This is a genomic window from Streptomyces virginiae, from assembly GCF_040638905.1.
In the GTDB taxonomy this organism is placed as follows: Bacteria; Actinomycetota; Actinomycetes; order Streptomycetales; family Streptomycetaceae; genus Streptomyces; species Streptomyces virginiae_B.
This window is the reverse complement of record NZ_JBEZYV010000015.1, coordinates 1-55,265: the sequence shown is the minus strand read 5'-3', so window position 1 is coordinate 55,265 and position 55,265 is coordinate 1. Positions and strand designations below refer to the sequence as shown.

Annotated in this window: 55 protein-coding genes, 1 rRNA gene and 1 riboswitch; of the genes, 19 read left to right on the top strand and 37 right to left on the bottom strand. The window is 71.9% G+C overall.

The features are described from left to right. Nucleotides 1-25: 25 nt before the first annotated feature. Nucleotides 26-478 (bottom strand): DUF4442 domain-containing protein, encoded by a 453-nt coding sequence (locus tag AB0F82_RS21690; RefSeq protein ID WP_362630157.1) that lies wholly within the window; start codon nucleotides 476-478, stop codon nucleotides 26-28. 96 nt (nucleotides 479-574) lie between these two features. Here AB0F82_RS21690 and AB0F82_RS21685 point away from each other — a divergent pair, with 96 nt between their 5' ends. Continuing rightward, a complete protein-coding gene (locus AB0F82_RS21685; protein WP_362630154.1) occupies nucleotides 575-1,615 on the top strand; it encodes a hypothetical protein in 1,041 nt (346 codons plus the stop codon). Between the two features lie 78 nt (nucleotides 1,616-1,693). Further along, nucleotides 1,694-3,049 carry an MFS transporter gene (locus AB0F82_RS21680; protein ID WP_362630151.1) on the top strand — a complete coding sequence of 452 codons (1,356 nt, stop codon included), beginning with the start codon at nucleotides 1,694-1,696 and terminating at the stop codon, nucleotides 3,047-3,049. Here the strand turns inward: AB0F82_RS21680 and AB0F82_RS21675 are convergent. The 4 genes from AB0F82_RS21675 to AB0F82_RS21660 form a co-directional block, all read right to left on the bottom strand. After that, nucleotides 3,036-3,827, bottom strand: a complete 792-nt coding sequence (locus AB0F82_RS21675) for a spermidine synthase (protein WP_362630388.1) — start codon at nucleotides 3,825-3,827, stop codon at nucleotides 3,036-3,038. The two genes, AB0F82_RS21680 and AB0F82_RS21675, sit on opposite strands and share 14 nt — an antisense overlap. An 80-nt stretch (nucleotides 3,828-3,907) precedes the next feature. Beyond that, nucleotides 3,908-4,765 carry a patatin-like phospholipase family protein gene (locus tag AB0F82_RS21670; protein ID WP_356814672.1) on the bottom strand — a complete coding sequence of 286 codons (858 nt, stop codon included), beginning with the start codon at nucleotides 4,763-4,765 and terminating at the stop codon, nucleotides 3,908-3,910. 91 nt (nucleotides 4,766-4,856) lie between these two features. Next, nucleotides 4,857-6,038 (bottom strand): elongation factor Tu, encoded by a 1,182-nt coding sequence (gene tuf / locus AB0F82_RS21665; RefSeq protein ID WP_356814673.1) that lies wholly within the window; start codon nucleotides 6,036-6,038, stop codon nucleotides 4,857-4,859. Nucleotides 6,039-6,302: 264 nt separating this feature from the next. Continuing rightward, nucleotides 6,303-7,019, bottom strand: coding sequence for a DNA alkylation repair protein (locus tag AB0F82_RS21660; protein ID WP_362630147.1), 717 nt, complete (start codon nucleotides 7,017-7,019; stop codon nucleotides 6,303-6,305). Between the two features lie 49 nt (nucleotides 7,020-7,068). Between AB0F82_RS21660 and AB0F82_RS21655 the strand changes: the two genes are divergently transcribed. From AB0F82_RS21655 to lnt, 5 genes are all read left to right on the top strand, one after another. Beyond that, nucleotides 7,069-7,797: a TVP38/TMEM64 family protein gene (locus tag AB0F82_RS21655; RefSeq protein ID WP_356814675.1), complete on the top strand. Its 729-nt coding sequence runs from the start codon at nucleotides 7,069-7,071 to the stop codon at nucleotides 7,795-7,797. Between the two features lie 48 nt (nucleotides 7,798-7,845). Then, the gene (locus tag AB0F82_RS21650; protein ID WP_356814676.1) at nucleotides 7,846-8,724 is read left to right on the top strand and encodes an undecaprenyl-diphosphate phosphatase; all 879 of its coding nucleotides are present in this window, start codon (nucleotides 7,846-7,848) and stop codon (nucleotides 8,722-8,724) included. A gap of 115 nt (nucleotides 8,725-8,839) precedes the next feature. Next, complete coding sequence (locus AB0F82_RS21645) at nucleotides 8,840-9,007, top strand: hypothetical protein (RefSeq protein WP_362630404.1); 168 nt, start codon at nucleotides 8,840-8,842, stop codon at nucleotides 9,005-9,007. A 69-nt stretch (nucleotides 9,008-9,076) separates the two neighbouring features. Further along, nucleotides 9,077-9,544, top strand: coding sequence for a nuclear transport factor 2 family protein (locus tag AB0F82_RS21640; RefSeq protein ID WP_362630143.1), 468 nt, complete (start codon nucleotides 9,077-9,079; stop codon nucleotides 9,542-9,544). 123 nt (nucleotides 9,545-9,667) lie between these two features. Further along, entirely contained in the window at nucleotides 9,668-11,233 is a 1,566-nt protein-coding gene (gene lnt, locus AB0F82_RS21635) for an apolipoprotein N-acyltransferase (RefSeq protein WP_362630140.1), read from the top strand. On the opposite strand, the gene AB0F82_RS21630 is transcribed toward lnt, so the two are convergent. Beyond that, nucleotides 11,178-12,083, bottom strand: coding sequence for a Gfo/Idh/MocA family protein (locus tag AB0F82_RS21630; protein WP_362630385.1), 906 nt, complete (start codon nucleotides 12,081-12,083; stop codon nucleotides 11,178-11,180). The genes lnt and AB0F82_RS21630 overlap by 56 nt on opposite strands. A gap of 83 nt (nucleotides 12,084-12,166) precedes the next feature. Here AB0F82_RS21630 and AB0F82_RS21625 point away from each other — a divergent pair, with 83 nt between their 5' ends. Further along, nucleotides 12,167-12,691 carry a DinB family protein gene (locus tag AB0F82_RS21625; RefSeq protein WP_356814680.1) on the top strand — a complete coding sequence of 175 codons (525 nt, stop codon included), beginning with the start codon at nucleotides 12,167-12,169 and terminating at the stop codon, nucleotides 12,689-12,691. A gap of 121 nt (nucleotides 12,692-12,812) precedes the next feature. Further along, nucleotides 12,813-13,352, top strand: a complete 540-nt coding sequence (locus AB0F82_RS21620) for a hypothetical protein (RefSeq protein WP_362630137.1) — start codon at nucleotides 12,813-12,815, stop codon at nucleotides 13,350-13,352. A gap of 417 nt (nucleotides 13,353-13,769) precedes the next feature. Here AB0F82_RS21620 and AB0F82_RS21615 read toward each other — a convergent pair whose 3' ends face one another. From AB0F82_RS21615 to AB0F82_RS21575, 9 genes are all read right to left on the bottom strand, one after another. After that, a complete protein-coding gene (locus tag AB0F82_RS21615) occupies nucleotides 13,770-14,354 on the bottom strand; it encodes a hypothetical protein (protein ID WP_362630134.1) in 585 nt (194 codons plus the stop codon). Between the two features lie 94 nt (nucleotides 14,355-14,448). Further along, the gene (locus AB0F82_RS21610) at nucleotides 14,449-15,117 is read right to left on the bottom strand and encodes a uracil-DNA glycosylase (RefSeq protein ID WP_356814131.1); all 669 of its coding nucleotides are present in this window, start codon (nucleotides 15,115-15,117) and stop codon (nucleotides 14,449-14,451) included. A gap of 110 nt (nucleotides 15,118-15,227) precedes the next feature. Beyond that, the gene (locus AB0F82_RS21605) at nucleotides 15,228-16,811 is read right to left on the bottom strand and encodes an ABC transporter substrate-binding protein (RefSeq protein ID WP_356814128.1); all 1,584 of its coding nucleotides are present in this window, start codon (nucleotides 16,809-16,811) and stop codon (nucleotides 15,228-15,230) included. Nucleotides 16,812-16,963: 152 nt separating this feature from the next. Then, entirely contained in the window at nucleotides 16,964-17,725 is a 762-nt protein-coding gene (locus AB0F82_RS21600) for an SDR family oxidoreductase (RefSeq protein ID WP_356814127.1), read from the bottom strand. A 28-nt stretch (nucleotides 17,726-17,753) separates the two neighbouring features. Continuing rightward, nucleotides 17,754-18,515: a 3-oxoacyl-ACP reductase FabG gene (gene fabG, locus AB0F82_RS21595; protein WP_362630129.1), complete on the bottom strand. Its 762-nt coding sequence runs from the start codon at nucleotides 18,513-18,515 to the stop codon at nucleotides 17,754-17,756. A gap of 121 nt (nucleotides 18,516-18,636) precedes the next feature. Beyond that, nucleotides 18,637-19,020 carry a DUF3037 domain-containing protein gene (locus AB0F82_RS21590; protein ID WP_030658325.1) on the bottom strand — a complete coding sequence of 128 codons (384 nt, stop codon included), beginning with the start codon at nucleotides 19,018-19,020 and terminating at the stop codon, nucleotides 18,637-18,639. Then, nucleotides 19,017-19,865, bottom strand: a complete 849-nt coding sequence (locus AB0F82_RS21585) for a HipA family kinase (protein WP_326476781.1) — start codon at nucleotides 19,863-19,865, stop codon at nucleotides 19,017-19,019. The genes AB0F82_RS21590 and AB0F82_RS21585 overlap by 4 nt, the downstream gene beginning before the upstream one ends. A gap of 85 nt (nucleotides 19,866-19,950) precedes the next feature. Next, on the bottom strand, nucleotides 19,951-21,585 hold the full coding sequence (locus tag AB0F82_RS21580) for an MFS transporter (protein WP_362630125.1): 1,635 nt from the start codon (nucleotides 21,583-21,585) through the stop codon (nucleotides 19,951-19,953). Between the two features lie 52 nt (nucleotides 21,586-21,637). Then, complete coding sequence (locus AB0F82_RS21575) at nucleotides 21,638-22,609, bottom strand: hypothetical protein (protein WP_362630122.1); 972 nt, start codon at nucleotides 22,607-22,609, stop codon at nucleotides 21,638-21,640. A gap of 305 nt (nucleotides 22,610-22,914) precedes the next feature. On the opposite strand from AB0F82_RS21575, the gene AB0F82_RS21570 reads away from it, so the two are divergent. Together AB0F82_RS21570 and AB0F82_RS21565 are read left to right on the top strand one after the other, a co-directional pair. Further along, nucleotides 22,915-23,253 (top strand): carboxymuconolactone decarboxylase family protein, encoded by a 339-nt coding sequence (locus AB0F82_RS21570; RefSeq protein ID WP_362630119.1) that lies wholly within the window; start codon nucleotides 22,915-22,917, stop codon nucleotides 23,251-23,253. Between the two features lie 201 nt (nucleotides 23,254-23,454). After that, nucleotides 23,455-24,885, top strand: a complete 1,431-nt coding sequence (locus AB0F82_RS21565) for a DUF2252 domain-containing protein (RefSeq protein ID WP_362630116.1) — start codon at nucleotides 23,455-23,457, stop codon at nucleotides 24,883-24,885. Between the two features lie 53 nt (nucleotides 24,886-24,938). Here the strand turns inward: AB0F82_RS21565 and AB0F82_RS21560 are convergent, their stop codons facing one another. Continuing rightward, nucleotides 24,939-25,367, bottom strand: a complete 429-nt coding sequence (locus AB0F82_RS21560) for a subtilase-type protease inhibitor (RefSeq protein WP_356814121.1) — start codon at nucleotides 25,365-25,367, stop codon at nucleotides 24,939-24,941. A gap of 308 nt (nucleotides 25,368-25,675) precedes the next feature. After that, a complete protein-coding gene (locus tag AB0F82_RS21555; protein ID WP_356814120.1) occupies nucleotides 25,676-26,290 on the bottom strand; it encodes a cysteine hydrolase in 615 nt (204 codons plus the stop codon). Between the two features lie 76 nt (nucleotides 26,291-26,366). On the opposite strand from AB0F82_RS21555, the gene AB0F82_RS21550 reads away from it, so the two are divergent. Further along, nucleotides 26,367-26,825, top strand: a complete 459-nt coding sequence (locus AB0F82_RS21550; protein WP_030658305.1) for a pyridoxamine 5'-phosphate oxidase family protein — start codon at nucleotides 26,367-26,369, stop codon at nucleotides 26,823-26,825. Nucleotides 26,826-26,955: 130 nt separating this feature from the next. On the opposite strand, the gene AB0F82_RS21545 is transcribed toward AB0F82_RS21550, so the two are convergent. Beyond that, the gene (locus AB0F82_RS21545) at nucleotides 26,956-27,864 is read right to left on the bottom strand and encodes a LysR family transcriptional regulator (RefSeq protein ID WP_362630111.1); all 909 of its coding nucleotides are present in this window, start codon (nucleotides 27,862-27,864) and stop codon (nucleotides 26,956-26,958) included. A 74-nt stretch (nucleotides 27,865-27,938) separates the two neighbouring features. Here AB0F82_RS21545 and AB0F82_RS21540 point away from each other — a divergent pair, with 74 nt between their 5' ends. Further along, on the top strand, nucleotides 27,939-28,943 hold the full coding sequence (locus AB0F82_RS21540; protein ID WP_362630108.1) for a DMT family transporter: 1,005 nt from the start codon (nucleotides 27,939-27,941) through the stop codon (nucleotides 28,941-28,943). Between the two features lie 734 nt (nucleotides 28,944-29,677). Here the strand turns inward: AB0F82_RS21540 and AB0F82_RS21535 are convergent. Further along, nucleotides 29,678-31,012 carry an aminotransferase class I/II-fold pyridoxal phosphate-dependent enzyme gene (locus AB0F82_RS21535; RefSeq protein WP_362630105.1) on the bottom strand — a complete coding sequence of 445 codons (1,335 nt, stop codon included), beginning with the start codon at nucleotides 31,010-31,012 and terminating at the stop codon, nucleotides 29,678-29,680. Between the two features lie 37 nt (nucleotides 31,013-31,049). Here AB0F82_RS21535 and AB0F82_RS21530 point away from each other — a divergent pair, with 37 nt between their 5' ends. Next, nucleotides 31,050-31,748 (top strand): pyridoxamine 5'-phosphate oxidase family protein, encoded by a 699-nt coding sequence (locus tag AB0F82_RS21530; protein WP_362630102.1) that lies wholly within the window; start codon nucleotides 31,050-31,052, stop codon nucleotides 31,746-31,748. Here AB0F82_RS21530 and AB0F82_RS21525 read toward each other — a convergent pair. Further along, nucleotides 31,730-32,737, bottom strand: a complete 1,008-nt coding sequence (locus AB0F82_RS21525; protein ID WP_362630099.1) for a DMT family transporter — start codon at nucleotides 32,735-32,737, stop codon at nucleotides 31,730-31,732. The two genes, AB0F82_RS21530 and AB0F82_RS21525, sit on opposite strands and share 19 nt — an antisense overlap. Nucleotides 32,738-32,895: 158 nt before the next feature. Then, nucleotides 32,896-33,852 (bottom strand): EamA family transporter, encoded by a 957-nt coding sequence (locus AB0F82_RS21520; protein ID WP_362630096.1) that lies wholly within the window; start codon nucleotides 33,850-33,852, stop codon nucleotides 32,896-32,898. 183 nt (nucleotides 33,853-34,035) lie between these two features. Here AB0F82_RS21520 and AB0F82_RS21515 point away from each other — a divergent pair, with 183 nt between their 5' ends. After that, the gene (locus AB0F82_RS21515) at nucleotides 34,036-34,464 is read left to right on the top strand and encodes a type II toxin-antitoxin system Rv0910 family toxin (RefSeq protein WP_362630093.1); all 429 of its coding nucleotides are present in this window, start codon (nucleotides 34,036-34,038) and stop codon (nucleotides 34,462-34,464) included. Between the two features lie 60 nt (nucleotides 34,465-34,524). Here AB0F82_RS21515 and AB0F82_RS21510 read toward each other — a convergent pair whose 3' ends face one another. After that, on the bottom strand, nucleotides 34,525-35,145 hold the full coding sequence (locus AB0F82_RS21510) for a PadR family transcriptional regulator (RefSeq protein WP_362630090.1): 621 nt from the start codon (nucleotides 35,143-35,145) through the stop codon (nucleotides 34,525-34,527). Nucleotides 35,146-35,326: 181 nt separating this feature from the next. On the opposite strand from AB0F82_RS21510, the gene AB0F82_RS21505 reads away from it, so the two are divergent. Further along, nucleotides 35,327-36,148, top strand: coding sequence for a PhzF family phenazine biosynthesis protein (locus tag AB0F82_RS21505; RefSeq protein WP_356814109.1), 822 nt, complete (start codon nucleotides 35,327-35,329; stop codon nucleotides 36,146-36,148). Nucleotides 36,149-36,231: 83 nt separating this feature from the next. On the opposite strand, the gene AB0F82_RS21500 is transcribed toward AB0F82_RS21505, so the two are convergent. The 3 genes from AB0F82_RS21500 to AB0F82_RS21490 all read right to left on the bottom strand — a co-directional run bounded on the left by AB0F82_RS21500 (nucleotide 36,232) and on the right by AB0F82_RS21490 (nucleotide 39,513). Next, on the bottom strand, nucleotides 36,232-36,936 hold the full coding sequence (locus tag AB0F82_RS21500) for a hypothetical protein (RefSeq protein WP_362630087.1): 705 nt from the start codon (nucleotides 36,934-36,936) through the stop codon (nucleotides 36,232-36,234). A gap of 87 nt (nucleotides 36,937-37,023) precedes the next feature. Continuing rightward, entirely contained in the window at nucleotides 37,024-37,845 is an 822-nt protein-coding gene (locus tag AB0F82_RS21495; protein ID WP_362630084.1) for a CPBP family intramembrane glutamic endopeptidase, read from the bottom strand. Nucleotides 37,846-37,980: 135 nt separating this feature from the next. After that, entirely contained in the window at nucleotides 37,981-39,513 is a 1,533-nt protein-coding gene (locus AB0F82_RS21490; RefSeq protein ID WP_362630077.1) for a glutamate-cysteine ligase family protein, read from the bottom strand. 496 nt (nucleotides 39,514-40,009) lie between these two features. Here AB0F82_RS21490 and AB0F82_RS21485 point away from each other — a divergent pair, with 496 nt between their 5' ends. Together AB0F82_RS21485 and AB0F82_RS21480 are read left to right on the top strand one after the other, a co-directional pair. Then, nucleotides 40,010-40,630, top strand: coding sequence for a hypothetical protein (locus tag AB0F82_RS21485; RefSeq protein ID WP_356814104.1), 621 nt, complete (start codon nucleotides 40,010-40,012; stop codon nucleotides 40,628-40,630). Nucleotides 40,631-40,891: 261 nt separating this feature from the next. Beyond that, entirely contained in the window at nucleotides 40,892-41,080 is a 189-nt protein-coding gene (locus AB0F82_RS21480) for a DUF5999 family protein (protein ID WP_030009772.1), read from the top strand. 95 nt (nucleotides 41,081-41,175) lie between these two features. On the opposite strand, the gene gcvP is transcribed toward AB0F82_RS21480, so the two are convergent. Further along, nucleotides 41,176-44,061, bottom strand: a complete 2,886-nt coding sequence (gene gcvP / locus AB0F82_RS21475) for an aminomethyl-transferring glycine dehydrogenase (RefSeq protein WP_362630073.1) — start codon at nucleotides 44,059-44,061, stop codon at nucleotides 41,176-41,178. Nucleotides 44,062-44,258: 197 nt separating this feature from the next. After that, nucleotides 44,259-44,357: riboswitch (glycine riboswitch) on the bottom strand. 112 nt (nucleotides 44,358-44,469) lie between these two features. Between gcvP and AB0F82_RS21470 the strand changes: the two genes are divergently transcribed. After that, the gene (locus tag AB0F82_RS21470; RefSeq protein ID WP_356814102.1) at nucleotides 44,470-44,835 is read left to right on the top strand and encodes a PRC-barrel domain-containing protein; all 366 of its coding nucleotides are present in this window, start codon (nucleotides 44,470-44,472) and stop codon (nucleotides 44,833-44,835) included. A 31-nt stretch (nucleotides 44,836-44,866) separates the two neighbouring features. On the opposite strand, the gene AB0F82_RS21465 is transcribed toward AB0F82_RS21470, so the two are convergent. From AB0F82_RS21465 to rrf, 11 genes are all read right to left on the bottom strand, one after another. Beyond that, nucleotides 44,867-46,282 carry a DNA polymerase IV gene (locus AB0F82_RS21465; protein ID WP_362630070.1) on the bottom strand — a complete coding sequence of 472 codons (1,416 nt, stop codon included), beginning with the start codon at nucleotides 46,280-46,282 and terminating at the stop codon, nucleotides 44,867-44,869. A 43-nt stretch (nucleotides 46,283-46,325) separates the two neighbouring features. Beyond that, complete coding sequence (locus AB0F82_RS21460) at nucleotides 46,326-46,964, bottom strand: MerR family transcriptional regulator (protein WP_356814099.1); 639 nt, start codon at nucleotides 46,962-46,964, stop codon at nucleotides 46,326-46,328. 182 nt (nucleotides 46,965-47,146) lie between these two features. Further along, nucleotides 47,147-47,620, bottom strand: a complete 474-nt coding sequence (locus tag AB0F82_RS21455) for a bifunctional nuclease family protein (RefSeq protein ID WP_007262890.1) — start codon at nucleotides 47,618-47,620, stop codon at nucleotides 47,147-47,149. A 63-nt stretch (nucleotides 47,621-47,683) separates the two neighbouring features. Beyond that, a complete protein-coding gene (gene ftsR / locus AB0F82_RS21450) occupies nucleotides 47,684-48,454 on the bottom strand; it encodes a transcriptional regulator FtsR (protein WP_362630066.1) in 771 nt (256 codons plus the stop codon). Nucleotides 48,455-48,497: 43 nt separating this feature from the next. Beyond that, nucleotides 48,498-49,436, bottom strand: a complete 939-nt coding sequence (locus tag AB0F82_RS21445; RefSeq protein ID WP_362630381.1) for an FHA domain-containing protein — start codon at nucleotides 49,434-49,436, stop codon at nucleotides 48,498-48,500. Between the two features lie 82 nt (nucleotides 49,437-49,518). After that, nucleotides 49,519-50,328, bottom strand: a complete 810-nt coding sequence (locus AB0F82_RS21440; protein ID WP_362630065.1) for a DUF881 domain-containing protein — start codon at nucleotides 50,326-50,328, stop codon at nucleotides 49,519-49,521. Between the two features lie 5 nt (nucleotides 50,329-50,333). Continuing rightward, nucleotides 50,334-50,666, bottom strand: a complete 333-nt coding sequence (locus tag AB0F82_RS21435; protein WP_007262894.1) for a small basic family protein — start codon at nucleotides 50,664-50,666, stop codon at nucleotides 50,334-50,336. Then, complete coding sequence (locus AB0F82_RS21430) at nucleotides 50,663-51,571, bottom strand: DUF881 domain-containing protein (RefSeq protein WP_362630062.1); 909 nt, start codon at nucleotides 51,569-51,571, stop codon at nucleotides 50,663-50,665. The genes AB0F82_RS21435 and AB0F82_RS21430 overlap by 4 nt, the downstream gene beginning before the upstream one ends. Nucleotides 51,572-51,682: 111 nt before the next feature. Then, complete coding sequence (locus AB0F82_RS21425; protein WP_362630059.1) at nucleotides 51,683-54,178, bottom strand: mannose-1-phosphate guanyltransferase; 2,496 nt, start codon at nucleotides 54,176-54,178, stop codon at nucleotides 51,683-51,685. 100 nt (nucleotides 54,179-54,278) lie between these two features. Then, entirely contained in the window at nucleotides 54,279-54,869 is a 591-nt protein-coding gene (locus AB0F82_RS21420) for a CDP-alcohol phosphatidyltransferase family protein (RefSeq protein WP_030658263.1), read from the bottom strand. Nucleotides 54,870-55,008: 139 nt separating this feature from the next. Continuing rightward, nucleotides 55,009-55,125 (bottom strand): 5S ribosomal RNA (gene rrf / locus AB0F82_RS21415). Nucleotides 55,126-55,265 lie beyond the last annotated feature (140 nt).

Genomic DNA, 55,265 nt, shown 5'->3' with positions numbered 1-55,265 from the left:
GCGGCGGGCACGTACCCGGCAGGCGTTACGCGTTCGGGCGCAGCGTCCAGACGACGGTCATCTCGCCCGTGACGGCCTCGTCCTCGCGCTGGATGGAGATGGTGACGGGGAACTCGGGGCGGCCGCCCGCGTCGAGTTCGGCCACGACCTCCGCGGCCGGGCGGCCGAGGGTGGCGGTGGCGGTGACGACGCCCTTGGCGAGCTTCTTGTAGCCGATCTCGGCCTTCACGGCGAGGGGCACGGCCCGGGAGAGCTGGTCGCCGAAGGCGGCCAGGACGATGGCGCCGCTCGCGGACTCGGCGAGGGTGAACATGGCGCCGGCGTGCGGGCCGCCGACGTGGTTGTGGTAGTCGGGCTGGTCCGGGAGCCGGACGACCGCACGCTCGGGGGTGGTCTCCAGGAACTCGAGGTTCAGGGTCCGGGCCATCGGCACGGTCGCGGCGAGCAGTTCGCCCACGTTCATCTGATCTGCGCTCATGGGACGCGATGTTACCCACGAGTAGAGAGGATTGGCCAGAGCTCTCCGGGGGGCGGCCGTGGCTCCCGGGGACCGCTCCCACTATCGTTACCGGCCATGTGGCCAGGACAGCAGCAGCCGCCCGGGGGCGAGCAGAACCCCCAGGACGCGCATCAGAACCCGTACGCGCAGTCGCCGGGACAGCCGGCGCAGCCGAACCCGTACCAGCAGCAGCCCGGCTACGGATACCCGCAGCAGCCCGGCTACCCGCAGCAACCGGGATACCAGCAGCCCCCGACCGTTCCGGGCCAGCAGTGGAGCCAGCCCCAGGCGGCCCAGCAGCCCCAGCCCTCCGGCGGGAGCCCGTACTCGACCAAGACCGTGGCCATCGTCGCGGCCGCGGCGGTCGTCGTCGCGGCAGCCGCGACCGGAGCGTACGTCCTGACCCGGGACGACAAGAACACCGAGGCCAACGACAAGCCGCCGGCCGCGAGCTCCTCCGTCCCGGCCGACTCGCCCGCCCCGGCCGGCAGCAGCCCGAACCCGCGGGCCGGCGGCGCGATGCAGCCGGTCATCCCGGGCTGGAAGGTCGTCACCAACACGAAGTACAACGTCGCCTACGACGTCCCCCCGGAGTGGAACGTCAACGACCCCGGCGTCTCCCTCTTCTACGACGACGAGGTCAAGAACGACGGCAAGCCGGTCATCACGATGTCCGGCACCGCCACCCTCAAGCGGGAGTGGTGCACCGTCGACAAGGACGCCGACGGCAACCTCGAAAAGTTCTCGATCGCGGACAGCGGCGTCAAGGGGGCCCAGGGCGCCAAGGACACCGCCCAGGCGGCGACCGACAACACCGGCACCTGGGTGTGGGCGGGCTTCGCGCAGAAGGAGCCCAGGGGAACGGTCAAGGTGACCGACCCCAAGGAGTTCACGACCGCCTCCGGGATCAAGGGCCACATGGTGGTCGCGACCGCACCGAACGTGAAGAAGGAGCACAAGTGCTCCACCGACGGCAAGGCGGTCGGCTTCGCCTTCAGGAACGCCGCCGGTGACTTCGCCAGCTTCGCGCTGGTCACCGCGGCCGGCGTGAAGGAAGAGGTCCCCACGGAGATCTCCGACAAGATCCTCAGCTCCATCCGGCTCTCCACCGGATGATCTCCGGCTGAACCCGTCCCCGCCCCGGCGCCGGGAATCCGTTTTGGATTCCCGGCCCGGGGCGGGGATAGTCCGGGGGTGAGTTCTCCCCCCGACGCCCCGCACCGTACGCCCGAGCCCCGCCGCAGCCGCAGCCGGCCGGAGTGGGCCGGCCGCAACTACACCCTGCTCACGGGTGCGGCGGTGGTCACCAATCTCGGCAGCCACGGCGCGCTCATCGCCTCCGCCTTCGCCGTCCTGGAAGCCGGCGGATCCGGCGGCGACGTGGGCCTGGTCGCGGCCGCCCGGACCCTGCCGCTCGTCCTCTTCCTGCTCGTCGGCGGCGCCGTCGCCGACCGGCTGCCGCGCCACCGCGTGATGGTCGCCGCCAACGCCCTGAACTGCCTCTCGCAGGCCGTCTTCGCGCTGCTCGTCCTCACCGGCGACCCGCAGCTGTGGCAGATGATGCTGCTGACCGCCCTGTGCGGCACCGGTACGGCCTTCTTCAACCCCGCGGCCGAGGGCATGCTCCTCTCCACGGTCTCCGGCGAACACGCCAACCGGGCCTTCGCCCTCTTCCGCATGGCCATGAACGGCGCCGGCATCGGCGGAGCGGCGCTCGGCGGGGCGATGATCGCCGCGATGGGCCCGGGCTGGGTGCTGGCCGTGGACGCCGGGGCGTTCGCGATCGCCGGCGCGCTGCGCGCCTTCCTCGACGTCAGCCGTGCGCCGGACCGGGCCCCAGGCGGCGGCCTGCTGGCCGATCTGCGGGAAGGGTGGACAGAGTTCCACACCCGGCCCTGGCTGTGGAGCATCGTGCTCCAGTTCTCCGTCGTCGTCGCCGTCGTCGGCGCCGCGGAGGCGGTCTACGGTCCGCTGGTCGCCCGGGACCGGCTGGGCGGACCGGCGCCCTGGGGACTGGCCCTGGCGCTGTTCGGGGTCGGCACCATCGCCGGGGCCGTCCTGATGATGGTGTGGAAACCGCGGCGGCTGCTTCTGGTCGGCACGCTGTGCGTGTTTCCACTGGCGCTGCCTTCGGCGGGCCTGGCCGTCCCGTTGCCGGTGTGGGGGCTGTGCACGGTGATGTTCGTCAGCGGGGCCGCGATCGAGGTCTTCGGTGTGAACTGGATGACGACGATGCACCAGGAGATCCCCGAGGAGAAGTTCTCCCGGGTCTCCGCCTACGACTGGTTCGGCTCGGTCTCGATGCTCCCGCTGGCCACGGCCCTGGCGGGGCCGGTCGAATCGGCCTTCGGCCGCACCGAGGCCCTGTGGGGCTGCGCGACGCTGGTCGTCCTGGTCACCGCTCTGGTCCTGCTGGTCCCGGACGTGCGCCGCATGACGCGCAGGCCGTCCCTCCACAAGACCGGGGGTCACGCCGCCTCCGACGCCGCGCCGGCCTCCTCGCCCGCCCCGCCTTCCTCGCCTTCCTCGTCCAGCCTCACCCCAGGCTGAACGCGCCCTCCGGCGGAGCCGGCGAGGGAGCTGCGTCCGCGTCGGGGACGGGAGCCGCGCCCCTGACGAGGCGGGCCAGGCCGTCGCCGTACTCGACCCGGGCGGGAAAGGCGTCGGACGCGCACCGCCGGGCCAGCGCCCCCACGTCCAGCGGGGTGTCGGAGGCCAGCAGCACCGCGTTCCCGAAGCGCCGCCCCCTGAGCACCGACGGCTCGGCGACGAGCGCGAGCTCCGTGAAAGCGGTGGCGAAGTTGGCCAGTTGGCTCCGCAGGAAGTCGAAGGGCGCCCCGTCCGCCAGGTTCGCCGCGTACAGCCCGCCGGGCCGCAGCACTCGCGCTGCCTCCCGCGCGTACTCCAGCGAGGTCAGCTGCGCCGGCACCCGCGAGCCGCCGAACACGTCGGCGACCACCACGTCCGCGCTCCCCGCGGGCGCGGCCGCCAGCCAGGCCCGGGCGTCGGCGGTGTGCACGGTGATCCCGGACCCCTCCGGCAGCGGCAGGTGCTCGGTGACCATTTCCACCAGGCCGGCGTCGAACTCGACCACCGCCTGCCGGGATCCGGGCCGGGTGGCCGCGGCGTAGCGGGGCAGGGTGAGCGCGCCGCCGCCCAGGTGCAGCAGGTCCAGCGGGAGGCCGGGGTCCGCCGCGCAGTCCAGGACGTGCCCGAGGCGGCGTACGTACTCGAATTCCAGGTGCTGCGGATCGTCCAGGTCCACATAGGACTGAGGGGCACCGTCGACGGTCAGCAGCCAGGCCCGTTCCCCGTCGACGTCCGGCATCAGCTTGGCGGTGCCCTGGCCCACGTCCCGTGTCACCGGGATCCGTTCGTCGCTCACCGCTCCATTCTCCGCCACAGCCCCTACGTCGCCCCGCCCGACCAGACGGCCGCCGCCTCGGCGGCGTGCTGCGGGGCCTGCGCCAGGCCGGCGCGGGCGGCCGGGTCGCGCCGGGCCGGGTCCAGGACGTTGCGCCCGAAGGCCTTGCGGGCCGTGTCCGACGGGGTGATGAGCAACACCCGCGCCCCCGCCTCGCGCAGCCGGGCCGCCTGCGCGGCCGGTGAGGGGACGAGCCCGGAGCCGAGCGCGATCGGGGCGATGATCACCACGCGCGCGTAACCGGCGGCGAGGTCGGCGTTGGTGGCGGAACGGATGCCGCCGTCGATGAAGCGGCGCCCGCCGACGGTCACCGGGGGCCACACCCCGGGCACCGCACAGCTCGCCGCGACCGCGTCGACCAACCCGCTGCCGCTGTCCCGGTCGAAGGCCCGGAGCTCACCGCTGAGCGCGTCGACCGCGGTGACCACGAGGCGCCGCTCGGGCCACTCGTGGGAGACCAGCCGGGCCGCCAGTACCTTGCGGCGTTCCGCCTCTGGGCCGGTGTCCGCGGCCAGGGCCATCGCTCCCACCCGCCGGCGGTACGCGGCCGCGTCGCGGCGCGAGCGCGCCATCGCCAGCGCGTACCGGGCGATGACGCCCGCGCCCAGCCTGGCGGCGGTCTCCCCGACGGCATCGCCCAGCTGGCGCTCGTACAGCTCCTGCGCGCTGAACCGTCCCGAGGTGAGCTGGGCGCCGACCACCGACCCGGCCGAGGTGCCGACGACCAGGTCCGCGGTGGTGAGGTCCACGCCCGCGCGGGCGAGCCCGTAGAGGATCCCGCACTCCCAGCCGACGCCGGTCAGTCCGCCGCCGCCGAGCACCAGTGCCGTGTCGCCGCCCATCTCCGCCGCCCCCTCTGCTCATGCCTGTGGTGACGGCAGTCTGGCGCAGCCTTCCTGCCGTCACCACAGGGGGGTCCCGATCTCGGACGGGTCAGCCCAGGACGGCTGTCACCGTCCCGGCGCCGACGGTCCGTCCGCCCTCACGGATCGCGAAGCCGAGGCCCGCCTCCAGCGGGACGTCCCGTCCGAGCTCGACGGTCATCGTGACCGTCTCACCGGGCCGGGCGACCCCCGCGAGCCCCAGGTCCACGTCCCCCACCACATCGGCGGTGCGGATGTAGAACTGCGGCCGGTAGCCGCTGGCGACCGGTGTCGTACGGCCGCCCTCGCGCCCGGAGAGCACGTACACCTGCGCGCTGAAGCGGCGCTTGGGCGTCACGCTGCCGGGGGCGGCCACCACGTGCCCGCGGCGCACGCCGTCGCGCGGCACACCGCGCAGCAGCAGCGCGACGTTGTCCCCGGCCTCGGCGGACTCCATCGGCTTGCCGAAGGTCTCCAGGCCGGTGACGACCGTCTCGACCGGCTCGCCGTCGCCGCCCAGGACGGCGACGCGGTCGCCGAGGCGTACGCTGCCGCGCTCGACGGCCCCGGTCACGACCGTCCCGCGCCCGGTGATGGTGAGCACGTTCTCCACGGGCAGCAGGAACGGCGCCCCGGTGTACCGCACCGGCGTCGGCACGTAAGTGTCCACCGCGTCCAGCAGGGCCTCGATCGCCCCGGTCCACCTGGGGTCGCCCTCCAGCGCCCCGAGCCCGGAGACCCGTACGACGGGCGCGCCGTCACCGCCGTAGCCGTGCGCGGTGAGCAGTTCGCGGACCTCCAGCTCGACCAGGTCGGTCAGCTCGGGGTCCCCCGCGTCGGCCTTGTTGAGCGCGACCACGATGTGGTCGACGCCGACCTGGCGGGCGAGGAGCACGTGCTCGGCGGTTTGTGGCATGACCCCGTCGAGCGCGGAGACGACGAGGATCGCGCCGTCGAGCTGCGCGGCCCCCGTGACCATGTTCTTGATGTAGTCCGCGTGACCGGGCATGTCGACGTGGGCGTAGTGGCGGGTGTCGGTCTCGTACTCGACGTGCGTGAGGTTGATGGTGATGCCCCGGCGGGCCTCCTCGGGGGCCCGGTCGATGCGGTCGAAGGGCACGAAGGAGGCGCCGCCGCGCTCGGCGAGGACCTTGGTGATGGCGGCGGTGAGGGTGGTCTTGCCGTGGTCGACGTGACCCATGGTGCCGATGTTGAGGTGCGGCTTGGTCCGCACGAAGGCCGTCTTGGCCATGATCTCTTCCCGTTGCTCGAAGCGTGGACGGGACCCCTGGACCGAGCCGACCCTCCCCCTGCGGGGTCCGCCGGACGATCCGGGAAGGGTCAGCTTCGTGCGCCGTCGAATGCGGCGAAGGCGGGTGCGCCCGCGAATTCGGCAGCCTTCGGCGCGTCCGCGACTGCGGACGGCGCTGCGGGGAAGGCGTACCGGGACATGTCCCCGATCCTGCCGGACCGTGCCGCGTCCGTCGAATGAATTACCGGGCGAACCGGCGGACGCTCAGAGGTTCTTGAGTGCTTCGCGCACGGACAGCGGGGACAGGGCGCCGCGTTCGGCGTCGACGAAGGCGCGCACCGCGTCGGGATCCGTCTTGGCGTACTCGCGCAGGGCCCAGCCGATGGCCTTGCGGAGGAAGAAGTCCGGGTGGTCGGCCCGGCGGCGGCAGTGGGCGAAGAGCCGCCCGGTGTCGGTGGCGTCCTTGTGGCGGAGTTGGTGGAGGAGGGCGGCACGGGCGAGCCACAGGTCCTCGCCCGCGATCCATTCGTCCATCACGGCGGCGAGGCCGGGGTCGGCGGCCACCAGCGGGCCGACGGTGTGCACGGCGAGCAGGTCGACGGTGTCCCACCAGGGGACGGTGGTGATCAGGTGCCGCACGACCGGCAGGAGTCCCGAGGAGCAGCGGTCGACGTGGCGGCGCAGGTAGTCCACCGCGAAGTAGTGGTACTCCCGCTCGGGAAGCCGCCAGCAGCGCAGCGCGAGCGCCGCGCAGTCCGCTTCCGACGGCCGCGGCGTGTTCTCGGTCACTGCCCTGGACAGTTCCCGGCGCAGCGGTGTGGGGATGCCGAGGAAGGGGGCGACGTGCCTCATGTACGCGGCCATGGCCTCGGCCCGCGCGGGATCGGCCGCAGCCGCGTACGTCCCGGTCAGCCGCTCCAGCAAGGTGCCCGCGAGGGCGCTGCGGGGAACCCCGGGGGGCCGTTCGCCGTTCGACAGCATGAGGCCCAGATTACGGCGCGATGCCGCATACCTCGGCTAGTCTCCCGGGATGTCCCTCCTCCTCGCGCCGTGGACCCGGCTGGCGCTGCTCGTCGTGCTGCTCGCCGCGGCCGGCGTGTGCGTGCTGGTCTACGAACCCCAGCGGATCCTCTCTGAGGGCTGGCCCCCCGGCCTCCCGGTGGGCGCGGCCGTCCTGTCGTTCGCAGCCGTGTACGGCGTGTGCTCGGCTGCGTTCGTGCCGCGTCCCCTGCTGAACCTGGCCGCGGGAGCCGTCTTCGGCACGCAGTTCGGCCTCGTCACGGCGGTCGGGGGCACCGTGCTGGGCGCCGGCATCGCCTTCGGGCTCGGCCGGGTCATGGGCCAGGAGGCTTTGCGTCCGTTTCTGCGCGGGCGGCTGCTGGAAGCGGCCGACGGCCAGCTCAGCCGACACGGCTTCCGCTCGATGCTCGCGGTGCGGCTCTTCCCCGGGGTGCCCTTCGTGGTGGCCAACTACTGCGCGGCGGTGTCCCGCTGCGGCTGGGCGCCCTTCCTGCTGGCCACGGCGCTCGGCGTGGTCCCGAACACCACGGCGTACGTGATCGCGGGGGCCAGCGCCTCCTCCCCCGGATCCCCCGCCTTCCTCGTCTCGTTCGGCTTCATCGTGGTCTCGGTGGTGGCCGCCGGAGTCGTCGGCTGGCGCAAAAGGCACCGCCTGGCACCCCTTCGAACGGGCGATCCGGCGTGTGAACTGACGTCCCAGCACCCCCCTGTGGTCAGCGCCGCTTCGCACGGGCCCTAGCATCGGGGGCGAACTGCCCGACGATCACAAGGACGAGCGCACCCCGACATGAGCTGGTTCGAATCCCTAATCCTCGGTCTCGTCCAGGGGCTTACGGAGTTCCTCCCGATCTCCTCCAGCGCCCACCTGCGGCTGACCGCGGCATTCGCCGGCTGGCACGACCCAGGAGCGGCCTTCACGGCCATCACCCAGATCGGCACCGAGGCCGCCGTTCTGATCTACTTCCGCAAGGACATCGCGCGGATCGTCTCCACCTGGTTCCGTTCCCTGTACACGAAGGCCCTGCGCTCCGAACAGGACGCCAAGATGGGCTGGCTGGTGATCGTGGGCTCGCTCCCGATCGGCATCCTCGGCCTCGTGTTCAAGGACGCGATCGTCGGTCCGGCGCGCGACCTGCGGTTGACGGCCACCACCCTCATCGTGATGGGCATCGTGCTGGGCGTCGCCGACCGGCTGGCCGCCCGCGACGAGGAGGGCGGCCGGCACCGGGCGATCCGCGAGCGCAAGACGCTCCAGCAGCTGGGCGTCAAGGACGGTCTGATCTTCGGCTTCTGCCAGGCGATGGCCCTGATCCCAGGTGTCTCGCGCTCCGGCGCCACGATCTCCGGCGGTCTGCTGCTGGGCTTCACCCGCGAGGCGGCGGCCCGGTACTCCTTCCTCCTCGCCATCCCGGCCGTGCTGGCTTCCGGCGCCTTCGAGATCAAGGACGTGATCGAGGAACCGGGCCACATCTCCTGGGGTCCGACGGTCTTCGCGACGGTCATCGCCTTCTTCGTCGGCTACGCCGTGATCGCGTGGTTCATGAAGTTCATCACCACCAAGAGCTTCATGCCCTTCGTGATCTACCGCATCGTGCTGGGCATCCTGCTGTTCGTGCTGATCGGCACGGACGTGCTGAGCCCGCACGCAGGCGAGTCCGGCTCGTAGCGCGCCACCACTTCGCGTGAATCGGAGGCCCCTCGGGAACGTTCCCGGGGGGCCTGCGCGTCGTTGTCCACGAAGAGACTGAAAGGCAAGAAGCAGGGGGTGTCCCATGGGTCGAGTGGTGCTGAAGCGTTTTCCGGCCGGAAGTCCGCGGGGGAGCTGGCCCGCCGAGGAGTACGCGGCGCAGCGGATGCGCGAGGGCGTGCCGGCCGAGGTGGTCATGGATCTGGCGAGCGACGCGTTCCTCGTCGTGGTCCGGCAGCGGGAGGCGCGTTCCGGTCACTGACGGGCCGCGCCGGGATCCCGTCGGCGCACGCCCCTTGGCCTCGTGCCCGCGCAGCCCCACACTGACCCGATGACGCAGCGTGTGGATCTCGCGACGGTGATGGACCGGCTGGCGATCGACGACGTGGTCACGGGCTACGCGGTGGCCGTGGACGACGGCGACTGGGCCGCCTACCGAGCCCTCTTCGCCGCCGGCGGGCGGGCCGACTACAGCTCGGCGGGCGGGATCGAAGGTCCGGTGGCGCAGGTGGCGGACTGGCTCGCGGAGACCATGAAGCTCTTTCCCGTGCGTCAGCACCTGATCGTCAACCGGCTGGTCCGGCTGGAGGACGTCGGCGGCTCGCCCGGCGACAGCGCCGAGGTCCGCGCCGACTTCCTCAATCCGATGCGGCTGGAGGGGCCGGAGGCCGACGGCACGGCCGCCTCCCCCAACTTCGTCGCCGCCGGGCGCTACACCTTCGCCCTGGCCCGCACCCGGGACGGCTGGCGGCTCACCCGTGTGACCGTGCACGAGAAGTGGCGCCACATGGCCGGGTGAACCCGCTCCGCCCCGCCCCACGGCCCTCGGGCGCCGCTCTGCCCGCCGGGCGCGCCCGGGCGGGTCCGCCCGGCCGGAGGGGCAGGTCCGCCCGGCACTGCCCACACTGGAAGCGGAGGCGCCATGGTCCCGACGCACAGCGGGTGGTCGCGCCGGTGGCGGGCGCCGGCGGCGCTCGCGGCCGGCGCCCTGCCCGCGCTCGCCTTCCCCGGCCCCGCCCTCTGGTGGTTCGCCTACGTCGCACTGGTGCCCTGGATGCTGCTGCTGCGGTCGGCCCCGACCGGCCGGCGGGCCGGCCTGGAGGGCTGGCTCGGCGGCGCCGGATACGTCCTGGCCGTGCACCACTGGCTGCTGCCGAGCCTGCACGTGTTCCTGATGCCGGTGGCCGCGCTGGTGGGCCTGCTGTGGATCCCCTGGGCGCTGCTGGTGCGGCAGCTGCTCGGCGGGCGCCCCTCGGCGGGCCGGGCCGCCTGGGCGCTGGTCGTCGTACCTGCGGGGTGGCTGCTGTCGGAGGTGGTCCGGTCCTGGCAGGGGCTGGGCGGGCCGTGGGGGCTGCTGGGGGCCAGCCAGTGGCAGGTCCCGGCGGCGCTGCGGCTGGCCTCGGTGGGCGGGGTGTGGCTGGTCAGTCTGCTACTGGTGGCGGTCAACTGCGTCCTGGTGCTGCTGTTCGCGGTGCCGGGGGCGCGGGTCCCGGCGGTGGCCGGGCTCACGGGCTGTGCGCTGCTGACGGGCGTGCTGTGGCTGTGGGCGGCCCGGCCCGCGGAGTCGGGAGGCCTGCGCGTGGCCGTCGTTCAGCCGGGGCTGGTGCCGGACGGCCCGGACAGTGCGGAGCGGCGGTTCGCGGCCGGGGAGCGGCTGACGCTGCCGCTGGCCGGGCAGGGCGTGGACCTCGTGGTGTGGGGCGAGAGCAGTGTCGGCGAGGACCTGTCGGCCCGTCCGGACCTGGCCCGGCGGCTGGCCGCGCTGTCGGCGGAGGTCGAGGCGCCGCTGCTGGTGAACGTGGACGCGCGGCGGGCGGACCGGCCGGGCATCTACAAGAGCGCCGTCATGGTCGGTCCCGCGGGCCCCACGGGTGACCGGTACGACAAGATGCGGCTGGTGCCGTTCGGCGAGTACGTTCCGGCCCGGACGCTGCTCGGATGGGCCACCTCGGTCGGGCGGGCGGCCGGCGAGGACCGTATGCGCGGGGACTCGCCCGTGGTCATGGACCTGCCCGGGCGGCCCGACGGGCGCGCCGGTGTCCGGGTGGGGCCGTTGGTCTGTTTCGAGTCGGCCTTCCCCGACATGAGCAGGCGCCTCACCCTCGACGGGGCCTCCCTGCTCGTCGCCCAGTCGGCGACCTCCACCTTCCAGGACAGCTGGGCCCCCGCCCAGCACGCGTCCCTGGCGGCCCTGCGGGCGGCCGAGAACGGCCGCCCGATGGTGCACGCCACCCTCACCGGGGTCAGCGCGGTGCACGGCCCGTCGGGCGAGCGGATCGGCCCCGCCCTGCCCACCTCCGCGCGGACCGCGGAGGTGTACGAGGTGCCGCTCGCCCGGGGCTCGACGCTCTTCGTGCGCTTCGGTGCCTGGCCGGTGGCCGCGGCCCTCGCCGTACTGGCCGCCCACTGTGCGGTGGTGGGTGCGCGGTCGCTCAGGAGGCCTGCTCCAGAGCCGATTCCACCACCGTCTCGCACAGCCCGTGGGTGAGCAGCGCGTCGCGCGCGCTGAGGGTCCGGCCCGCCGCGACCGCTTCCAGGAAGTGGTCCACGACCTGTTCGATGCCGCGCTGGCGGGCGACGGACACCCAGTCCCCGCGGCGGCGCACGGTGGGCTGGCCCTTGTGGTCGATGACCTCGGCGAGGTTGAGGACCTGCCGCTTGGTGTCCTTGCCGGAGACCTCCAGGACCTCCTCGTTGGAGCCGGAGAGCCGGTTCATGATGCCGAGCGCGCTGAATCCGGGGCCGGAGAGGTGCAGCACCACCTGGTGCATCAGCCCGTCGCGCACCACGGCGCGGACGTCGGTGCGGTCGGCCTCGCCGGGCAGCAGGAAGCGCAGGGTGTCGACGACGTGGATGAAGTCGTCGAGCACCAGCGTGCGCGGGTCCTCGGGCAGGCCGACCCGATTCTTCTGCATGACGATCAGGTCGCGCGGGTGGTCGGCGCACTGCGTGTAGCCGGGCGCGAAGCGGCGGTTGAAGCCGACGGCGAGGGACACTTCGCGCTTCTCGGCCAGTTCCACCAGCCGCCGTGACGCGGCGAACTCGTAGGCGAGCGGCTTGTCGACGTAGGTGGGTACGCCGGCTTCCAGCAGGTGCGTGAGGATCTCGGGGTGGGCTCCGGTCGGGGCGTGCACGAAGGCCGCGTCCAGGTCCTGGGCGAGCAGGGCGTCGAGATCGGTGTGCCGCCGCTCGGCCGGGACGTGGTGGGTGTCGCCCACCCGCTGCAGGGTGGCGGGGGTGCGCGTCTGCAGGTGCAGTTCGACGTCCGCGCGGGCGGTGAGGACGGGCAGGTACGCCTTCTGCGCGATGTCGCCGAGTCCGATGCAGCCGACCTTCACCGGGGCCTCCAAATTCGGTCCTTGTGGGATCTTGGCAGCTTAATCCCTGGTGGTCGGGGCCCCGTTCACCGAGGATGATCCTCATGACCACCAGTTCAGGATCACACCGCGACGAGCCCTCCACCACCGCCGACGAGCGGGAGATGCTGGACGGCTGGCTCGACTACCACCGTGCCACCCTCCTGTGGAAGTGCGAGGGGCTGCAGGACGAAGAGCTGCGCAGGACCTCGCTCGCGCCTTCCGAGTTGAGCCTCTTGGGCCTCGTACGGCACATGGCGGAGGTGGAGCGGTACTGGTTCCGGGAGATCATGCTGGGCGAGGACCTGCCCGAGCTGTACGTCACGGACGAGGACCGGGACGGCGACTTCCACTTCACCGAGGCGGCCACCTGGGCCGAGGCCGAGCAGGTGTGGCGCACGGAGGTCGAACTGGCTCGGCAGGCCACGGCGGGCCGATCGCTGGACCTGTTGTCGAAGGCCGACAGCCACCACCGCGGCGAGGTGTTCAGCCTGCGCTGGGTCTACACCCACATGATCGAGGAGTACGCGCGCCACAACGGCCACGCGGACCTGCTGCGCGAGCAGATAGACGGCGCCACCGGCGAATGAGCAGGGGGCGGCCCGGGGGCGGCCCGCGATCCGCCGGTCACCCCTCCGCCCGTCACCCGTGCGGGGTGAATATGGGCTCCCGGTTTTCACAACGGGGTCCTCGCACAGCAGAGTTGCGCGGGTGCATCCAACGCGAACCACGACAAAGCTGCTGCTCGGAGTCGCCTGCGCCGTTTCGGCGGTTTCCGGCTGCGTCAATGTGAGCCCCGGACCCGTGCAGCCCGCGGCGGCCCCCGCCGCCGGGGCCCCGCCCCGGCACGAGCCGCGCGGCGGGCCGGGGGCCGAGCCCGTGGCCGTCCGCGCACCCGCCCTGGAGGCGCTGGAGGCCGTGGAGGCGGCCCCGGAGCAGGCCGCGCGGCCGACGTCCGCGACTCCGGTCCCGCGGGCCGCCGACAGCCCGGCCCGGAGCGCCCCGGGCGGGCCCGTACCGGGCGCTCCGCCGGTCCCCGACATCCCGGAGCCCCGGCGGGCCGCCGTGCCCTCCGCGGGGCGTCCTGACAGCTCCCGGCGGCACGCCCGGCCCGGCGCCGAGGCGGAGCGTGAGCTGGTGCGGAAGCTGCCGGTGCGCCCGGCCGACGTCTGCGCGCTGGGCCGGCGCCACGGCCGCTGGCACCCCGACAGCCCCGAAGCCCGGATCTGCGCGGGCGTCCACGGCGGCTGAGGCGCCGGGGGCGCGTCCTGCCCGGGGTGTCTTGCCGATCATGCCGGGCGCCGCGAGCCGCATGATCGGCAAAACCTTCCCGGGACGGGTGCGCAGGGTAGCGCCGGCCGCCCGAAGCCGGGCCCCGCGGCCGTCTGGTGCCGTGCACCGCAAGGCGGAGGAGCGTCCTGAGACGGGGCGCATCCGGGCGGGCGCGACAACGCAGCGAGGTGCGGTCAGGCGCCGCGGGGCAGGCGGGACTTTGCGGACGCGGCCCAAGGGCTGTCCCGAAATCCCCGGTGGATCAGCGCGCGGCGTCAGAGGCGGTGCATCGCACGGCGGAGAGCGTCCTGATACCGGGCGTATCCGGGAGTTCCGACAACGCGGCGGGGTGCCGTAGCTGTCGTCGTGCGCCCGCCGGGGATGACGGGACAGCCCTCAGGACTGTTCGGGAAAGGGCTGCGGCCCCGAGCCCGGTTCCGCGGCGAGGCGGCGCTCCAGCCGTGCGATGGCGGCCCGTACGCCGTTGCCGTAGCCGTCGTCGGCCAGTGCCGCGGCGGCCGCGCGAGCACGCGCCAGGTGGATCCGGGCGGCCTGTGGCCGCCGGAGCTTCAGGTAGTCGGTGGCCAGGCTGAGGTGCAGGGAGGGGTAGAACACGCGCATCGCGGGACGCGGCTCCCGCAGCGCCGGCCGCCCGGTCCCGGGCCCGTCGTCCCCGTCCCCGGGCCCGTCGTCCCCGTCCCCGGGCCCGTCGTCCCCGTTCCCGGGCCCGTCGCCCACGGCGTCGGCGGCGGTCAGGGCCCGCAGGTCCCAGGCCAGCTCGTCTGCGGGGTCGTCCTGGGCGTCGGCCATGTAGTGGGCGAGGGTGCACCGGTGCAAGCAGTCCCCCTTCTCGCCGATCTCCTGCCAGATCGCGCCGAGCCGGTTGCGGGCCTCCTCGCGGTCACCGGCGTGCAGCAGGATGACCGCCTGGCCGATCCTCGTCATGACGGCGTCCTCCGACGCCTCCTGCTGCTCGGTCACGGCGCCTCCGGCTTGCTCTGCCGGACCCGTTCCGGTCCGGTCGTCAAGAAGTTAGCCGGAGGTACCGGTGAAGGCGCCGAGGCGCGGTGGGACGTCAGCCGAGGTCCGGGATCCGCCAGTCGATCGGCTCATGCCCCTGCGCGGCAATGGCCTCGTTGATCTGGGTGAAGGGCCGGGATCCGAAGAACTTCTTCGCCGACAGCGGCGAGGGGTGGGCGCCCTTGACGATCACGTGCCGCTCTTCGTCGATGAGCGGGATCTTCTTCTGGGCGTAGGCGCCCCACAGGACGAACACGGCCGGGTCGGGACGCTCGGACACCGCGCGGATCACGGCGTCGGTGAACCTCTCCCAGCCCTTGCCCTTGTGCGAGTTCGGCTCGGCCTCGCGGACGGTGAGCACCGCGTTGAGCAGCAGGACGCCCTGCCGGGCCCACGGCATCAGGTACCCGTTGTCCGGGACCTCCAGGCCGAGCTCCTCCTTCATCTCCTTGTAGATGTTGCGCAGCGAGGGCGGGGTCTTGACCCCGGGCCGCACGGAGAAGCACAGGCCGTGGCCCTGGCCGGCGCCGTGGTAGGGGTCCTGGCCGAGGACGAGGACCTTCACCTGGTCGAAGGGTGTGGCGTCCAGGGCGGCGAAGACCTGCTCGCGGGGCGGGTAGACCGGCCCGTTGGCCCGCTCCTTCTCGACGAACTCGGTGAGTTCCTTGAAGTAGGGCTGGTCCAGCTCCCCGCCGAGGACGGGGAGCCAGGACTCGGGCAGCATCTGGGTCACGGCGACAACCTCCGGTACAAGTTCGTGCAACTGCTCAGAACCTACCGGGGGCCACTGACAACGCGTCGGCCGCCCGGGACGGTCCCCCGGGCGGGCGGCGGCTACCAGCTGGTCTTGCGGTACAGCTCCCACATCTGCATGGCGGTCTGCGGGTCGAGGGCCCGCTCGGCGCCCGCGATGTCCTCGCGTGCGGCGACGTACAGCTTGCCCTGCCACAGGGGCAGCAGCCGGACGTCCTCGGCGAAGATCTGCTGGGCCTTCTCGAACTGCTGGACCCCGGTGGAGCGGTCGCCCTCGCGGCGGGACTTGGGCAGCAGCTCGGTCAGGATCTCGTTCTGCTCGTACGGGGTGCCGACCGCGTTCTCCTTGCCGACGAACGGCGCGATGAAGTTGTCGGGGTCCGGGAAGTCGGGGAACCAGCCTCGGCCGAAGACCGGGTACTCCTGGCCCTTGTAGCCCTCCTGGAAGGCCTTCCAGGGCTGGCTGCGCAGGGTGATGTTGAAGAGGCCGCTCTCGTCCAGCTGGCGCTTGATCTCGGTGAACTCCTCGGCGGTGGAGGAGCCGTACCGGTCGGTGGTGTACCAGAAGGTCAGGTCGACCTGCTGGTTGATGCCGGCCTCCTTGAGGATCTTCTTGGCCTTGCCGACGTCCGCGGCGCCGTACTTGTCGTAGAAGGGCGTCTTGTGGCCGACGACGCCCTTGGGAACCATCGAGTACAGCGGCTCGGCGGTGCCCTGGTAGACCTTGGAGACGAGCGTGCCGCGGTCGATGACCTGGGCGATGGCCTGGCGGACCGCGAGCTTGTTGACCGCCGGGTCCTTCGGGTTGAAGACCAGGTAGCGGATCTCGGCGCCCACGTTCTCGACGACCTGGACGCCCTGCGCGTGCGCGGCGGGGCTCTGCAGGTCGGTGATCTGCGGGGCGGACAGGCCTCGGTAGGTGGCGTCCAGCTCCTTGGCCTTCAGGGCGGCGACCATCTTCTCGGAGTCCGCGAAGTAGCGGATGGTCACGGCCTTGTTCTGGCGCTTCGCGAAGCCGGCGTAGCCCTTGTTCTCGCTGAGGACGGCCTCGCCGCCCTCCTTGTACGACTCCAGCACGTAGGGGCCGGAGCCGGTGATCTTGCCGTCCTCGCGCACCTTGTCGGCCGGGTAGTCCTTGGGCGCGACCAGCGAGGCCGCCGGGGAGCCGAGGACGTACGGGAAGGTGGCGTCCGAGGTCTTCAGGTGGAAGACCACCGTCAGCGCGTCCGGGGTCTCGATCTTGTCGAGGCTGCCGAAGAGGTCCTTCGGGCCGACCTTGGAGCCGATCGTCCTGATCCGGTCGAGGGAGTGCTTGACGGCCTTGGCGTCGAGGGGCTCGCCGTTGGAGAACTTCAGGCCCTTGCGCAGGGTGCACCGGTACGCCTGGCTCGCGCCGTCCGTGAACTCGCAGTTCTGGGCGGCGTCCGGCTGGGGCTTGGTGGAGCCCGTGGGGAAGGCCAGGAGGGTCTGGTAGACGTTCCGGTACAGCTCCCAGGAGCCGTCCCACGCAGCGGCGGGGTCGAGGGTGCTCGGCGCGCTCGTGGTCCCGACGACGATCCGCTTCGCTTCGTCGCCGTCGTCATCCGACAGCAGGCCGCAACCGGCGAGCAGGGATATGGACGCAAGGGCCGCAGTGATCTGCAGGCATCTGGTCCGGTTGAACACGTGCACGCTCCTCGATCAGCCAGGGGTGCGGCAGACCCTACCGCAGTGCCCCACGAATCCAATGGGTTGGTTTCGTGAGGCACTTGACCGGTTCCGTGCATATTCGATACACATTTACCTCCCTTTCGGAGGCAAATGTGTCCGATTATCGGTCAGTGCACCCCGGCATTGAGGAACATCCCACCGTCGACGACCAGAGTTTGCCCGGTGATCCATTCCGCTTGTGCAGATGTAAGAAACGCCGCGGCCCCGCCGATGTCCTCCGGGAGCCCGAGCCGGCCGAGCGGATAGGCCGCCGCGGCCTCCTGCTCCCGGCCCTCGTAGAGCGCCTGGGCGAACTTCGTCTTGACCACCGCCGGGGCGATCGCGTTGACCCGGACCCCCGGCGCCATCTCGTGGGCGAGCTGGAGGGTGAGGTTGACCATGGCGGCCTTGCTCATCCCGTACGCGCCGATGAAGGGCGAGGCGGAGACGCCGGCGATGGAGGCGATGTTCACGATCGCGCCGCCGTTCTCCTTCTGCCAGGCGTGCCAGGTCCGCTGGGCGAATCCGAGCGCCGAGATCACGTTGGTCTCGAAGACCTTCCGTGCCACCCCGAGGTCCAGGTCCGCGATCGGGCCGAAGACCGGATTGGTGCCGGCGTTGTTCACGAGGAAGTCGACCCGGCCGAAGGCCTCCATCGTGCGCTCGACGGCGAGGGCCTGGTGGGCCTCGTCGTGCGCCTTGCCGGCCACCCCGATCACCCGGTCCGCCCCGAGGAGCTCCACAGCCTCCTTGAGGGCCTCCTCGTTGCGCCCGGTGATGCAGATCCGGTCGCCCCGGGCGACCAGCGCCTCGGCGATGCCGTAGCCGATGCCCCGGCTCGCCCCGGTGATCAGCGCGACCTTGCCGCTGTCGGTACCGCTGTACGTCATGACGTACGCCCTGCCTCTCGTCGTTGCGTCAGTTGAGGGGGCCGCCGGCCACGTACATGACCTGGCCGGAGACGAAGCCGGCGGCCTCGCCGGTGAAGAACGCGATGGCGTTGGCGATGTCGTCCGGGCGGCCGACGCGCTGGACGGGGATCTGGGTGGCCGCGGCGGCCTGGAAGTCCTCGAAGCCCATGCCGACGCGGGCGGCCGTCTGGGCGGTCATCTCGGTGGCGATGAAGCCGGGGGCGACGGCGTTGGCGGTGACGCCGAACTTGCCGAGCTCGATGGCCAGGGTCTTGGTGAAGCCCTGCAGACCGGCCTTGGCCGCGGAGTAGTTGACCTGGCCGCGGTTGCCGAGCGCCGAGCTGCTGGAGAGGTTCACGATGCGGCCGAACTTGGCCTCCACCATGTACTTCTGACACGCCTTCGACATCAGGAAGGCGCCGCGCAGGTGCACGTTCATGACCGTGTCCCAATCGGTCTCGCTCATCTTGAAGAGCAGGTTGTCGCGCAGCACACCGGCGTTGTTGACCAGGATGGTGGGGGCGCCGAGTTCGGCGGCGACGCGCTCGACGGCCGCCTCCACCTGGGCGCCGTCCGAGACGTCGCAGCCGACCGCCAGGGCCCGGCCGCCGGCCGCCGTGATGGCCTCCACGGTGTCCTTGCAGGCCGCCTCGTCGAGGTCGAGTACGGCGACGGCGCGGCCCTCGGCGGCCAGGCGTACGGCGGTGGCCGCGCCGATGCCCCGGGCCGCCCCGGTCACGATCGCGACGCGCTGCTCGGTGGTGGACATGCTGGTTCTCCTCGCCCTAGAGAGGCGGCCGCCCAGAGGTGAGCAACCGCTTAGTAGCTTCAGCTGAGGAGACGCTAGGAGCCCTGGCACCCCGTGTCAACGGCCGCCGGTTCGACACCGGCTAGCGGACGAGGAGATCCAGCAGCCGCTCCACCTCCGCCGCGGGGTCGGCCGTCAGGCCGGTGTGCACCGGCCCCGGCTGCACGACCGTGCTGCGCGGGGCGATCAGCCAGCGGAACCGCCGCCCCGCGTCGTCACCCGCAGCCTGCCCCGCCGCTTCCCCGCCGCCGCACACGCCCTCGACCCCGCGCAGCGCGGCCCGTACGCCGGCCACGTCGGCCGCCGGGTCCAGCGCGAGGAGCTTCGCCTCGTCGAGGTGGGTGCGCGCGGCGACGTAGGAATGCGCCCGGCAGTAGACGATCACGCCGGCGTTGAAACACTCGCCGCGTTCCATCCGGGGCACCACGCGCACCAGCGCGTACTCGAACACGTCCCGCTTGGTCACTCGTCGCCGCTCTTCTTCGTGTGGGTCTTGTGGGGCCATTCCGGCAGGTGGTCGGTGAGCCAGCCGGGAGGGCCGGCCGGTGCCTTGACCTCGGCCTCCAGCGAGATCCTCTCGTGGATCGTGGCCGCGCGCGGCAGCAACGCCTCCACGTAGGCCCGGCGCAGCGCGTCGGTGGTGTCGAATCCCGGCTCGTCGACCAGCCACTCGTCCGGGACCTCGGCGGTGACCTCGGTGAGCAGTTCCTCCGTGACCAGGGGCGCGAGCAGGGCTGCCGCGCCCTCGATGTCCGGCCCCACGGGGGCGAGGACGTGGTCGGAGGCGTTGTACGGCTTGGCGGCGGCGGCCTGCGCCGTGGGCCAGTTGTGGTGCCAGATCATGGTGGCGCCGTGGTCGATGAGCCACAGGTCCCCGTGCCAGACCAGCATGTTCGGGTTGCGCCACGACCGGTCGACGTTGTTGATCAGGGCGTCGAACCAGATCACGCGCCCCGCCTCGGCCGGGTCCACCCGGTACGCGAGCGGGTCGAAGCCGATGGAGCCCGGCAGGTAGTCCATGCCGAGGTTGAGTCCGCCGCTGGCCTTGAGCAGCTCCTGGACCTCCTGGTCGGGCTCGGCGAGCCCGATCACGGGGTCGAGCTGCATCTGCACCAGCGTGGGGACCCTCAGCCCCAGCCGCTGGGCCAGACGGCCGCAGATGACCTCGGCGACCAGGGTCTTGCGGCCCTGGCCGGCTCCGGTGAACTTCATGACGTAGGTCCCGAGGTCGTCGGCCTCGACGATCCCCGGGAGCGAGCCGCCCTCACGCAGGGGCGTCACATAGCGGGTCGCGATCACTTCTGTGAGCATTTTCCCAGGCTATAGGGCGGACAACGTGCACGATCAAAGGTTTTTTCGCCCCGGGCGGATCCTGCGGATCCGGGCGGTCCGATGCTCACGCCGACGGGTGGTCCGCCTCCGTCGAGGAGGGCTGGGCCGTCGGGATGCGCTGGGTGAAGAACAGCGCGATGAGCGCGGCGAAGGAGAGGATGGCGAGGGCCGCCCGCAACCCGTCCAGCCTCGCCTCCTCGTTCGCCCGCAGCGCGGCCTCGGTCACCTCCGGGCTGACACCTGCCTCGGCGAGCGCACTCTGCAGCTGGGCGTCCGACAGGAAGGGCGCGCCGCTCGCGAGCTGCACCGTCGCCTGGCTCTTGACGGTGCTCGGGACGGCCGGGTTCGCCTGGACGCTGGTCAGGAAGGAGGACGTGAGCGCCGCGATCATGATCGATCCGGCGAGGGCCGTGCCGATGGAGGAGCCGAGGTTGGTGACGGCGTTCTGGACGCCTCCGACCTCCGCGGACTGCGACTGCGGCACCGCCGACACGGTGACCGATCCGAGCTGGGACGCCAGCGCGCCCATCCCGAAGCCGATCAGCAGCAGGGGGACGGTGAGCACCTCCGCCCCCGCGTCCGCGTCGAGCGCCGCCATCAGGATCACCGCTCCGAGGAGCAGGCCCAGGGTCCCGAGCCGGACCACGCGGCGCGGCGACACGTCCGGGAGGAACCGCGGGATCAGGACGGCGGCGGCCAGCAGCGTCACCGACAGCGGCAGCAGCCGGGCGCCGGTGGCCAGTGCCGACAGCCCGAGGGCCACCGACAGGTAGAGCGGGACGACGAAGAAGACGCCCATCATCACGAGGTACTGGAAGAAGAACATGGTCAGCCCGCCGGCGAGCTGCTTGTTCTCCAGCATGGCCGGGTCGACCAGGGGCTCCCGGCGCCGCCTCACGAGACGGTGCTCCCAGCGGAGGAAGAGCCAGATCAGGAAGATCCCCAGGAGCATCAGCCAGACGGTCAGGGAGACCCCGAGCCAGGCGGGCCCGCCCGCCTTCGGCCTGAACCAGCCCCACTCGTCGGAGCGGAGCACCCCGTAGACGAAGGTCCCGAGCCCGAGCGCCGACAGGACGGCGCCGACGAGGTCGATGCGGGGACGTTCCTCGCCCACGGCGTCCGCGATGGGGCGGGCGAGCAGGAGGATGCCGGCCACCACCAGCACCTCGCCGGCGAAGACCCACCGCCAGGAGAAGTAGGTCGTGGCGATCCCGCCGATGAGGGGCCCGAGCGCGATGGCGATCGCGCCGGCCGCCGCGACGAGGCCGTAGGCGGCGGGGCGGCGTTCGACGGGGAAGTTGCCGGCGACGAGCGCCACGATCGCGGGCAGGATGAGCGCCGCCCCGACCCCCTCCAGGAAGGACCAGCCGATCAGCAGCACCGTGAGGTTGGGTGCGAGCGAGGTGACGAGGGAGCCGCAGCCGTAGATGACGCAGCCGATGAGGAAGGCGCGTTTGCGGCCGATCAGCACCCCGACCTTGCCGCCGGGGATCATGAGCATGGCCATCACGAGGGTGTAGGCCGTGATGGCGCCCTGGATCCCGGTGACGGTCGTGCCGATGTCGTCGGCGACCGTGGCGATGGAGACGTTCATGACGGAGCTGTCGAGCGCCATCAGGAACTGGCCCGCCGCCAGTGTCATCAGGACGAGTCGCGCCTTCGCCGGGTTCCCGCTCGCCGTCCCTGCCCTGGATGCCATGCGTGCATGCTCCCAGCCGACGTCAGGACGGGCCGGACGACCCGCCCGGAAGTCAGCCGGACGGGCAGTCGGTCACCGGGTCGTCGTGGACGAGTGCGCAGATCATCTGTGCGCCGCGCCCGCCTTCGGGGTAGGCGGAGCGGAGTTCGTCCTCGAAGGACTTCCACTGGCGGGTGATCTCCGCGGTCGCCCCCGCGGTGGCCCGGCGGAAGTTGTCGTCCGTCTTCGCGCGGGCGGACCCGGGCGTGTCCTTGTTCAGGTCCCTGTTGTGGGCGACGCGGCCGTCGCAGCTCGCGGGTTTGACCCCGGTGGAGTCGAAGTCCGGGTAGCAGCCGGTCGCCAGGTCCTCGGGGACGAGGTCCCGGACCTCCCGCGTCCAGTCGGCGTCCTTCATCCCGCTGTAGCGGCGGATGTCGAAGAACGGGGCGACCTGGGTACGGCCCAGCCCCGGCGGGTTGGCGATCCCGAGCGCGCCGGGGGCGGCCCGATCGGCCCAGTTGGAGTGCGAGTAGAAGTCCTCCAGCGGGTGCCAGCCGCGGCCGAGCTGTTCGAGGACGGCGCACTTGGCCGGTCCGGGCCGCTCGTCCCAGGTGCAGGGCACCGACAGGTCGGTCTGGCCCGCGCGCACCCGCCCGTCGGCGTCGACGAGGCCGTCGGCCGCCCTTACGGCGTTGCGGAACCGCGCGACGGACGTACCGACGCAGGCGACGAGCTCGGTGGTGGCCTCGTCCCGGCTGCGCGGGTAGTCGGGGGCGTAACGCGGCGGCAGGTAGTCGGCGTTGTCGCAGTGCAGGGGTCCAAGGTCGAAGTACGGGCGCTTGTCGTCGGCGTTGACCGCCCCGTCGCGGGCGTCGGCCATGGCGGTCAGCGTGGCGGGCTGCCAGGGCAGGGCGCGCCGGGTGATGTCCTCGTGGTTGTCCCCCGTGAACGCGGCCGCCGGGCCGCCCGGCAGGGCGGCGAACGCGGCGAGGGCGGTGAGGGCGGCCGTCAGGAGGGCCACCGGTGCGCGGCTCGGTCTCTTCACGGAAGGCTCCCGGCTCCGGTCGGACGAAACTGCTTCCATGCTGCGCAGCCCCCCTCCGCCCCCGCATCCCCGTGGGGCGCTCGGGCCCGCCGCAGGCCGGGGCGGCGGGCCGCGGCGCACCCCTCAGGACGGGGTCCGTGCGTACCGGGCCCCGGCCCGTACGGTGACCGCTGAGCGCCCGCGCGCGCCCGGCGGTCGGCGGACCTAGAGTTGAGGGCGAGGCGGCGTGCCCGGACTCGGGGCGGCCGCTCCCTTGGCCCCAGTACCCGCGCCAGGGCGCGCCAACACCCAGGAGGGCATGCGACATGTCCACTGCATCTGAAACCCCGGTTCTGGACACCCTCGCCGCCATGACGGGCGATTCGCTCGAGCGTTGCGGGATGGACCCGAACATGCTGCTCCTGATCCGGATCGCGGCACTCGCCGCCTCGGACGCTCCCCCGATCTCCTACCTCGCGCACATCGACCCCGCGCTCAAGGCCGGGCTGACGGCGGAGGAGTTGCAGGACGTCCTGATCGCCATCGCCCCCATCGTCGGCACCGCCCGCGTCATGACGGCCGCGGGCAACATCACCAGGGCGCTCGGTGTGGCCATCGCCGTCGCCGAGGCCGAGGCCCAGGCCGAGATGGACGCCATGGGCTGACACGTGGGGCAGCCGCCCAGAGGCGCCCCGGGGCCCGGCCCGGCAGCCGTTCCGGGGCGCGGGCGGCGTGCGTACGACGCGGACGGGCGGTCGGACGGTCGGGGGGTCGGGTGGTCGGGGGGCCGGGTGGTCGGGCACGCAGGCGGATCGGTCAGGCCCGTCAGTCAGTAAGTCAGTGAGGCAGGCAGTCAGGAGGCCTCCATGCCCCGGAGTGCGATCACCGCGATGCGCGCGGTGCCCGAGGCCACGCCCGAGGAGCGCGCGGCCATCGGCAAGGAGGCCCGCAACCGTTGCCCCCGGTCGGGGCACGCCGTGTACCAGCCCTCTCCCGCGAGGCCGGATCCCTTGGCGATCCTGGAGGCACAGTCCGCGACGCGGGTGCCCGAGCTGGTCCCGATCCGCTACGCGCGGATGACGGAGTCCCCGTTCCGCTTCTACCGGGGAGCCGCCGCGATCATGGCGTCCGACCTGGCCGGCAGCCCCGACTCGGGGATCGCGGTACAGCTCTGCGGTGACGCGCACCTGCTGAACTTCCGCCTGCTGGCCTCGCCGGAGCGGCGGCTGATGTTCGACATCAACGACTTCGACGAGACGCTGCCCGGGCCCTGGGAGTGGGACGTCAAACGACTGTCCGCGAGTCTGGTCATCGCCGCCCGGGCGAACGGCTTCGACGAAGCCGAGCGTGCCCGCATCGTGAACTCCGCGGTGCGCTCGTACCGCGAGGCGATGATCCGCTTCGCCGGGATGGGCAATCTCGACGTCTGGTACGCGAAGATCGACGCCGAGGGCCTGGAGGCCCTCGTCACCGAACAGCTCGACAAGCGCGGCCGCAAGAAGCTGGCCGCGGCGATGGCGAAGGCCCGGTCGCGCGACAGCCTGCAGGTCTTCGACAAGCTCACCGAGGTGGTCGACGGCAGCCCGCGGATCGCGGCGGACCCCCCGCTGCTGGTGCCCCTCGGCGACCTGCTGCCGGATGACGAGCGCGACGAGCTCGTGGACCGGATGAGTTCACTGGTCGGCCGCTACGGCCGCACACTGGAGAGCAACCGGCGCGCGCTGCTGGAGGACTACCGCCTGGTCGACGTCGCCCGCAAGGTGGTGGGCGTCGGCAGCGTCGGCACCCGGTGCTGGATCCTGCTCCTGCTCGGCAGGGACGGCCGCGACCCGCTCTTCCTCCAGGCCAAGGAGGCCGACACCTCCGTGCTCGCCGACCACGTCGGCGCCAGCCTGTACCGGAACCAGGGCGAACGCGTGGTCTCGGGACAGCGGTTGATGCAGGCGGCGAGCGACATCTTCCTCGGCTGGGAGCGGGTGGACGGCATCGACGGCAGGAAGCGGGACTTCTACGTCCGCCAGTTGCGCGACTGGAAGGGCGTCGCGATGCCGGAGACCATGTCACCCGGGCCACTGGAGACCTTCGGCAACGCCTGCGGGATGACCCTGGCCCGCGCGCACGCCCGGTCCGGCGACCGGGTGGCTGTCGCCGCCTACCTCGGCCGCGGCGATGTCTTCGACCGGGCGCTCGCGGAGTTCGCCGAGGCGTACGCCGACCAGAACGAACGCGATCACCAGGCCCTGGTCGACGCGGTGCGGGCGGGCCGCCTGCCCGTACGGGAACTTCCGGCGGCCTGACCGCGCGTCCGGACGGCACCCCCTCCCGTGGCGCCGTCCTGGGAGGCGCCCGATCAGAACGCGAAGACCGCGTTGCCGTTCAGGGTCGCCGCCATGGTGCAGGAGTTGGAGAACGTGTGGTCCCAGGCCACGCGGCGGCCCTCCCACACGCCGACCGCGGACACGGTGACGGGGGCGTAGTGCATCGGGCACGCCCGGTCGGGGTTCGGCGCGGACAGCAGCCGGTCGAACGAGCCGCCGGTGGACTTCAGGGCCGCGCACGCGGCCTTGGGGTCGGGGTGCGTCCCCTGGGCGCCCGGTGCGCAGCTGACCGTGGTGGCGCGGACGACGGTGGGCGCGGACACGTCGTCCCCCTGGGCGACGCTGAAGACCATGGCCGAGGGGGCGTAGAGGCTGTCGGGCTGCGCCTGCGCGATGCCGGTGGCACCGGCGAGACAGAGGAGCGCGGCGGCGGAGACGGCGGCTGAGCGACGGTGACGCACGAGAAGACTCACTTTCGATTCGTTGGTTGAACGCGATGGACACTTACGTAATCGCGTCTTGTTGCATCGAATCCTTGCTGAGCCGAAGGGGCATTGCACATCGACGACCGATTTACGGACACCCTGTTCGCATACCGGTTGCCGAATGGTCGTTCGAGCAGCTCAGACGGGGTGCGACCGAGCCGTCACGCGCAGCGACCGCCGCAGGAACCCGGCGATGACGTGCGACGTTGCGGACGCCGCACCGCCGCTGGGCGCCCCGGGTTCACCGGACGGCTACCCAGCTTGTCCGGATGTGTGCGCTCCGGTCAGCTCGCGCGGGCCCACGCGTCCAGCAGCGCCTCGGTCGTGGTGACGGCCGCCACCAGCGCGAGCGAGTTGCGGATCACCTCGGCGGTGCAGGAGGCGGGCACTCCGGCGATGGCGTCGGCCGGGACCACGACCTGGTAGCCGAGGTTCACGGCGTCGAAGACGGTGTTCGGGATGGCGATGTTGGAGGAGACTCCCGTGACGACGAGGGTCCGCGTCCCGAGGTTGCGCAGCAGCGCGTCGAGGTCCGTGCCGGCCATGGGCGAGAGCCCGTGCAGCCGGCGTACGACGAGGTCCCGGTCGGCCACGGTGATGGGCGCGGCCACCTCCACCGCGCGAGTGCCGGTCAGCTGCCGCACGGGCAGTTTCCCTGCGGCCCGGAAGAGCCGTGCGTTGCCGTTGGCCCCGAGCCCGTCCGGGCGCCGCTCGGCCACCGCGTGCAGCACCTGCACGCCGGCCCCGCGCGCCGCGTCGACCAGCGCGGCCACCCGCCCCAGCATCCCGGAGTCCCTTGCCGCCTTGGCGAGTTCGGGCAGCGCGGACTCCTCGCCCACGACACCGTTCTGGCACTCGACGGTGAGCAGCGCGGTGGTGGCGGGATCGAGATCCGGCACGACTCCCCCTGGCGTGGCGTCGGAAGAGCCTTCATGATTCCTGACACATAGTCAGATGTGAAGGGGTGCGGGACCGATGGACGAGACTCAGCGGCGGGGGCGCCGCATCATGATGAGCGGGGCGGAAGTGGACGCGTTCCTGCGGGAACAGCGGACCTGCCGGGTGGCGACGGTGTCGCCGGACGGCCGCCCGCACGTGGGCGCCCTGTGGTTCGCGTGGGACGGCACCTCGCTGTGGCTGTACTCGATCACCCGCAGCCGCCGCTGGGCGGACCTGCGCAAGGACCCGCGGATCTCGGTGGTCGTGGACGCGGGCGAGTCCTACGACGAGCTGCGCGGCGTGGAGCTGTCCGGCAGCGCGGTGTTCGTGGGAGAGGCCCCGCGCACGGGCGAGCCGTGCCCCGAACTGGCGGAGCCCGAGCGGATCTTCCCGGTCAAGAACTTCGGGATCGAGGAGATGCCGCACGACGGACGGCACGCCTGGATCCGCCTCACCCCCGACACGGTGGTCTCCTGGGACTTCCGCAAGATCTGACGCTCCAGGTCGTCTCTTTCGGATCTTGCCGGCCGCGCCGGCGCTGTCGGGTGCCGTGCTGCGCGAGGCGGAGGACCCCGCCGCGCACTGGACGTACTCGGGAGCCCGCCGGGGATCACTGGACAGGCCCTCAGGCGTGCTGGAGCTCGGCGGCCGTCGCCCGGAGGGCGTCGACCGCGGCCCGGATGGAGGGTCGGCGGTCGGCGTCCGCGCGCCATACGGCGTACACGTGGCGGCGTACGGCGTCGCAGACGGGCAGCAGCCGCACTCCCGACGGCACCGGCCCGCGTCCCAGCTTCGGCGCGACGCAGACCCCGAGTCCGGCCTCCACGAAGGCGAGCTGGGTGTGGTGCTCCTCGGCGATGTGCGCGATGCGCGGTTCGATGCCCGTACCGCGCAGCGTGAAGACCAGCCACTCGTGGCAGAACTGGCCCTCGTTCCAGGAGATCCACTCGTCGTCCGCGAACTCGGCGAGGGAGATCGTGCTGCGGTCCGCCAGCCGGTGCCCGGACGGGACCGCGATGTCGACGGAGTCGTCCAGCAGGTGCGTGCGGGTGAGCTCCGCTGGGACCGGCATCCGCTTGTTGTGCCAGTCGATCGCGAGAGCCATGTCGAGGTCGCCGCGCACGACGGCCGCCATGCTCTCCTCGGGTTCCTGCTCGCGCACCCGCACCCGCAGGTCCGGGTGGCCGGTGCGCAGCGCGGACAGTGCTCGGGGCAGCAGCCCGCGCATGGCGGTCGGGAAGGCGCCGATGCGCAGCTCGCCGACGGCGCACCCGCGCTGGGCCTCGACATCGGCCTGGGCCTGCTCCACCTGGGAGATGATCCGGGCCGCGTGCTCGGCGAGCAGCCGTCCGGCGTCGGTGAGGCGGACGCCGCGGCCGTTCCTGGCCAGCAGGGGCTGGCCGACCTCGCGCTCCAGCTTGGCCATCTGCTGGGACACGGCGGAGGTGGTGACGTGGAGTCCGTCGGCCGCACCGCTGACCGAACCGTGGCGGGCGAGGGCGTCAAGGGTGCGCAGGCGCTCCAGGTTCAACATGTAAGCAATGCTACGTCGTCATCCCGAGAAACTCTCGCTTGTCCTACGAAGTTGATACGAGCACAGTAAGGGGCATGAGCGCACCCGCGGCCCCTCGGCCCGCCCTTCCGACCTCTTCCCCGGTGGCCGCCACCGCCACCGTGACCGGGGCGGCGGCCGCGACGGCTCCGGCCACGTCCACCCGTCGGCGCGGCCTCCTCGACTGGCGGGTGCGGTTCGCGATCCTCTCGGTGATCTGGGGCTTCAGCTTCCTGCTGATCAAGGTGGGCACCGAGGCGTTCGCGCCCTTCCAGGTGGCACTGGGCCGGGTCCTGTTCGGGGCGCTCGCCCTCCTCGCCGTGCTCCTGGTCCGCCGTGAGCCGCTCCCCCGGGGCCTGCGCACCTGGGGCCACCTCACCGTGGCGGCGCTCCTGCTCAACACCGCGCCCTTCTCGCTCTTCGCGTACGCGGAGCTGAGCATCCCCTCCAGCCTGGCCGGCATCTGCAACGCCACGTCCCCCCTGTGGGGCATGGCGCTGTCGCTGATCGCCCTCTCCGAGGACCGCCCGACGCGCCGCCGCTTCGCCGGCCTGGGCCTCGGCTTCCTCGGCGTGCTGACCGTGCTCGGCGCCTGGAACGGCTTCTCCGGCGTCGACGGCAAGGGCACCGCGTTCGCCCTGCTGGCCTCGCTCTGCTACCCCGTCGGCTGGATCTACGTCCGCCGTACGCTGGCCGGTACCCCCGGCTCCCCGGTGGCCCTGACCGGCGGCCAGCTCATGGTCTCCACCCTCCAGCTCGCACTGGTCAGCGCACTGTTCACCTCCACCCCGGCCTCGTTCCCGCTCTGGCCGACCCTGTCGGTGGTCGCGTTGGGCGCCCTCGGCACCGGCATGGCCCTGCAGATGCAGTACGGCCTGGTGACGGAGGTCGGCCCGACCACCGCCCAGATGGTCACCTATTTCATCCCCGTCATCGCGACCACGGCGGGCGTGCTGGTCCTCGGCGAGCAGCTGCACTGGAACACCCCGGTCGGCGCCGCAATCGTCCTGGCGGGCGCCGCCCTCACCCAGACCCGCGCCGCCTCCCGCAAGCCTGCCTGAGGGAGGCCGGGGAGCGTCCCGTAGTCTCCCGGCCGGACCTCAGCGGTGTCTGCGCTCCCGATCGGGCCGATCGGGAGCGGGGGCCGGTGCGATGGGGCCTCCCCAGCCCTGCAGGGCCGAGGGGAAGCATCGCAAGGCGGACGGGGGAGGCGACGCGGAGCGGCGTCGACCGAGAACGACGCGGCGAGGCGCGGTGCCGGGGCGCGCGAGCCCGGCCTGATCGACAAGACACCCCCTGGTGGCGATCGCACGTCCTGCGGGCCCTACACGGGCATCGGCGTCTTGTCCCCGGCCCTGCGGCCTGATGCCGACGGCAGGTGGCGTCCTGGTCGCGCCCGACGTCCGCGGCTCGGCGATGGCGCTGGAACGGCGGGCCGACGATGCCAACGCGCTCCGGGACAGCTCGACCGCGGCAGCCCGGAGCCGGTGCCGACCCTCATGACGCGCCCGTCGCCGCTGTCCCGCACGGTGTTCCGCGGCCTGGGCGCGGCGGTGGCCCTCTGCGGTCTCGTCCTCCCCAGGAAGGGCCTGCTGGAGCTCACCGCCTGACCGGTTCGCCCCGCGCCGCCGGCAGGACCGCGATGCCCGCCCGGTGGTCCTGTCGGCAGGACCACCGGGCGCCATCGCGCGGGTCCCCGGGGCCCCGGGCGGCATCGCGCGGGTCCCCGGGGCCCCGGGCGGCATCGCGCGGGTCCCCGGGGCGCGACCGGCGCACCGACGGACGCGACCCGCGGTCAGTCGCCGCGTCCGCCCGCCACGCCCGGCCGGACCGCCGCGGCCACGGCGTCGGCCAGCACCGGCACCTCCGCGACCTCCAGCTGGGACACCGTCAGCCGGACCCCCGGTCCCGCCTCGACCCGGAAGACGGCCCCGGCGGCCACCCCCCACCCCGCGGCGAGCAGCCTCGTGACGACCACCGTCTCGTCGGCCACCGGCACCCACACGTTCAGCCCGCTCCGGCCGTGCGCCCGTACCCCCCGCTCCCGCAGGGCCTCCACCAGCGCGTCCCGCCGCTCCGCGTAGGCCCGCGCGACCGCGGCCCGGTCCACGGCGTGCGAGGTCCACAGCTCCGCCACCGCGTCCTGGAGCAGCCGGCTCACCCACCCCGGGCCCAGCCGCTGGCGTCCCCGCACCCGGTCCAGGGTCACCTCGTCGCCCGTCAGCACGGCGAGCCGCAGGTCCGGCCCGTACGCCTTGGCCGTGGACCGGATCAGCACCCAGTGCCGGGTCACCCCGCCCAGCGGGTGCAACGGCAGGTCGACGATCCCGTTTCCGTGGTCGTCCTCGATCAGCAGCACGCCGGGGTGCCGCGCGAGCAGTTCGCGCAGCTCGCCCGCCCGTTCCGCGCTCACCGCCGCGCCGGTCGGGTTCTGCGCCCGGGAGGTCACCATCAGGGCCCGCGCTCCGGCCGCGAGGGCCCGGGCCACCGCGTCGGCCCGGGGCCCGTCGTCGTCCACCGCCACCGGCAGTGTCCGCAGCCCGAGCGCGGGGACGAGGTCGAGCACGCCGCCCCAGCCCGGGTCCTCGACCGCCACCGCGTCCCCGGGCCTCAGGTGGGCGGTAACGACCCGTTCGATCGCGTCCAGCGCACCCGAGGTCACCGCCACCGGCCCGGACGGCACTCCGTCCGCGTCGAAGTCGGCGCGGGCGATCCGCGCCAGGTCGGGCGCGACCGGGTCCTCCCCGTAGAGGGTGGGCGCCCGCCCGTAGCGGCGGGCGGCGGCCGCCAGCGGCCCGTCCAGCGACGGGAGCAGCGACACGTCCGGATTGCCCTGCGCGATGTCCCGTACGCCGGGCGGCACCGCCATCCGCAGCGCGTCCCGCGGGGTGCTCGACGGGCGCGAGCGCACGCGGCTTCCGCGGCGCCCGTCCGTTTCGATGACCCCGCGCTCGCGCAGTGTCCTGTAGGCGGCCGCCACGGTGTTGGGGTTGACGCCCAGCACACCCGCCAGTTCCCGCATCGGCGGCAGCAGCGATCCGGGCGGCAGCGCCCCCGATGCCACGCCCGCTTCGACGCTGGCCGCGATTTCAGATGTGCGGCGCCCTGTAATCCGATACTCTCCTAGCACAAACCACATTATGCACTAGTGCAATGGAGTCCGCACCATGACCGCCACGTCTGCCACGGAGACGACGCAGAGCACCGGGACGACCGGTGCGTACGAGCCCACCGACCGCACGGTCCCCACCCGCTCCCGCGACCGGGCCCGCTACGACCGCGACACGGTGCACTCGATACTCGATCAGGCCTACATCTGCCACCTCGGCTTCGTCCGCGACGGCGCGCCGGTGGTCCTGCCGACGCTGTTCGCCCGGGTCGGGGAATCGCTCTACATGCACGGTTCCACCGGGTCCCGCCCCCTGCTCGCGGCCGGCCGCACTGACCCGGGCCTGCCCGTCTGCGTCACCGTCACCCACGTCGACGGCCTGGTGCTGGCCCGCTCGGCCTTCCACCACTCGCTCAACTACCGCTCGGTGGTCGTCCACGGCACCGCCCACCAGGTGACCGACGAGGACGAGTGCCGGACGGCGCTGGACGCCATGATCGACGCCGTCGCCCCGGGCCGTTCCGGGGACGTACGGCCGGCCAACGCCAGGGAGCTCGCGGCCACCGCGGTGATCCGGGTGGACCTGGACGAGGTGTCGGCGAAGCTCCGGACGGGACCGTCGAACGACGATGCCGAGGACCTGGGCCTGCCGTACTGGGCGGGCGTGGTCCCGGTCAGCAGGGTGTACGGGACCCCCGTGCCCGCCGAGGACCTGGACCCCGGCATCGCCGTCCCCGACTACCTCACCGCGCTCTGAGCAACCGGCCGCCCGGCGGCGGGCCCGGCGGGCTCGGCCGGCTCCGCGGGCCGGCCCGCCGGGCGGCGGGACTCCGCCACGATCAGCGCACCGACCGCCGCCAGCAGCAGTACGGTGCCCAGCACCACGGCTCCGGTCAGCCGCTCCCCGAGCACGAGGACGGCGATCGCCGCCGCACTCACCGGCTCGATCAGCATGATCACCGACACGGTCGCGGCACGCACGGCCGCGGCGCCCGTGAAGTAGAGCGCGTACGCCAGCGCCGTCGGCACGGTGGCGACGTACAGCAGCAGCCAGAGCACCCGCCCCAACTCGGCGGTGTGCGGCAGCAGCCCTTCCGCCGCGGCGAGCGGCAGCAGGCACACCGCGCCCACCGCGACGGACCAGGCGGTGGTCACCAGTGGGTCCCCGCCCGCCCCCAGCCGCCCGAGCCGGCGGGCCCGCAGGGTCATCCCCGCGTACCCGGACGCCGATAGCAGCGCCCAGCCGACACCGAGCGGGCGCACCTCGGCGCCGCCGCTGCCCAGGACCAGGACGGCGAGTCCGGCGAGCGCGCCCACGACGGCGACCGCGCCGCCGCGGCCGAGGCGTTCGCCCATCCGGGAGCGCGCTCCGAGCGCGATGAGAACGGGCCCGGCGCCGAGGGTGACCACGGTGCCCACGGCCAGCCCGGTCTCGCGCACGGCGGCGAAGTAGGCGGCCTGGAAGACGGTGAACAGCAGCCCGGTCACGATGAGGGAGCCCGCGGATTGCGAGACCGCGGAAGCCCGCGCCCGCGCCCGCGCCCACCCGGGACGGCTCCGCCGTAGGGCGAGCACCCCGAGCAGCACCACGAGCCCGCCCGCGCACCGCCAGAACGACAGGGCGAGCGGGCCGAGGTCACTGGCCAGGAAGAGGAGGGAAGCGGCCGCCCCGGCGGTGCCCCAGGCGGCTCCGGCGATGACGAGGTACAGCAGACTGCGCCCGGCAGCGGGCGAATGGTTCGACACGTGTGTTCTCCGTGCGTGCGTGAAGGATGAGAGATCCGGTCATCGCTTCGCGGGCAGCACCGGCCCGCCCGAGCACTGCCCGGGCCTGGCCGTCATCGTGGGGCGCCGCCCGCTAGGACGCGGGAGGCGGAAGCACGGTCGAATGCATGCCGGTCACACTAGGCCCTCGTGGGTTCGCGGTCCATTGGGGCCGGTTCGGCCGCGGGCTTCGGGGCCGGCCGGGAGGACTGCGCGATGAACGCACCGCCCAGTACCAGGGCTCCGCCGGCGATCTGCCAGGTCGAGAGGTGCTCGCCGAGCAGGATCCAGGCCAGCACGGTGGCCACGACGGCCTCCAGGAAAGCCACCACGCCCGCGACCTGGGGCGAGAGCCTGCGTACCGAGACCACGCCGGTCACGTACGCGAAGACGGTCGCGACGAGCACGACCCAGCCGAGCAGCACCGGCGCGGCCACCATGGTGCCGCCCACGGAGGCCTCGCCGCCCAGCACATGCCAGTCGATCTCCCACGGCCGGGCGATCGCCGTCATCACCAGGGCACCGATGAGCATTCCGTAGGCAATCACGCCGAGCGGGTCGGGGGCGTCCTCGCCGTCGGCGCCCTGGTCGGCGAAGACGAAGTAGAAGGCCTGGCAGCAGGCCGCGGCGAGGCCGAAGAGTACACCGAGCAGGTCCAGGCTGAGTCCGGCCCAGATCTCGACCACGCAGGCCAGGCCGACGACGGCCACGGCCGCGCCCGCGGCGGCCCCCCGCGTCACCGGCTTGCGCTGTACGAAGCGGATGTAGCCGAGCAGCAGCGCCGGACCCAGGTACTCCAGCAGCAGGGCCACGCCGACCGGGATCCGGGACAGGGAGGCGAAGTAGAAGGCCTGCACACCGGCGACGGCCACCAGGCCGAAGCCGGCGAGCAGCGCGGGCCTGCGCAGGAGGAGGTCGCGGTGGCGCCAGGCCAGCGGGGACAGCACGAGCGCTGCGCCGGCCACCCTGAGCCAGACCATGTGGAGGGGGTCCAGACCCGCCTCGATCAGCGGCTTCGCCGCCACTCCGGAACCACCGAACGCGAACGCCGAGACGAGGGCGAGGCCCAGTCCGGCGTTTTTCCCTGACGCTTGCATCCGGCCATCATGACAGGGGCGGGTCAGGAGCGTCACTGCGGTGACACCTGTTGAGACACACCTGAGATCACGTCCCGCGGGGCAGGCCCGGACACCACCAGATCCTGACAGGTCGTCAGTATTGAATGTTCCGGTCGCCAGGGCTACCTTCCGCGCACGCATCCGACGAGAAGGGGTGGTCGCATGGCTGAAGTCACCGCGGAATCACGCATCGAGGCGCCCGCCGCGAAGCTCTGGTCCCAGCTGACGGACTGGGACGCCTACGGGCAGTGGAGCATGACCCACACGAACTTCCCGCAGGGCGGCCCCCAGACCCTGGCCGTCGGATCCACCTTCGCCGAGAACATGAAGATGATGGGCTTCCCGGCCGAGGTCCTCTGGACCGTCTCCGAACTGGAGGACGAACGCCTCTTCGCCATCACCGGCAAGGGCCCGATGGGCGTCGCCGTCCTGACCCGCTACACGCTGACGCCCGACGGCGGGGCCACCACCGTCCGCATCGACGGCGAGTTCACCGGGGCGGCCGTCTCCCTGATGGCGGGCAAGCTGAAGGACTCGGCCACCGCCGCGCTGAACGAGTCGCTGCGCAAGCTCGCCGGCCTGGTCGCCTGACCCCGCCCCCGGCCACCCGCACCCGAAGGGCGGCGCGCCCCGCATACGGGCCGTCCGGGCTCAGTGCTCGTCTGCCAGGATCAGGTACAGCTTCTTGCGGGCGTCGTTGAGCACCGCGAGCGCCTTCTCCCGCTGCTCGGGCGAGCCGGTCCTGAAGACCTGCCCGAAGGCCTCCATCAGACCGGCTCCGGCCTGCCGGACCTCGTGCATCGCCTCGAAGTCGAAGCCCCGCCCGGCGTCGGCCCAGGGGGCGTCCGGTCCGGCTTCCGCCTCGGTTCGGCCCGCCTCGGTGAGCGTGAACAGTTTCTTGCCGCCCTCGCTCTCACTGCTGATGAGGCCTTCGTCCTCCAGCAGGCTCAGGGTCGGGTAGACCGAGCCCGGGCTGGGCTTCCAGGCCCCGCCGCTGCGCTCGCCGATCTCCTGGATCATCTCGTAGCCGTGCATCGGCCGGTCGGCGAGCAGCGCCAGGATCGAGGCGCGTACGTCACCCCGCCGGGCCCGCCCCCGCGGTCCGCCGCGGCCGCCGCGACCGCCGAAGGGCCCCGCGCCGAACGGCGGTCCGAACGGGCCGAATGCCGCACGGAACCCCTGGAATCCCTCCCGACGGTCCGGCCCGCAGTGGCCGTGGCCCCGTCCGTGCTCGTGCCCGTGGCTGTGCCCGCGCTGTCCGTGTGAACGCATGCCTGCGCTCCTTTCGTCACTTCGTGTCCGTTTCATCGGTTCCCCGATGCACCCACTATCGATGAGCGATCGCGATGCGTCAACGATATATCGGAAACTATTCACGGAACAGCCTCGAACAAGGCCAGTCACCCCGGATTGGCCTTTGTCGATGATCAAGGAACGGTCCTACCGTCGGTCCATGCGCATTCGAATCGTCGACGCCTTCACCGACCGCCCCTTCCAGGGCAACCCCGCCGGAGTCCTGCTCCTGGAGGGCGGATTCCCCCCGGACGCCTGGCTCCAGCAGGTGGCCTGCGAGGTGAACCTCTCCGAGACCGCCTTCGCCCACCCCCTGCCGCCCGGCGGGGACGCCGACTGGGCGCTGCGCTGGTTCACCCCGGCCGCCGAGGTCGACATGTGCGGCCATGCCACGCTCGCCACGGCGCACGTGCTGGCCACCGCCGGCCTGGCCGAGGGGCTGATCCGCTTCTCCGCCCGCTGCGGCGTCCTCACGGCGGAGACCGCCGCGGACGGCACGATCACGATGGACTTCCCGACGTCCTCGCTGACCCCGGTCCCGGCGCCGCCCGCCGTGGACCACGCGCTCGGTGGAGCGCCGATCCTCTCCGTCCACGACACCGCCGCCCACATCGGCGACCTCGTCATCGAACTCGCCGACGAGAAGACCGTCCGCGAGCTGGAGCCGGACCACGGCGCCCTGCGCGCCTTCGCCAAGCGGGGAGTGATCGTCACCGCAGCGGCCGATGACCCCTCCGGCGGGTACGACTTCGTCTCCCGGGGCTTCTTCCCGGCCTTCGGTATCGACGAGGACCCGGTCACCGGCAGCGCCCACACCGCGCTCGCCCCGTTCTGGGCGCAGCGCCTGGGCCGCACCGAACTGACCGGCCTCCAGGGCGGCGCCCGGCAGGGGCTGGTACGGGTGACCCTGGCGGGCGACCGCACCCTGCTGACCGGTCACGCAGTCACCGTCGTCGACGGGGAGCTCCTCACCGCCCCGTGACCGTACGGAGGGGGCGGGCGCGACGTACGGGACGGGGAGCGGGCCGCCGGGCGCGGGGCGGGGGCGGGCAGGGCAGGGGCGGATCAGCCCGCGGACCCGCCCCGCCGCCGGCGGGCCGCCTTCGGCCGCGCCCCGGCATCGGCCGGGCTCCGCCGCTTCCGCTCGTTCTCCCTCCAGGCGTCCGAGTCGATGCGCTTGCGGTAGACCTGCTCCGGCTCCGCCTTGCCCAGGTGGACCGTCCACAGCCACAGCAGGGCCGAGATCACGAAGAAGGTCACCGCCAGGCCCAGGTAGAAGCCGATCTCCTCGGACTCCGGGACGCCCTCGTCGCGCATGAAGCCCGGCACCCCGGAGACGAGGGCGTTCACCGACCACGCGAGCATTCCGTTGAACAGGACCAGGGAGATCCAGTACGCGACCCGCATGCTCCTCGCCGGGCCGGACAGCCCGCCGAGCAGCAGCAGGCGCCGCAACGACACGGGCCCCGTCCGGTGCCGGCCGCCCGTGTCCGCCTTGGCTCGGCGCACCGACGCGTAGAGGTCGTCCAGCCAGCGTCCCGGTTCGGGCTCCGGGGCCTGGCCGTCGGTCGGGGCCAGCTCCTTGGCCTGGATCCAGCCGGTGATGAACTGGATCTCCTGCTGGGCCTTCTCCAGCCGTCTGCGGTAGTGGTGGTCGGCGCTGCGCGCCTCGCGGCGGTCCCGGATGAGAAGGCTGGCCCCGCCCACCAGGCCACTGACCACGGGCACCAAGAACGGGGCGAACGGCACCAGGGAGTCCATGACGGCCACAGCGCGCGCCTCCTCACTTGCCCCCAGCGTCGCACCGCCGCCGACCCGCGGCCCCGCCCTGCGGGGCCGATCGGGTGCACCGCCGCGTCACGGCGTGGGCAGCCAGCCCACCTTGCCCGCGAGCAGGGCGTAGCCGCCGAAGGCCACGATGTCGAGCAGCGCGTGCGCGGCGACGAGCGGCCCGACCCGTCCCCAGCGGCGGTAGGCCAGCACGAAGACGACGCCCATCACCACGTTGCCGATGAAGCCGCCGATGCCCTGGTAGAGGTGGTAGGAGCCGCGCAGCAGCGAGCTGGCCGCGAGCGCCGCCATCGGCGACCAGCCCAGCCGGCCGAGCCGGCGCAGCAGGTAGGCCAGCACGATGACCTCTTCCACGACCGCGTTCTGGATCGCGGAGAGGATCAGCACGGGGAACTTCCACCACACGTCGGGCAGGGCCTCCGGCACCACCGTGAGGTTGAAGCCGGCGGCGCGCGCGCCCAGGTAGAAGGCCAGGCCCGCGCTCCCGATCCCCGCCGCGACGAGCGCGCCGCGGCCGAGGTCCCACAGCGGCCGGGTCCGGTCGAGGCCCAGCACCCGCAGCCCGGGGGCGCCCTCGCGGGTCAGCAGGTGCGCCACCAGCAGTACGGGGACCAGCGCGCTCGCGATGCCGAACAGCTGCCAGGCCAGGTCCAGCCAGGGCCGGCCGGGGGCGTAGGAGCCGTTGAGGGTGGCGGCCTGGTCCTTCAGACCGCCCGGCTTGGTCAGCGAGCCGATGAAGCTGATCAGGGCCGAGACCCCGCTCGCGCCCAGCGACAGCGCCAGGACGAGCAGGGTCTCGGTGCGCAGGAGGCCCCGCTGCCCGTCCTCGCTCAGCTCCACGAACACCGGCTCCGGCTCAGCCCGCACGCCCGACTCCCGTCCTGCCATCCCGTTGCGACCACCCCATACTGCCTCGTCGGCCGGGCGAGCGGATCACCGAGGCGAGGTCACGCGGCACAGGGACACAGGGGCGGGGCACAGGGCCGAGGAGTCGCAGGACGGCGCCGGGCGCGGCGGGGAACCTCAGCGCACGACGGGCAGCGCCGCGCTCACCTCCTCCGTCAGCCCCACGGGCCAGGTGTGCACGGGGTCGCCCTGGTGCATCAGCTCGCTGTAGCGCCGGGTGGTCGCGGCCAGGGCCTCGTCCCGCTCCAGCCCCGCCGCGAGCGCCCGGTGGTAGGTGTCCACCTGCCACGTCGCGCCGTTCACCCGGCGCCGGCAGCGCTCCTCGATGATGCCGAGGTAGTGGTCCCGGTCCGCCGGCTCGATGCCCCAGGCGTCCAGGCCCGCCGCCGCCATCGGCAGCAGCTCGTCCAGGACCAGCCGCACCGCCGGCACGCTGACCAGGCCTCCGGCCCGGCCCCGGCGCGGCCACCTCAGCCGCGCGTCGATCCCGTACCGGCAGGCCGCGTCGAAGTTCGCCTCCGCCTCGGCGAAGGGCAGCCGGGTCCACACCGGACGCGGCTCGTCGGCGAGGGTGCGTACGATCCCGTAGTAGAAGGCGGCGTTGGCGACGACGTCGGTGACCGTCGGCCCGGCCGGCAGCACCCGGTTCTCCACCCGCAGGTGCGCCACCCCGTCCGCCACCCCGTAGACGGGCCGGTTCCAGCGGTAGACGGTGCCGTTGTGCAGGACCAGCTCCTGCAGGCTCGGCACCCCGCCCTCGGCCAGCACCCGCAGCGGCTCCTCCTCGTCGCAGATCGGCAGCAGGGAGGGGAAGTAGCGGACGTTCTCGGCGAAGAGCTCGTACGCCGAGTCCACCCACCGCTCCCCGAACCAGGTGCGCGGACGCACGCCCTGGGCCTGGAGCTCGGGCGGCCGGGTGTCGGTGGCCTGAGTGAACAGCGGCGGCCGCGACTCCCGCCACAGCTCGCGCCCGAACAGGAAGGGCGAGTTGGCGCCGACGGCTATCTGCGCCGCGGTCACGGCCTGCGCCGCGTTCCACACGGCCGAGAACCGGGCCGGGGTCACCTGCAGGTGCAGTTGTACGGAGGTGCACGCGGCCTCGGGCACGATCGACCCGGAGGTCCAGATCAGCCGCTCGACGCCGTCGATGTCGAGCGTGAAGTCCTCCCCGCGCATCATCAGGATCTGCTCGTTCAGCAGGGAGTAGCGGTCCACGGCCGAGAGGTTGCCGGCGACCAGGTCCGCGCGGGAGAGCGTCGGCAGGATCCCGATCATCACCACGCCGGCGTCGATCTCCGCGGCCTGCCGGTGGGCGTAGCCGAGGCCGGCGCTGAGTTCCTCGGCGAGCTGGTCGAATACGCGGCCGCCGAGCCGGTGCGGCAGAACGTTCACCTCCAGGTTGAACATTCCCAGTTCGGTCTGGAAATCGGGGCTGGCAATCCGATCCAGCACCTGGGCATTCACCATTCGCGGCATACCGTCGGTTCCCGCGAGATTCAACTCGATCTCCAGTCCCATCATGTTCTTCGGGCGATCGAACCTCTTCTCCGCCAGAAGTCGCTCCAGTCCCTCCAGACACTCGTGGAGTTTCCTTCGATACCGCTGCCGATCGGACAGGTCGAATCCGCCCGCCACGACCTTCTCCCCCATCGAAGCGTCCCTCCTCCAGTGGGCCTGGCCCGGGGCGCCCAGGCGCGCATTACGGTCGATGATGCCCCGGCAGCGTGATCCATAACGCGGCGGGGGGCGTGCGTGGCGAGGAGCGCGCGCCGGGTTGGCCGAAGGGCGCTTCGGCACATTCACCCGGCAAGCCGCTCCGCGCAAATTCCGCATGACATTTGCCCGTCTCTGAAAACAGGTGCTTTCCAGCCGAGCCCCCTTCCGGTAACCTCCGAGGTCAGCGCGGCACGTTCGCGCACATCCGGCATGAATGCCATGTCAGCGGGACCGGTAAGCGCCTTGTCGGCAATAGGCGGGACAGCTAGCCGAAACACTGTGTGAACACATGTCGTATAAACTCCGCAAACGAGGCGGAGAGTTGGCGCGCGGCCATTGCCCCTCGGCCCCCCTCTGGCCCCAGAATGCGACAGCGCCGTCCCGCACCTGCCCCCGATCCACAGGTCTCCCAAGTGAGAGGCGACCCACCATGCCGCTGCATGTCCCCCCGGCTCCCGCACCCGCCCTGCGCAGCGTCCTCGCGGCACTCGGTTCCCCCACCGCCGTCCACGAGGCGCATACGCCGTCCCTGCGCGCGATCCAGGGGCCGCTGACCGCCGAGCTGCCCCTCCCGGTCCACGTCCTGGACCGGCTGAACCTCTCGGACCTGGCGTCCGCCGGCCGGCCGCCCCGTACGCGGCTCGTCGGATGGCGGTTCCTGATCCGCAGCGGGGACCGCCACGTCGCGGCGGCGGACACCCGGCTGACGCCCGACGGCTGGGCCTTCTCCCACTTCTTCGAGGGCCCCTACGTCGCCGCCACCGAGCGCGCGCTGCGCCAGGCCGAACTGCTCGGCACCAGCTACCAGCCTCGGCTGCTCTCCGTACCGGAGCTCTACATGCTGACGCTGTGGCTGCACGGGGCGGTGGGCGCGGACGCCGCCGCCGGGCTGCCCGCCGGCGAGGACCTGCTGGTGCCGCTGGCCCCGGCCCCGCCCGGCATCGCCGCGTACCGGCCGCATCCGGTCTCCGAACTCCTTCCCGTGCTGACCCATCGGCTCACTCCCGCGACGGCACCGCTGCCGCCGTCGCTGGCAGCGCCCGCCGCCTGACCCGATTGACCCATTCGGCCTAGCCCGGCCGGGCCCCCTGTGAACCATCCGAAATGACAGGGGAGTTGGCCTGAACCGCCCGCACGGGTGATGCGTCATCAATCCATGAGGACAGCTGCCGGGAAATCCCTGCGAAGCGGCTGTCGTGGGGGAACACTGATGGCAAGCGCCCCGCGGTTGCGGGGATGACCCAGGGGGACGGCCATGAACCAGGTATCGAGCCGTAGCACACAGACCACACCGCAGCGAAAGAACGCATCCATGTGCCAGCACCAGCCAGCCTGCCCGTCTGCCGAATCCGCCGACCGGGAGGCCGCACGCCCGGTGGCCAACCACCCGGAACAGGGCTGGAGCCTGCTGTGCAACGGCGTCCTGCTCTTCGAGGACACCGGTGAGCTGCTGCCGGACGGGCAGATCATCGCCCCGCACCGCCCGCTCGCGGCTGCGTAGGCGACGGGGTCCGACGACGAAGGGGCCGGTCCGGGAGGGTCTCCCGAACCGGCCCCTTCGTCATGTCATACGACGGACGTCAGAGGCGGGGCGCCTCAGTTGTCGTACTCGTCCAGCGGCGGGCAGGAGCACACCAGGTTGCGGTCGCCGAACGCACCGTCGATGCGGCGCACCGGCGGCCAGTACTTCTCGGCGGCCGTGACCCCGCCCGGGAAGACGGCCTCGTCTCGGGTGTACGGGTGGTTCCACTCGCCGCCCAGCGCCGCCGCGGTGTGCGGGGCGTTGGCGAGCGGGTTGTCGTCGGCCGGCCACTCGCCGCCCGCGACCCGCTCGATCTCGGCGCGGATGGCGATCATCGCGTCGCAGAAACGGTCGATCTCGGTGAGGTCCTCGGACTCCGTCGGCTCGATCATGAGCGTTCCGGCGACCGGGAAGGACATCGTCGGGGCGTGGAAGCCGTAGTCGATCAGGCGCTTGGCGATGTCGTCCACGCTGACGCCCGTGGCCTTCGACAGCGGGCGCAGGTCGATGATGCACTCGTGCGCGACCAGGTTGCCCGGGCCGGTGTAGAGCACCGGGTAGTGCGGCTCCAGGCGCTTGGCGATGTAGTTGGCGCCGAGCACCGCCACCTGGGTGGCGCGCTTGAGGCCCTCGCCGCCCATGAGGCGCACGTACGACCAGGAGATCGGCAGGATGCCGGCGGAGCCCCACGGCGCGGCGGAGATCGGGCCGACGCCCGTCTCCGGGCCGGCGGTCGGCTGCAGCGGGTGGTTCGGCAGGTACGGGGCCAGGTGCGCCCGGACACCGACCGGGCCGACGCCCGGACCGCCGCCGCCGTGCGGGATGCAGAAGGTCTTGTGCAGGTTCAGGTGCGAGACGTCACCGCCGAAGTGACCCGGCTTGGCCAGGCCCACCAGGGCGTTCAGGTTGGCGCCGTCGACGTAGACCTGGCCGCCGGCCTCGTGGACCTGGGCGCAGATGTCGGCGACGTGCTCCTCGAACACACCGTGCGTGGACGGGTAGGTGATCATCAGCACGGCGAGCTCGTCGCGGTGCTGCTCGATCTTGGCGCGCAGGTCGTCCGCGTCCACCTCGCCGTCGTCGGCGGTCTTGACGACGACGACCTTCATGCCGGCCATCACGGCGCTGGCGGCGTTGGTGCCGTGCGCGGAGGACGGGATGAGGCAGATGGTGCGCTGCTCGTCGCCGTTCGCACGGTGGTAGGCGCGCACGGCCAGCAGACCGGCGAGCTCACCCTGCGAGCCGGCGTTCGGCTGGATGGAGACCTTGTCGTAGCCGGTGACCTCGCAGAGTCGTTCCTCCAGCTCGTTGATGAGCGTGAGGTAGCCCTCGGCCTGCTCCACCGGGGCGAAGGGGTGCAGCTGGCCGAACTCGGGCCAGGTCACCGGCTCCATCTCGGTGGTCGCGTTGAGCTTCATGGTGCAGGAGCCCAGCGGGATCATCCCGCGGTCCAGCGCGTAGTCCTTGTCCGAGAGCTTGCGCAGGTAGCGCAGCATCGCGGTCTCGGAGCGGTGCTGGTGGAAGACCGGGTGCGTCAGGTACGCGTCCGAGCGCAGCAGTGCCTCGGGGAGGGTGTCCGCCGCGGTCCCGTCGAGCGCCTCGATGTCCGCGGTGACGCCGAAGGCGGCCCAGACGGCCTCGATGTCGGCCCGCAGGGTGGTCTCGTCGCAGCTGATGGAGACGAGGTCGGCGTCGACCTGGTGGAGGTTGACCCCGCCCTCGCGGGCGGCGGCGACGACCTCGGCGGCGCGGCCCGGGACGCGGACCGTGATCGTGTCGAAGTAGGAGCCGTGCACGGTCTCCACCCCGCCGGCCCGCAGACCGGCCGCGAGCAGCGTCGCGTAGCGGTGGGTGCGGCCGGCGATCGTGCGCAGGCCGTCCGGGCCGTGGTAGACGGCGTACATGCCGGCCATGACGGCGAGCAGGACCTGCGCCGTGCAGATGTTGCTGGTCGCCTTCTCGCGGCGGATGTGCTGCTCACGGGTCTGCAGCGCCAGGCGGTAGGCCTTGTTGCCGTCCGCGTCCACCGAGACGCCGACGAGGCGGCCGGGCAGCGAGCGGGCGTGCTTGTCCTGGACGGCCATGTAGCCGGCGTGCGGTCCGCCGAAGCCCATCGGGACGCCGAAGCGCTGGGTGGTGCCCACCGCGATGTCGGCGCCCAGGGCGCCCGGGGACTTCAGCAGGGTCAGGGCGAGCAGGTCGGCCGAGACGGTGACGATGGCACCGAGCTCGTGCGCCTGGTCGATGACCGGCTTGATGTCCCGGACGGCGCCGGAGGCACCCGGGTACTGGATCAGGACGCCGTAGACGCCGCGCTCGGCGATCTCGGCGGGGATGCCGTCGGAGAGGTCCGCGACGACGACCTCGATGCCGATCGGCTCGGCGCGGGTCTCGATGACGGCGACGGTCTGCGGCAGGGCGTCGGCGTCGACGAGGAAGACGTTGCCCTTGACCTTGCCCACGCGGCGGGCCAGGGTCATGGCCTCGGCGGCCGCGGTGCCCTCGTCGAGCAGAGAGGCGCCCGAGGTCGGCAGGCCGGTGAGGTCGGCGACGACGGTCTGGAAGTTCAGGAGGGCCTCGAGACGGCCCTGCGAGATCTCCGGCTGGTAAGGCGTGTACGCCGTGTACCAGGCCGGGTTCTCCATGACGTTGCGGAGGATCACCGGCGGGGTGAAGGTCCCGTAGTAGCCGAGACCGATCATGGGGGTGAGGACCTGGTTGCGGTCGGCGAGGGAGCGCAGCTCCGCGAGCACCTCGGCCTCGGTCCGCGCCTCGGGCAGGTCGAGCGCGTCGGCGGTCTTGATCACATCCGGGACCGCGGCGGCGGTCAGTTCGTCCAGGGAGCCGTAGCCCACGTGGGCGAGCATCTTCGCCTGCGCCTCGGCATCCGGGCCGATGTGGCGCTGTTCGAAGGGGATGCCTCGCTCCAGCTGGGAGAGCGGAATGCGGTTGGCGGTCATGTACGGAGGCCTCCTGGTCATATGACCTGCGAGGGGCACCACGGCGCGGGCACCCGGACGGCCTCCCCCTCTGTCATCTCAACCTGAGAGTTTCACCGGACGCCACAGGGGTCTCCCGCGGGCATCCGGCTTTCACCGTCGGTGAGGGGAGGGACCGGCACTGCGCGCCCGGTACCGCCCCTGCTTTCCAGAGTGGCCTCGTCCGTGCGGTACGTATGCCTGAGAGATTCCGGGGAGGATTTGCTCCTTCGGCGCCTCCGCCTTGCTCATTCGGAGGACTCTCCCGCACAGGGTCGACAGCCGTCATCCAGACTACCAGCGGGGTTCAAGGTGTTCCCCGAGTGGCCTCCTGTGGGGAAATGCACTTCTGTAGTCATTACGGAGCAGTTGCGACCATTTGGAGGGACCGTGCAGACCGACATCGATCCGCGCAGCCTGATCGGCCGCAAGGCGTTCGACCGCAACGGTGCCAAGATCGGCACCATCGACGAGGTCTACCTCGACGATGCCACGGGTGTCCCGGAATGGGCTGCCGTCCGCACCGGCCTGTTCAGCCGGGACGCCTTCGTCCCGCTGGAGCCGAGCGAGATGGTCGGCGAGACCCTGCGGGTGCCCTTCGACCGCTCCCTCATCAAGGACGCACCGGATTTCGGCGTCGGCCGCCACCTGTCTCCCGAGCAGGAACTCCAGCTCTACCACCACTACGGCCTGGACACGACCCTGCCCTCCGACTTCCACCGCGACTTCGGCCGCCTGGCGGGCGACGAGGGCTGAGCTCCGGTACAGCCGCCCCCTCCTACGACTCCTACGGCATGTCCCCCACCAGCGGCAGCGGGTCGGACGGCTCCAGATCGGGGTCGTCCACCCGGAAGGTCCGCACCCTGCCGGGCTCCGAGCCGGGCTGCTCGAACCGCACGGTCACCCGCCCGACCCCGCTGCCCTGCACCCACCCCGGCCCGTACAGGACGTGCCGTACGTCGCTCCCGGCCGCCCAGCGGCGCTCCGGAGACTCCTGCGGCACACCCGGCTGCTCCGGCCCCTCCGAAGGGCCCGCGCCCCCGCCGGCGGCCTCCGGCTCTGCTCCCCCGGCCGCACCTGCGGCGCCGCCCACGCCACCCGCACCGCCGTCCGCGTCCGCCGCCTCCGCCGCGGACGACTGCGCGAAGAGGTCCTCCTGCGTGTAGTCCGCGAGTCCCGTCACCCCCACCCCCAGCAGTCGCACCCCGCCCGTGGTGTCCACCGCCTCCAGCAGCCGCGCGGCAGCCTCCCGCACCACCGCCGGATCGTCCGTGGGTCCGCGCAGCGTCTCGGACCGCGTCAGCGTGGAGAAGTCGTAGCGCCGCACCTTGAGCACGATGGTGCGCCCCGAGTGCCCCGAAGCCCGCAGGCGCTGCACGCACCGGTCCGCGAGCCGCTGCACCTCGCCCCGGATCCGCACCCGGTCGTGCAGGTCCACGTCGAAGGTGTCCTCGACGGACACCGACTTCGCGTCCCGCTCCGCGACCACCGGCCGGTCGTCCAGCCCCAGCGCCATCCGGTACAGCCCCGCGCCGTGCGCGCGCCCGACCATACGGACCAGCTCGTCCTCGCCGGCCTCGGCCAGCTCCCCCACCGTGGTGATCCCGGCGCGGCGCAGGTGTTCCCCCGTGGCCGGCCCCACCCCGGGCAGGGTCCGTACGGACATCGGTGCGAGCAGCTCCCGCTCGGTCCCGGGCTCGATCAGCAGCAGCCCGGCCGGCTTGGCCTCCTCGGAGGCCACCTTGGCCAGCATCTTCGACCCGGCCAGCCCGACGGACCCGCTGAGCCCGGTGGCTGCCCTGATGCCGGCCCGCAGCCGCTCGCCCGCGGCCCGCGCGGAGACCGAGTCGAAGGCGACGCCGCCCGCCTCCAGGTCCACGAAGGCCTCGTCCAGGCTGAGCGGCTCGACCAGCGGCGACAGTTCCCGCAGCATGGCCATCACGATGTCGCTGACCTGCCGGTAGAGCGTGAAGCGCGGGATCAGGTAGGCGCCGTTCGGGCAGAGCCTGCGCGCCTGGCCCATCGGCATCGCGGAGTGCACTCCGAACCGCCTGGCCTCGTACGAGGCGGTGGCGACGACCCCGCGCGGCCCGAGCCCGCCGACGATGACGGCCTTGCCGCGCAGGCTCGGCTTCGACGCCTGCTCGACGGAGGCGTAGAAGGCGTCCATGTCCAGATGCAGGATGGTCGGAGCGGCTCTCACAGCACCGATGCTGCCCTACGCCACTGACAGCCCCGGCGCCCGGTCAGACGGCGCGGTTGCGGCGGGCCGCCAGCTCGTCCGTCGGGTTGTGCCCGACCAGGGTCTCGCCGGTGTCCGCCCGCTCCCCGTGCAGCTGCGACAGCGCGCTCTCCACGTCGCGCCACACCACGCCCACGGCGATGCCGAAGACGCCCTGCCCGCCCTGGAGGAGGCTGACGACCTGGTCCGGCGAAGTGCACTCGTACACGGTGGCGCCGTCGCTCATCAGCGTCATCCGCTCGAGGTCCGCCAGCTCGCGGTCGTGCAGGTGCTGCACCGCCGTGCGGATGTTCTGCAGCGCCACACCGGTGTCCAGGAAGCGCTTGACGATCTTGAGGACCACGACGTCGCGGAAGCTGTAGAGGCGCTGCGTCCCCGACCCGTACGCGGCCCGCACGCTGGGCTCCACCAGCCCGGTGCGCGCCCAGTAGTCGAGCTGTCGGTAGGTGATGCCGGCAGCGGCGCACGCCGTCGGTCCGCGGTAGCCGATCTGCTCGGGCACCGGCTCCCCGCCCACCGGTTGGACCGGCGTCGACTCCGGCTGACGGCGCGCGGATCCGCCCGCACCACCGCGCAGCGGGTAGGGCCCAGTGTCACTCCGTACGGGGGTGCCCCCGGTCGTACCGTCGCCCGTGATCCTCACGCCGACCCTCCGTCCTTGACCTGCCCACCTCGAAGGTAGGCAGTCACCAGGGGTGCGTCAACGATCGCCACACTCGGCACGCCGAGTGATAATCACCCTGAGAGTGGTTTCCCGTGTCCGGTCGCGGGGAAAGGCTACTCGAATGGGCTGGTGCCCCACCGCGGACGACCCGGCCGGCACCCTCACTGCGGGCCGGTGCCGAAGTCCTCGGGTGAGATCTGGTCGAGGAACTCGCGGAACTTCTCCACCTCGTCCTCCTGCTCGTCCGGGATGGCGATTCCGGCGTCGTCCAGAACACCGTCACTGCCGTAGATCGGCGTACCCGTCCGCAGGGCGAGGGCTATGGCGTCCGACGGCCGCGCGCTCACCTCGACCCCGCTGGCGAAGACGAGCTCCGCATAGAAAACGCCCTCCCGCAGATCCGTGATCCGGACCTCGGTGAGCTCCTCACCGACCGCCTCCAGCACGTCCTTGAACAGGTCGTGCGTCAGCGGCCGGGCAGGGGCCATCCCCTGCTGGGCGAAGGCAATGGCAGTAGCCTCCCCAGGACCGATCCAGATGGGGAGGTACCGATCGCCTCCCACTTCACGCAGGAGCACGATCGGTTGGTTGGAGGGCATTTCCACCCGGACACCCACAACGTCGAGCTCGTTCACACAGCAACCCTAGGACCTGCTCGGCAGGTTTGGGTAGTCGGGGCTCCACCCCGACCGACGGGGTCAGCGCAACCGGACGCCGAGAGCGGTCTGCACCAAGGCCTCGTGCAGCCGTACGGAGAGCCCCGCGAGCTCCTTCATCGTGGCCTCCGCGTGGGCCCTGGTCTGCGGGTTGCGGTGCCGGCGCAGCGGTGCCACGACCTGCTCCACCAGGCCCGCCTCCCGGTCGGCGGCCGCCTTCATGGCGCGCAGGTGCCGCGGCTCCAGGCCGAAACGCCCCAGGTCGGCCACGAGCCGGGCCACCGTGACCGCGTCGGCGTCGAACCCGCCGCCCGGCGTCTCGGCGAGCAGCCCGTACGACTCCCACTCGGCCAACTGGTCCTCGTCCACGCCGACGGCCGCGACGAGCTCCGCCCGCCCCACACGGGCCGGTGGGAGCCGCTCCTGCCCCACCTCGGCGTATACGGCGGCTGGGTCGGCGGGATCGGACGGATCTGCGGCTTCGCCGTGCGCCGTGGGCGCCGGAATGCGGATCTGCTCACCGCGGGCGAGCGCGTCGAGCTGCTCGCGGATGACCTTCAGCGGCAGGTAGTGGTCACGCTGCAGGCGCAGGATGCGGGCGAGGCGCTCCACGTCCTCCGTGCTGAACTTGCGGTATCCGGACGGTGTGCGCCGGGGCTCGACCAGCCCCTCCGCCTCCAGAAAACGGATCTTCGAGATCGTGACTTCGGGGAACTCGTCACGCAGCGTGGTGAGCACCGTGCCGATGCTCACCAGCCGCCCGGCCGAGCCGGCGGAGCCGTTGCCGGAGCCGCCTGTCGGATTGCGCAGCATGGGACCTTCCCTCGGGTGCCCCCGGACCGGGTCCGGGGGAGGGTCAGACGCCCCGCAGGCTCGCGTAGAAGACCAGCCGGTACTTGCCGATCTGCACCTCGTCGCCGTTGTGCAGGGCGACGGAGTCGATCGGCTCACGGTTGACGTACGTGCCGTTGAGACTGCCTACATCGGCCACGGTGAAGCCGCCGTCCTGACTCCTGCGGAACTCGACATGGCGCCGGGAGACGGTGACGTCGTCCAGGAAGATGTCGCTCTGCGGGTGTCGGCCGGCCGTGGTCAGTTCGCCGTCCAGCAGGAAGCGGCTGCCGGAGTTGGGTCCGCGCCGCACGATGAGCAGGGCGGAACCGGGCGGGAGCGCCTCGACCGCGGCCTGGGCCTCGGCGGACAGCGAGGACGAGACGTGCGTCTGGCCCGTCACCTCGGCCTCGTAGGCCTCCAGGCCCGAGATCGAGATGGTGGACGTGGTCTCCGAAGCACGCTCCGGCGTCAGACCCGCCCGCAGCGGCGCTCCGCAGTTGGAGCAGAACCGGCTGGCCGCATCGCTGCGGTGTCCGCACCTGCTGCAAACCTGCTCGGCCGACATGGACGGCTCCTCGCGCCGCGGCTGCCCCGCGGAGGCACTGGTGGCATACGGGTCGGGGGCAAACCCTCCACCCGCACTTGAGGTTGATGGTTCACCGAAACCTATGCGGCCGGTACCGGCAGGGTCAACAGACGACGCGCCGGGGGCACCCGGAACCTCACCCGCACCGGCGACCTCGTCGCGGAACAGCGGCCGGTCACCCTGCCCGTCCGCGCCGCCGGCGCGGTGCCTCGCCGCGCCGCTCTCCTCGCGGTTCTTCTTGCCGAACAACTTCTCAAACAACTTCACGGGCGATTCCCCTTGACTGAAACAGACCCGCCCGTGGGGCAGGACGAACTCCGAATGCAGACACCTGCCGACCCGGACATTCTCACAACGTCCGTAACCACCAGACAGTTTCCACCACGCACCGCAACTTCGGTGCGGCGACCCCCCGCAGGCATCGGCCCGCGTGCGCCGCTCCACCCTCCACTCCGCTTCATCCCGATGACGACCGAGCGTAGTCAGGCTGCTTCGCAGCCCGCAAGGCATCCACAATGATCTTCGCCGACCGCGTGACGGCCACCGTGGCCTGCTCCTTCTCCAACGTCTGGACGACACCGCCGGGGATGTTGAGCGCGGGCTCCAGATCCTGCGGCTTGCCGATCACCCTGAACTCGTAGGGTTGTGTGATCTTCTTGCCGTCGATCCCGACCCCGCCGTTCTCGTCCGAGAAGTACGAGCCTGCCACGATGCGCACCCCGTTGATCTGGATCGCCTCGGCCCCGGCGGCCCGCAGCTCCTGGAGCGTGTCCAGCAGCTGGTCGGACTGCACCTGCCCGGTGGGATCAGTGATCTTGAGAGTGATGCCCGGTCCCTGTGCTGCCACGGTACCGGCCAGGATGCCGAGTTGACGCTCCTTCTCCACGGTCTGCTTGCGGGCCTCCTCCGCCTGGTTGGAGCTGCTCTCCAGCTCCCGCCGCTGGTCCTCCAGGCGCTGCTTCTCGTCCTCCAGCCGCTTGGTCCGGCCGTCGAGCTCGTCGAGGATCCGTACGAGGTCCTCCTGCCGGGCCCCGCGCAGCGCACTGGAGTCGCTGTTCGAGCGGACCTGGATGGCCAGCCCCAGCCCCAGGACGAACAGCAGCAGCGCGACGATCAGTTGGGCCCTGCTCACCCGCAGCGGCCACAGACCGGCGGCGAGCCGCTGCCGGCCGGTCTCCCCGGTTACCGGCTCGGCCTGTGTCTTTCTCTCTTCAAGAGGCTGTTCCGGCACGTTCGGTTCCTCGGGCGGGGTGTCGTTCGCACTCATCCCCATCACGCCCGGAACACGTGCCGGCGGATGGCCGCGGCGTTGGAGAAGATGCGGATGCCGAGGACGACGACCACACCGGTGGACAGCTGCGAGCCGACGCCCAGCTTGTCGCCGAGGAAGACGATCAGCGCGGCCACGACGACGTTCGACAGGAAGGACACCACGAAGACCTTGTCCACGAAGATGCCGTCCAGCATGGCGCGCAGACCGCCGAACACCGCGTCCAGCGCCGCCACCACGGCGATGGGCAGATAAGGCTCCACCACGGCCGGTACCTCGGGCCGGACCAGAAGTCCGACCACCACTCCGGCCAAGAGGCCCAGTACCGCGATCACGATGCACCCTTCTGCTGCTCTGCTGCTGTGGCTGTACGTACGATCAGGCTCGACGCGGGCGGCAGCCGGAGCTCGTCGGCCGCGGACAGGGTGGAGCGGATCCCGTAGCTCTCCTGGAGCACGTGCAGGTACTGGCCGTCCGCCGAATCCTGGAAGGCCGGGCCGAGCCGCTTCTTGTCCCCCACCGCCAGCACTTCGTACGGCGGCACCAGCGGCCGGTTGTCGACCAGTATCGCGTCACCCGCGGCCCTGATCGCCGACAGTTCCGTCAGCCTCTGCCCGTTGATCGAGATCGCCTCGGCGCCGGACTGCCACAGCCCGTTGACGATCTTCTGCATGTCACGGTCCCGGAGCCGGCCCGTGTCCGAGAAGCCGCTGCTCTCGCGCGGCCCGCCACCGTCGCCCTTGGAGGAGCCCTTCGCGTCGTCCACGACCAGCTTGACCCCCGGCCCGCGGACCTCGGTTGCACCGGAGAGCAGCGAGACCAGCTCGCCCTGGCTCCCGCCGGGCTGCTTGAGAGCCGCGCGCTGACGTGCGGCGACATCGGTCCGCAGCCGGTCGATGTTCTGCTCCAGGGCGTCCGCGCGCTCGTCGGCGCGCTGCACCCGGTCGATCAGCTCCTGGCGCTCCTTCGCGAGCACCGGCGCGTCCACGCGGGCCTCGGCGGCACCGAGCGTGACGACCATCGCGGCGATCACGAGCCCGGCGGCGAGTCCCAGTTTGGCCTTGAGGGTACGGGGCAGACCGGCCGTGCCGTCCGCCTCGCGCCGGGCCGTCGCCTCCGCGTAGCCCTCGTCGAGGCTGTGGTCCATCACGTGCGTCAGCAGCGACATGGAGGCGTCGGGGCGCGCCGGCACAGAAGACGCCGGAGTCCGGTTGTGGGTCGGCTGCGACATGCCGCACATCGTCGCATGTCGGCGCCGCACACACCCAATGCGTCCAGCCGGTGGGCCGGGCCGGGACTCCCCCGCCCCGGCCCACCGGACTTCCGCCCTACGTCAGCGCACGCGCGGCGCTCAGTGCCCGGCGCCGTCCACCACGGCGGCCCACTCGTCGAGCAGAGCCTGCGCGGAAGCGTCGTCGGGGCCCTCGGCCCACAGGTGCGTCACGGCCTCCGCCGGGTCCGGCAGGACCAGCGCCCACCGTCCGTCGGCCTCGACCACACGCACCCCGTCGGTGGTGTCCACCTGCCGGTCTCCGGCCGCTTCCACGACCCGCCGCATGACGAGCCCCTTCACCGCCCACGGCGTCGGCACGTCCCGCTTGAGCACGTGCGCCCGCGGGATCCGGGCGTCGATCTGGCTCAGCGTGAGCTGGGTACGCGCCACCAGGCCGAGCAGCTGCACGAACGCCGCCGAGCCGTCGAAGACGCTGCTGAACTCCGGAACGATGAAGCCGCCCCGGCCGTCTCCGCCGAAGATCGTGTTCTCGGCCCGACCGACCCGGGTCAGGTCGTCGGGCGAGGTCGTCGTCCATTCCACCTGAGTGCCGTGGTAGGCGGCCACCTGCTCGGCGACGCGCGTCGTGGTCACCGGCAGCGCTACCTTTCCGCTGCGCTTCTCGGCGGCCACCAGGTCGAGCATAACCAGCAGGGCCCGGTCGTCCTCGATGATCCGCCCGCGCTCGTCGACGAGGGAGATCCGCTCGCCGACCGGGTCGAACCGCACGCCGAAGGCCGCCCGCGCCGAGGCCACGATCTCGCCCAGCCGCACCAGACCGGCCCGCCGGGACTCGGCGGTCTCGGTCGGCCTGGTCTCGTCGAGCCCCGGGTTGATCGTCAGGGCGTCCACCCCGAGCCGTCCCAGGAGGCTCGGCATGACGAGCCCGGCGCTGCCGTTGGTGGCGTCGACGACCACCTTGAGCCCGGCGTCGGCGATCCCCGTGGTGTCGACGCGCCGCAGCAACGAGCCGGTATAGGCGTCGAAGACGCTGCCCGGGAACTGCAGGTCGCCGATCTCGCCGGGGAACGCCCGCCGGTATTCCTGGCGCGCATAGACGCGGTCCAGCTTGCGCTGCTGCTGGAGCGAGAGGTCCGCTCCACGTTCGTCGAGGAACATGATGTCGACTGAGTCCGGCACTCCGGGCGAGGTCCGCAGGACGATGCCGCCGGCGCTGCCTCTCGCGGTCTGCTGCCGCGCCACGGGCAGCGGCACGTTCTCCAGGTCCCTTACGTTGATCGCGCTGGCCTGGAGTGCCGAGATCACCGCCCGCTTGAGCGCTCGGGCGCCGCGGGAATGGTCGCGGGCCGTGGTGACGATCGCGCCCTTCTTCAGGGTGGTGGCGTAGGCACCGGCCAGCCGGACGACGAGTTCGGGGGTGATCTCGACGTTCAGGATCCCGGAGACACCGCGCGCACCGAAGAGGTGGGCCTGCCCGCGGGACTCCCAGATGACGGAGGTGTTGACGAAGGCACCGGCCTCGATCGTCTTGAAGGGGTAGACGCGCACGTTCCCCTGGACAATCGATTCCTCCCCGACGAGGCACTCGTCGCCGATGACGGCCCCGTCCTCGATCCGTGCCGCGCGCATGATGTCGGTGTTCTTGCCGATGACGCAGCCGCGGAGGTTGCTGTGGGGGCCGATGTACACGTTGTCGTGGATGACGGCCCGGTGGAGGAAGGCGCCGCTCTTGACGACGACGTTCGACCCGATGACGGTGTGCTCCCGGATCTCCACGCCGGCCTCGATCTTGGCGTAGTCCCCGATGTAGAGGGGTCCGCGCAGCACGGCGTCCGGGCTGACCTCGGCTCCTTCGGCGACCCACACGCCCGGCGAGATCTCGAAGCCGTCCATGTCGATCTGGACCTTGCCTTCGAGCACGTCGGCCTGCGCCTTGACGTAGCTCTCGTGCGTGCCCACGTCCTCCCAGTAGCCCTCGGCGACGTAGCCGTAGATCGGCCGGCCTTCCTTCATCAGCTGGGGGAAGACGTCGCTGGACCAGTCGACCGACACGTCCGCGTCGACGTAGTCGAAGACCTCGGGCTCCATGACGTAGATACCGGTGTTGACGGTGTCCGAGAACACCTGGCCCCAGGTCGGCTTCTCCAGGAAGCGCTCGACCTTGCCTTCCTCGTCCACGATGGTGATGCCGAATTCCAGCGGGTTCGGGACCCGGGTCAGGCACACCGTGACGAGGGCGCCCTTCTCCTTGTGGAAGCGGATCAGGTCGGTGAGGTCGAAGTCGGTCAGCGCATCGCCGGAAATGACGACGAAGGCATCATCCTTCAAGGCCTCCTCGGCGTTCTTCACGCTGCCGGCGGTCCCGAGTGGCTTTTCCTCGTTGGCATAGGTGAGCTCCATACCAAGCTCTTCGCCGTCACCGAAATAGTTCTTGACGAGCGACGCCAGGAACTGCACGGTGACCACGGTCTCGTTGAGCCCGTGCCGCTTGAGCAGCCTGAGTACGTGCTCCATGATCGGGCGGTTCGCCACCGGAAGGAGCGGCTTGGGCATGCTCGAGGTCATGGGGCGAAGGCGTGTGCCCTCGCCACCGGCCATCACGACGGCCTTCATGTCGGAAGAGTCCTCCTTGAGAGATGACAGTCGTGCCGACTCTCACCCGCCTCGTTCGGTGACTTCGCGACTCCTGCGCGTCATCCGGCGTCGGGCGGGCTCAATCGGCCGTGGCGTCAGCCTTCACCAGTCGGCGGACTTGAACCACGTAAAGGATTCCTGCCCACCAATAGAGGGTTGTACCCCATCCCGCGAACGCCCATCCGAAAACTGACGCCAACCAGGCCAACCAGCCGCTTCCGTCACTGAGCAGGAGCAACGGGAAGGCGTACATCAGGTTGAAGGTCGCGGCCTTGCCGAGGAAGTTGACCTGCGGCGGCGGATATCCGTGGCGGCGCAGGATCCACACCATGACCAGCAACATCAGCTCACGCGCGAGGAGCGCGCCGGTGAGCCACAGCGGCAGGATCTCGCGATAGGTCAGACCGAACAGCGTCGACAGGATGTAGAGGCGGTCCGCGGCGGGATCCAGCAGCCGGCCGAGCTTGCTGATCTGGTTCCAGCGCCGGGCGAGCTTCCCGTCGAGGTAGTCGCTGATCCCGCTGAGCATGAGCACGGCCAGGGCCCAGCCGTCGTACTCCGCGAGGATCAGCCACAGGAACAGGGGCACGCCGGCGAGGCGAGCCATGCTCAGGATGTTGGGAATGGTGAAAATTCGGTCAGTCTGAACCCGAGTCTCCTGGACCTCCACCCGGGGCCTCCACTGTGACGGTAGAAATGGTCGTTCGATGCCCTCTGACCCTACAGGAGGCCGGACAGGTGTCCGGAACGCAGAAAAGCCCCGCACCGAACCCTGAAACGGGTTGGTGCGGGGCTTTCCCACAATGATTGTTCGGCGGCGTCCTACTCTCCCACAGGGTCCCCCCTGCAGTACCATCGGCGCTGAAAGGCTTAGCTTCCGGGTTCGGAATGTAACCGGGCGTTTCCCTAACGCTATGACCACCGAAACACTATGAAATTTGAACGCTGGCATGAACACAGCTGTTCGTTATTTCAGAACTAACACAGTGGACGCGAGCAACTGAGGACAAGCCCTCGGCCTATTAGTACCAGTCAGCTCCACCCGTTACCGGGCTTCCACATCTGG

Excerpts from the sequence above, each read along its gene's own strand:
- AB0F82_RS21690 (WP_362630157.1), bottom strand. The coding sequence starts at position 478 with ATGAGCGCAGATCAGATGAACGTGGGCGAACTGCTCGCCGCGACCGTG.
- AB0F82_RS21685 (WP_362630154.1), top strand. The coding sequence starts at position 575 with ATGTGGCCAGGACAGCAGCAGCCGCCCGGGGGCGAGCAGAACCCCCAG.
- AB0F82_RS21675 (WP_362630388.1), bottom strand. The coding sequence starts at position 3,827 with ATGCCGGACGTCGACGGGGAACGGGCCTGGCTGCTGACCGTCGACGGT.
- AB0F82_RS21670 (WP_356814672.1), bottom strand. The coding sequence starts at position 4,765 with ATGGGCGGCGACACGGCACTGGTGCTCGGCGGCGGCGGACTGACCGGC.
- tuf (WP_356814673.1), bottom strand. The coding sequence starts at position 6,038 with ATGGCCAAGACGGCCTTCGTGCGGACCAAGCCGCACCTCAACATCGGC.
- AB0F82_RS21660 (WP_362630147.1), bottom strand. The coding sequence starts at position 7,019 with ATGCTGTCGAACGGCGAACGGCCCCCCGGGGTTCCCCGCAGCGCCCTC.
- AB0F82_RS21655 (WP_356814675.1), top strand. The coding sequence starts at position 7,069 with ATGTCCCTCCTCCTCGCGCCGTGGACCCGGCTGGCGCTGCTCGTCGTG.
- AB0F82_RS21650 (WP_356814676.1), top strand. The coding sequence starts at position 7,846 with ATGAGCTGGTTCGAATCCCTAATCCTCGGTCTCGTCCAGGGGCTTACG.
- AB0F82_RS21640 (WP_362630143.1), top strand. The coding sequence starts at position 9,077 with ATGACGCAGCGTGTGGATCTCGCGACGGTGATGGACCGGCTGGCGATC.
- lnt (WP_362630140.1), top strand. The coding sequence starts at position 9,668 with ATGGTCCCGACGCACAGCGGGTGGTCGCGCCGGTGGCGGGCGCCGGCG.
- AB0F82_RS21625 (WP_356814680.1), top strand. The coding sequence starts at position 12,167 with ATGACCACCAGTTCAGGATCACACCGCGACGAGCCCTCCACCACCGCC.
- AB0F82_RS21610 (WP_356814131.1), bottom strand. The coding sequence starts at position 15,117 with ATGCTGCCCGAGTCCTGGCTCCCCGTCCTCGGCGGGGAGCTGGACCAG.
- AB0F82_RS21600 (WP_356814127.1), bottom strand. The coding sequence starts at position 17,725 with ATGACGTACAGCGGTACCGACAGCGGCAAGGTCGCGCTGATCACCGGG.
- fabG (WP_362630129.1), bottom strand. The coding sequence starts at position 18,515 with ATGTCCACCACCGAGCAGCGCGTCGCGATCGTGACCGGGGCGGCCCGG.
- AB0F82_RS21585 (WP_326476781.1), bottom strand. The coding sequence starts at position 19,865 with ATGCTCACAGAAGTGATCGCGACCCGCTATGTGACGCCCCTGCGTGAG.
- AB0F82_RS21580 (WP_362630125.1), bottom strand. The coding sequence starts at position 21,585 with ATGGCATCCAGGGCAGGGACGGCGAGCGGGAACCCGGCGAAGGCGCGA.
- AB0F82_RS21570 (WP_362630119.1), top strand. The coding sequence starts at position 22,915 with ATGTCCACTGCATCTGAAACCCCGGTTCTGGACACCCTCGCCGCCATG.
- AB0F82_RS21565 (WP_362630116.1), top strand. The coding sequence starts at position 23,455 with ATGCCCCGGAGTGCGATCACCGCGATGCGCGCGGTGCCCGAGGCCACG.
- AB0F82_RS21550 (WP_030658305.1), top strand. The coding sequence starts at position 26,367 with ATGGACGAGACTCAGCGGCGGGGGCGCCGCATCATGATGAGCGGGGCG.
- AB0F82_RS21545 (WP_362630111.1), bottom strand. The coding sequence starts at position 27,864 with ATGTTGAACCTGGAGCGCCTGCGCACCCTTGACGCCCTCGCCCGCCAC.
- AB0F82_RS21540 (WP_362630108.1), top strand. The coding sequence starts at position 27,939 with ATGAGCGCACCCGCGGCCCCTCGGCCCGCCCTTCCGACCTCTTCCCCG.
- AB0F82_RS21530 (WP_362630102.1), top strand. The coding sequence starts at position 31,050 with ATGACCGCCACGTCTGCCACGGAGACGACGCAGAGCACCGGGACGACC.
- AB0F82_RS21520 (WP_362630096.1), bottom strand. The coding sequence starts at position 33,852 with ATGCAAGCGTCAGGGAAAAACGCCGGACTGGGCCTCGCCCTCGTCTCG.
- AB0F82_RS21515 (WP_362630093.1), top strand. The coding sequence starts at position 34,036 with ATGGCTGAAGTCACCGCGGAATCACGCATCGAGGCGCCCGCCGCGAAG.
- AB0F82_RS21510 (WP_362630090.1), bottom strand. The coding sequence starts at position 35,145 with ATGCGTTCACACGGACAGCGCGGGCACAGCCACGGGCACGAGCACGGA.
- AB0F82_RS21505 (WP_356814109.1), top strand. The coding sequence starts at position 35,327 with ATGCGCATTCGAATCGTCGACGCCTTCACCGACCGCCCCTTCCAGGGC.
- AB0F82_RS21495 (WP_362630084.1), bottom strand. The coding sequence starts at position 37,845 with ATGGCAGGACGGGAGTCGGGCGTGCGGGCTGAGCCGGAGCCGGTGTTC.
- AB0F82_RS21490 (WP_362630077.1), bottom strand. The coding sequence starts at position 39,513 with ATGGGGGAGAAGGTCGTGGCGGGCGGATTCGACCTGTCCGATCGGCAG.
- AB0F82_RS21485 (WP_356814104.1), top strand. The coding sequence starts at position 40,010 with ATGCCGCTGCATGTCCCCCCGGCTCCCGCACCCGCCCTGCGCAGCGTC.
- AB0F82_RS21480 (WP_030009772.1), top strand. The coding sequence starts at position 40,892 with ATGTGCCAGCACCAGCCAGCCTGCCCGTCTGCCGAATCCGCCGACCGG.
- gcvP (WP_362630073.1), bottom strand. The coding sequence starts at position 44,061 with ATGACCGCCAACCGCATTCCGCTCTCCCAGCTGGAGCGAGGCATCCCC.
- ftsR (WP_362630066.1), bottom strand. The coding sequence starts at position 48,454 with ATGCTGCGCAATCCGACAGGCGGCTCCGGCAACGGCTCCGCCGGCTCG.
- AB0F82_RS21440 (WP_362630065.1), bottom strand. The coding sequence starts at position 50,328 with ATGAGTGCGAACGACACCCCGCCCGAGGAACCGAACGTGCCGGAACAG.
- AB0F82_RS21430 (WP_362630062.1), bottom strand. The coding sequence starts at position 51,571 with ATGTGCGGCATGTCGCAGCCGACCCACAACCGGACTCCGGCGTCTTCT.
- AB0F82_RS21425 (WP_362630059.1), bottom strand. The coding sequence starts at position 54,178 with ATGAAGGCCGTCGTGATGGCCGGTGGCGAGGGCACACGCCTTCGCCCC.